The organism is Roseovarius spongiae (assembly GCF_003651245.1).
Lineage (GTDB): Bacteria > Pseudomonadota > Alphaproteobacteria > Rhodobacterales > Rhodobacteraceae > Roseovarius > Roseovarius spongiae.
Genome location: NZ_RAPE01000010.1, coordinates 1 through 48,508, shown reverse-complemented (window position 1 = coordinate 48,508; position 48,508 = coordinate 1). Strand labels below are relative to the sequence as shown.

Below are 48,508 nucleotides of genomic sequence, written 5' to 3'. Positions count from 1 at the left end.
GACCGACATGTTGGCCATCACCGCGATTGAGGGTCCGGAAAACCCTCACGTCCGCGCCAAAATAGGCATGCCATCGATAATGAACCCGATAGACCTGCCCGACATGGGCAGAATGAACGGGAACTGGGCATAGGACGAAAGAACTGGCTGTTTGCCGGATCGGACACGGGCGGCGAAACCCTGGCGCGGGCAATGACGCTCATCGAGAGCGCGAAGATGAATGACCAGGATCCACAGGCCTACCTTGCTGACGTCCTCGACCGGATCCACGATCACAAGGCCAACCGCCTCGACGAGTTGCTGCCTTGGAATTGGGTGCCAAAGTCCACCCCGCAGGCCGAGGCTGCCTGATGGCTGCAGTGACCCATGTCTATACTCTCGACTACGTCGCCAGGATGTTGGGTGAGACCCTGGACCTCCTGGAGGCCATTGTCTGGAATGACGACAACCTGACCTATGGCGCCATCGTCAGCGTCTACACTGGCCAAGACGAGACAATCACGGCGCTGACTGACGACGGGATCGAAGAGCTGACAGACATGCTCGCCGACGCAAGGCGCTCCTCGCAGGACTGGAATAGGTTCCTCGAAGACTTCGTCTCGGACCAAGACATCATTGCCCGCGTCAAGGAAAAAGACCTGCGGTTGTAACCGGGCGGTTACAAACCACCAAATCCGGAGGATGTTGCGGCGGACGTGAAACCAGCCGCGATGTTGATGCCCGACCGGAACATCAGACATCCGTTAAAGCGCCCGTTACAAAATCGGATGGTTGCTGTTGCGGCAACAACTGAGAGCCACGCGATAACCTCGGCCTCCGTCGGTATCGCCGCCAACCGCTCCGGCGTGAGCGGCAAGCGCGATGCCCCAAAAGGTCGCCGATGACTTTTTGCGGAACTGACGTGAGCAGAATCTCGACCGCACGCGCATGGCGGAAGATGTGCGGCCCGCATTTGCCTGGCGGCTTGATGCCGGCATCGCAGAGCCGCCGTCGAACCAGACTGTATAGTTTCTCGAGTTTGCGATAGGGTGCGCACGTGCGGATGAAGATTTCCCTGACATCGGTCGCTGGTCGTCCCGAACGCAAGTAAGCGAGAACGGCCTCGCCCGCTGGCGCCATCAGGGGCAGGAACGAGCAGGCTCCCGTTTTGCTGTGACGGACGCAGATGGTTTCGCTCCGCCAGTCGATGTCCTCGATCCGCAGATTGCGGATTTCTTCTGACCGCAGCCCATAGGTTGCAAGCAGTTGCAAGATCGCATGGTCCCGCAGCCCCGCCGGTGTCTTGTCCGCCCTCGCACGTTCCAGTACCGCGGCGATCTAGCCTCGTTCCAGGATCAAGGGCACCCCTTCATAGGCGTAGAGCAACGGCGCGATGATATGCGGCGACAGGTCGGTCGCAATGTTGCCCGCCCTATGGAGATGACGCAGCAGCGAGCGAAGCCCGCTCCGCGACAGATTTCAGCGAGCTGCGCGTCAGCTTCAACGCACGCAGGTCCATATAGCGGTCGATGTCGCCGACGCTGAGATCCATCAGGCACTCGGCACCGCATCGCTCAAAGTGCCAGACCAGGAAGTGTCGAGCCTCCCATAGAAGCGCATTGATGCTGGGCCGGGCATGTCCGCGCTCATCGAGAAGCCAGGCTTCGTACTCGTCGCAGATCGTAAATCGCAACGCGTCGGCCGCACAGGCCGCATTTGGAGCCGGCGGCCAGCGGCCCTGCACAGGCCGCAGCAGCGCGTGAATGCCCGCGCACGGAATCTGGTGCCAGCGCGGACCGGGAAGGCGGCCGTGACGACGCTGGAACAGCGCGACCGTTTCGCGCAGGTAATGCTCTACTTGGGCTTCGGTTGTATCCGCGACCGGGATGTTCCGCTGTGCAAGATGGTCAAGGAAGCCGCGCGCATAGGCGCAGTAATTCCTGACCACCACCGGGCTGTATTCTTGGCTGGTCAGTACGGTTTCGAGTTCAGTGATTACTTCGCGATCGGGTTTTGTCATTGCTGGCTACTCCGCTGGTCAAACGAACGCAGAGGTTCGTCCGAAAATAATGCGGAGCAAAGCCGTCGATTAGCGGCAGAAATGCGGGGATTTCATACGCCTGTCCCACGTTCCTTCGCATTATGGCCACCTGATGATTAGTGAAGTAATGACCACCTCTCCATTACTTAACGTAAGGCCGCACATATTCCGGCGACATCAACCGGGTCTCGTGTCCCAGCGCCGCCAGCGACCGGCCCATATGATGGGCGCCGCGGCATGCTTCCATCGCCATCGCACAGGACGGAAGCTTCGCCGCGAACGCCACCACCCCGTGCCGGTGCATCCGCCGCCGCACGATCACCGTTCCATTTGCATCGAGGCCGACGATGCTACAGCTGTTCTTGTCCAGATCGATGCCGAGAAATCATTATGCTCATGGTCCGTTCCTTCTATTTCCGAATACCGACAGCCTACACCGGCGTCGGCGGGAGGGGCGGGCCATCCATAAAGGGCGCGTGGCCGCCTGATCGGGCGCACCAAAGGCGGGATGAACTCGAAACTGCACGCGGTCAAAGACGCGGCAGGCCGCCCGCTTCGGATGTTTCTGACCGCGGGCCAGCGCAGTGACTACATCGGTGCGCGGGCGCTTCTGGATGCTCTGCCGTCCGCCAAACATCTGCTGGCAGATCGAGGCTATGATGCCGATTGGTATCGCGAAGCCTTTGAAGACAAGGGGATTACGCCCTGCATCCCGTCGCGCAAAGGCCGCAAGTTCGCGATCCCGCAAGATGAGGCACGCTATCGGAAGCGCCACAAGATCGAGAACAGCTTCGCTCGCCTCAAAGACTGGCGACGGATCGCCACTCGTTATGACAGGTGCCCGAAGATCTTCCTGTCCGCATGTGCCTTGGCTGCCGTGGTCATTTTCTGGTTATGAACCCTTACCCTAAACCACCTCTCACACAATCCGTGGAATACCACCAATGATGAAAAAATACTTTGCGATCGACATGCCGGCGGTGCGTTTTACATGGAATACGCTCGTCTTCAGCGTCCTCAGCCTGATACCAGCTGTCATGATCTACGTTGCGATGACCCCCGGTTTCGGCGGCATGTTGATTGGTGGCGGCCTCCCCCTCAGCAGGTTTTCAAGGCAGGTCGTGACCAACGGTCTGCCCGTCGTGTTTGTAGTCAATTATGTGAGCTTCTTCTTGTTCGCCTTGATCGTGGCAAAGCCCAGTCAGACCTACGGGATCAGGCTTGTCCTTCTGGTCGATCTACCCGTCCGCATCGTTGGAGTTATCGTGTTGCATGCGGTGATCTATGTCCTCTCGGCCGATCTGTTCGGATCCTTCGGGGGAAGCCGTGCAACCGCCCTCCGGGTCGTAGCGCCGACGCTGGTGCGCTCGATATTCTTCGAAAACATCTCCGGGGCCTATCTCTATGCGACGCTGATCAGCGCGTTGCCGCTCTATGTCATGGCCATCGAGTATTCCAGAACGCTCGGGGGGCTTGCCCACAGGCTTCCAGGACGATTAGGACTGGTGCTGGTCGCGGTAGCATTCTTCTCATTCTCGGTCCTGGCCCTGACCGCATTTGCGAAACTGCTGATCTGGTGGCAAACGTCCTGACGGGCGCAGACCGGCTCGCCCCTTCCGTCATGCGCCCCATTGGGTCGGTGGTCATGCTACCCGCCATCCGAGTGTTCTTCGTCAGACTGACAGGAACTCAATCATGCCGTAGAGTGTTTTCAGCGCTTCATGACGAGGGCCCTTGTCCTGCAGTCGACCAGGCCTCAATCGACATGCCGGGCAATAGGGCGCGTAGATCGTCGAGCGCCTGAGCCAGTGAATGATCGGAGATGGACGTCGCGCCCGGTACCGGCACCGACGCGTGCACCCTGCGGATCGTCGCCAGGATCATTGCTGCCGTCACGTCGGCCTGATCACCGCCGGTAAAGTAGCGCGATGCCGAAACCTCACCGTTTGCGTCATGCGCCTTGACCGCGATGCGGGTGCGTGCCTGTCCGATTTCGGGCGATCGCATCAGGAATCGCGTCAGCCCGCGCTTGCGCCGTGCCAACATCGGGCCAAGGCCGAAACGCAGGAGCAGGCCGACAAGGCGCCTCATGCAGGGAGGATCGAGCGCAAGGAAGCTACGGACGAGAGGCGGCGCGGCACCCCCAGGATATTCTGCGATGCCGTCCACGGGAAAGCCGACCGCGAGCGTTGGCCGCCCGCGCTCGTTCTGCCCGAAAGCGAAATGGTGCCTGATATCTTCGGGCCGCACTTTTCGGTTCTCGTTGCCGGAAAGTCGATACCCCGCACCAAGCGCATTGATGGATCATTCCGTAGCTGTACTGCCGTAGTGGCGGCCCATGCCCAGTTCCACGCCGATATCGACGAGTTCGGTTCCTTCAGCAGCCGCGGTATCGGCGGCCATCAACGTGCTGAGTCCCGGCGCGATGCCGACGCAGAGGACGCCCGTTCCCGGACCGCCGGCATCCGCCATCGCTTGGCGAAGCGCGCGCACATAGTCGGGTGTGACCGAGGTGTCCAGAAATATCCCGCCGGTTCGGACAACCTAGCTAGGCCGCAACCGCTGGTGGCTTCGCCTGGATCAGATTCACGACCGTCGCACCGGGTGGCAGCTTGTAGGTGGCATCTTCGGCCGCGATATCGAGCTGCAGCGCCTCTACCGTTTCATGGCTTGTTCCGGCGTTGCGCGACACCAGCAGGATGGGGCACGCCAAGTGATCGAGCAGCATTGGCACCAGCCGCTTGCCGATATCGCCATTGCCGCCGATCAGCACGACCGGGCCCGGGAACTGCATCGGATGTTCGCTGCGGGTTCCTGTCACTCGATCCCGTTGGCCCGTTGCAATTCGCGAATGTATGTCGCGATCAGGGCGACCGTGTCCTCGGTGATCCCTTCGACGGGAGGCATGTCGCCAAAATTCCAGTGATGCGACTGCACGCCGGTCGTCGCGGCCCGCAGGAAGGCGCCGTCCGGATGGTGACCCGGCTCGTAGATCGGATGGACAAGCGGCGGGCCCTTGCCGGTGCCGCCCGCGCCATTCTCGCCGTGGCAGGAGGCGCAGCTGTCCTCGAACGCGATCTGACCAAAATAGGCAGGGCCGCTCAGGGTTTCCGGCACAACGATAGAGTCGGGATTTGGTGCCGACGCGCCAGCAGCTGCACCATGCATCCGGGTGTTGACACGTGGCCGGTCACCGCCGGCATCCTCCGATTGAGCTGAAAGGATCGTTGCCAGTCCGGCAGCGAACAGGGGTGAAATCGCCATTATCTTTCGAAACATTTTTCGGGAGTTTCCTTTTCCTCATGGTGAGTAGTGTTTGCATTGGCCAGACCAGTCAATGCCAGTCTGCGTGTCTGACAGCGCCGCGACCGGCGCGCCCCACGGGTCGATTCCGTCGAGAGGGCGGATCGTCAGTTCCAGACGCCGGGCCGCGCTGCAGCCCTGCGCAGCGGTCTCAGTCGGGGCGGTTCCATTGATCGTGGTGGCGGTCACGCGATCACGTTCGGTCCTCTCGACCGGAACAAGCTCCCCCGAAATCATGCGCTCATCCACCGACGGCCGTCCATAAACCACGATGTCGTCCATCGGCGCTTTGTCACCTCGATACCGAAGGGCAGCGGCCGCATCGTCAAAACCAATTTATACATCTGTCGTTTAGTCTCGGAACAAAATCCATATCATCACAGCGTCTCGAAGCTGATCCCAACGCGGAACAAACGCAGGAACATCCTGCTTATACAGCGCATATTGTTTGCCGAACAATCGTTCCAGAGTCTCCTCCTCCCTTTTCGCCAATGCTATGTAAAAGAACATGATGAACGGGAGCAAAGAAACAGATAGTAGTGTTGGCCAATGCACCACTCCCTCTCCAAATAGGACGATAAACAGACCCAAATATTGAGGGTGCCGGACAAATTTATAAAGGCGACCCGTCGCAAGGGTACCTTTCTTTCGATTCCTGTAGAGTTCGCGCCAACCTCCCACTATGAGGCAAATGCCGACCAGCGCGAGCGCATAGCCTAATAGCATTGCAAGAACCATGGCCTCGTCGAAGCCCAGAAGGCTTGACCACAAGTTGGTCGTGAGATCGCCCCTGTCCATTCCGAAAAATCGAACAGCAAGGTATACTGTAAGAGGGAAGCCGTACATTTCGGCGTAAAGTGAAATGATAAACGCTTGCACGATCCCGGCACTGGCCCACTCCCGCCAGTTGCTTGGCGCAAAATATCGATAGATGACCCAAGAGGCAATTATGATGGCAAGAACGGTGAGTTCCCAAGCCCCGACTTGCCCGACGTATTGTCTCATTACCGAACCCCATGAACCTCGGTTTTCCGCCGCCTTCGCATCGACTTGGCACCGCGGACGATCGAGCCCATGGATGGGCCCAATCGATTCATGAGTGACTTTGCGGCCATGCTATTCTCCGATCACCAGTTGCAGATCACTGCCGAGGTCAGGCGGCTTTTTTCGATCCCTGCCCGGTCTCGCCGCCGGATCCGTTCACCGCTCGAAGGATCAGCGCCAACCCGACCAGGATCATCGGCGCAGAAAGGACCTGTCCCATCGTGAGCCCCCAATCGCCAAAGTGCAGGGCATGGCCGATCGGATTATCCGACGTCACGAACTGCATGTCAGGCTGCCGGAACAACTCGACAAAGCTTCTGGCGAGACCGTAGCCGGTCAAAAAAACGCCTGTCAGTGCGCCGGGCATCCTGAGCCAGCCCCGGCGCCAGGCGAGGTAAAGAAGGATGGCCGCGAGCAGAAGGCCTTCGAGCAGGCCCTCATAGAGCTGCGAGGGATGGCGGGCACAAAGGGTGGCTATCCCCGGACAGGTCTGGGCCGCGTCGCCCGGAAAGATCACCGCCCATGGCACGTCCGTTGCGCGGCCCCAGAGTTCGTTGTTGATGAAATTCGCAAGCCGCCCCAGAAACAGCCCCGGAGGTGTTGCCATGGCCAGCAGATCGGCCGTGCTCATCATGGATGCGTTCTGGCGAAGACAGTATGCCAAGCCGGCGATGGCGACCCCGAGGAAACCGCCGTGAAACGACATTCCACCCTGCCATATCATGAGTATTTCCAGCGGGTTGGTCAGGTAATATTTCGGCTGGTAGAACAGCACGAAACCCAGTCGGCCCCCGGCGATCACGCCGATGATGATCCAGGTCAGAAGATCCTCGATCTGACGACGATCAAGCGGTGGTCCCGAAGAAGGCCAGAGCGCGGGGCGGGCAACGGCAGCAACACAGATGCGCCAACCAATCAGGATGCCGACGATATAGGCGAGCGCGTACCAGCGCAGCGCCAGGGTAAAACCGCCGATCTCGATCGAGAAAAGATCGGGACCGATGTCGGGAAATGGAATTGCAGCGGTCAGCATGCCTGAAGTTCCTGAACTTGTAATTGGTATTGATGGTGCAGGGCGGATTGAACGACGGTCGGTTCGACCAGAGGCCAGTCGCCGGTTGGAAGCGACCATTTCGCCGGCAGCATGCTGAGGCTCCGCCAACTGGTTCGCCATCGGAGCCGATGGGATGCTTTCCGAGCGAACGGCAATGGAGGTTTTCCGTGATCAGCCATCGGTCACCCGGTTCTTTTTCCAGTCCTTCACGGCAACGATCAGAAGCGGCGTCAGCGTCAATGCGCCCAGCCCGATCGCGGCCCAGATCGCACGGGAGGAGTCGCCACTGACGGCTTCGTTACCGAAATGCGCGAGCACGAAACTGGCCGGGATGATCCCCGCAAGCGTCGCGAGCGCGAAACGCCAGACCTGAAGGCGGCTCAACCCGGCAGCGTAGCTGACGATGTCGAATGAAATGAAGGGCATCAAACGGCTGGCGAAAACGGTGAAGGTCAACGCGTTCTGAGAGCCGAGCCAGCCCGTATCCAACTTGTCGCCCAGCCATCGGACGAGCACGTCGCGACCGAGGAACCTCGCCAATCCGAATGCGACAAGTGCGCCGAGCTCGGCCCCGGCAACGATGTAAACGGTTCCCAGAGTATGCCCATAGGCAGCCCCAGCTGCCAATGCGATCGGTGCGCTTGGAATTGGCGTCGCGACGATCGCGATCGTCATGAGCGAAATGATGAGGACCGGCCCCCATATCCCGGCAGCCGCGACCCAGCCGGAGATTCTCTCGCCATCGAAGCTTTCGATGGTGTTGGCGAGCGGACCCAGAGCCAGCGCGATGATGCCGACAACCAGCAGCGCGCCGACGATCAATCGTACGGCTCGCCCGAAAACGAGTGGGCTCATGTCAGCATCACGGGACATAGAGCGCAAATAGGGATGACGACGCTGAACAGTCCGGCAGAGCGACAAGTCTCTGTTTCCTGGATCCTGTCGGTCCCCATACTGCCTTGTCCCCCAACCAGTGCCGTCAGTGGCCGTTTCCCCAACGCATGCGCCTTCCGGTAAGGGGAAGGTCAAGAGGAGGCAATCAGGCCGCGTCGACGGCCTGGCGCAGCATGTCACGAACTTTGCCCGCGACTTTATGGAGCTGGTCGTTTTCGATGGCCTGCATTGACGCCACTGGGTCGATGGCGCTGATCTCGGTGCCGCCGTCCGTTTCGCGCAGGATAACGTTGCACGGCAGCATCGCGCCCACGCGCGGCTCGATCCCGATCGCCTTGTAGGCCATCTGCGGATTGCAGGCGCCAAGGATGCGATAGCCGTCCATGTCGACGTCGATCTTTTCCTTCATCGTCGTCTTGACGTCGATTTCGGTCAGAACACCGAAACCCCGATCAGCCAGGGCGGCGCGGACGCGCATTTCTGCGTCGTCGAGACTGACGCCCGTGAGTGAGCGGTCGTAGGTATAAGTCATTTCTATCTCCTCAAGTTACTCGAGCGGCTGCTTGATCGGTTTGAGCCGTCCCCGCAGGATCATCGTTGTCGCGAGAACCAGCCCAACGATCATCATTTCGAAGCTCATCAGATTTTACCTCCGTTAAAGCCGAGCGAAGCCAGCACCGATCCGCAAACCGTGCCTCGGCGCCGGATATGGGCGCCGGCCCACAGGCCGACGCCCGAAAAGTGCTTAGTCGTCGTTCATCATCTCGCTGTCGCCCATGCCAGCACCGTCCCCGGGCTGCATCTGCCTCATTCCGTCGCGCATCTTCTGCATGCGCTCCATCTTGTCCGCCGGGGCGGTCATTTCTTCGGCCGTGATGGAGCCGTCGCCATCGGCATCCAGATGCTGGAATCGATCCACCATTATTTCGCGGACCATCGCACTGTGCAGCGCCTCGAATTCCTCGATGGACAGGGCGCCGTCGCCGTCGCTATCGTACTCGGTCAGCTTCGCCTGCAGCCCGGTGCGCAGTTCCTCGGGCGTCATCGTGCCGTCACCGTCGGCGTCGAACATCTGCATCATGGCGCCACCCATCATACCATGGCCTTTGTCCCCCATCATACCGCCATGCATTCGGTGCATCTTCTTCATCATTTGCATCATGCCGGACATATCGCCCTTCATGCCGGGCCCGCTGCCCTGCATCATCATGTCACCACCTGCGGGTTTGGATTTGACGCTGTGGCCGTGATCGCTCTGGGCGTAGGCGGCGCCGGTCGTAATTGCGGCGATCATCGTGAGGGCGAGAATGGAACGTTGTGACATGGTGATCTCCTTTCCAGTGTTTGCACTCTGCAAGCTAGTGGTTCGAAACCGCTGTTGCATCTGGAGGTAGTAAAATTTTCAGTAACGGTTTGTATCAACGATGATACGGGGGCTAGTCCTTGTATTCTGCGGTCCTCTGTCCACGAGTTTCGCGGGCAGCGGAGCAATGCACGCCGCCGCCCGCATCTGTTACTTGTGTGAGGGTCCATCAAGCTGGTCGAGTTGCAGCCAACCTGTGTCAGCGATCATTGCCAGCCGCGGGCGGAAGCGGGCCACTGGATGAGACGTTGCCGCCCGTCATCATGTTGCTGGCGTGCATGTTCTGGCGGTGCATTGCGGCTTCGCTACGGGTGATCGTTCCATCACCGTCGCTGTCAAGATGTTCGAACGCATCTGCCCTCATCATTGTGGAATGATCGGTCGCATTGCGGTCCGGTAGCTCGTGATGGCCTGATCCGTAGCCCGAATTCGCGTGAGCGACGCCACCTGCGGAAATGGCCCCGATAAGTGTGAAGATTTTGATGAGATTACCTGTCATAGCATTTGCTCCTTCTGCTCTGATTTACAGCAAACTCAATATGCCTACGCGACCCGGCATCGCAATTCCCCGAAGCGGCCGGATTGTATCCGTCTGTCGCACAACGACCCTGTGATACTTATAGTTACAATTATCCTGCAATTTCAGGATACAACTTGACACAAACATCCCTATTGTGACCGCATGAACGAGATGCCTCATATCCTTGTCGTCGATGACAGCCTCGAGATTCGCAACGCCGTGGCGCGCTATCTGGAAAAGAACGGGATGCGGGTCAGCAAAGCCGACGGTGCATCTGAAATGGACAGCCAACTGGCAAAGGGGCGGTTTGATCTGATCGTGCTCGATGTCATGATGCCGGGCGAGGACGGTTTGTCGGTGTGCCGACGGATGACGTCGGAAGGATCCGTTCCGATCCTCATGCTGACCGCATTGGGCGAGGAGATGGACCGTATCGTCGGCCTCGAGGTCGGAGCAGATGACTATCTGGCCAAACCGTTCAATCCGCGCGAGTTGCTGGCACGGGTGAAGGCCATCTTGCGGCGCGCATCACGCACCGAGCTTCATGGCGGCAAGCTGACCGGCCGCCGTGTCAGGTTCGGCCATCAGACGCTCGATACCGACAGACGCGCCCTGGTGGACGATGACGGTCACGAGGAGACGCTGACCACGTCGGAATTCAAGCTTCTGACCGTGCTGCTGGAAAGACCCCGGTTGGTTCTCAGTCGCGATCAACTTCTGGATTTGACAGCCGGCAAAGCACAACGTCTTTTTGACAGGACAATCGACAATCAGATCAGCCGGCTGCGACGGAAGGTTGAAATCGACCCGATGCGTCCAAAACTCGTCACCACCGTACGCGGCGGCGGCTATTGCCTGTCTACAGACATTCAGGAACTGGAGTGAAGCTGCGCTTCTTCGATAGTCTGCGGGGCCAATTGGTCCTGTTGATACTTGGCGCCCTGATCGTAGCGCAAGCGATCAGCCTGTGGCTCTTCGTCGATGAACGCGGTCTTGCCGTCCGCGCCGCGCTCGGCTCCGAGGCGGCTGGACGCGCGGCCAATGTCGCGCGTCTGATCGAGGAGGCGCCGCCGGAACTGCAAGACTCGATCTTGCGGGCAGCGGATTCGCCGCTGGTGCGGTTCGACATAACCGCGCAGCCGACCGTGGATCATGTCAATCACAAGGATGGTGGCAGCGTCGAGGGGCGGATGCGCGCGCTACTGGGGCCCGATGACGATCGAGAGATAAGGATTGAACTGCATGAGGCGGAAGGTGACCTCATGCCGATGGCTCATATGCCCGCCAGCGATGGAACCATGCATCTCAGGATGATGCAGGGCGCGCTGTCGACCATCGAGATGACACTTTCGGTGGCTCTGCAGGATGGTCGGTGGCTTAATGTCGATACCCGGTTCCACCGGCCGCCGCTGCAATGGCCGGTCATCTCGACCCTCAGCTTTGGGATCACCGCAGCGATAATTCTCATGGTCGTCTTCTGGTTCCTGTTGAACCGTTTGACTGGACCATTGAGGAAGGTTGCCACTGCAACCGAGAAATTCGGGCGCGGTGAGGCTGGAAAGCCCCTTCCCCTGATCGGTCCACGCGAGGTGCGCGATCTTACTTGGACGTTCAACGCCATGCAGAACCGGCTGACGCGCCACATGGCGGACCGCACGCGAGTTCTCGCCGCCCTCGGGCATGACTTGCGCTCCCCGTTGACGGCACTCCGCGTGCACGCGGAGTTGGTTGATGAAGACGAAATTCGCGAGAGCCTGATCTCCTCGATTGAGGAGATGCAAGAGATGGTCGAAACCACGCTGGCCTATGCGCGTGGCATGGCCACCTCTGAAGAGCCCCAGATCGTGAATATTCGCGAATTCCTGGAGAAGCTGCAAAACGACATGCTGGGCGCATTCGAAATCGAGACGTCAGAGCGGGTCACGCTGCGTTTGCGGCCGAACGCGATACGCCGCGCCTTGCGTAACCTGATCGAGAACGCCCTGCGCTATGGCGGCGATGCGACGGTTTCCGTGGAACACCAGAAAACCGATCTTCTGATCCGGATCGCGGATGACGGGCCGGGGATCCCCGAGGCCGATCTCGAGCGCGTGTTCGAGCCCTTTTTTCGTCTGGAAGAATCGAGGTCGCGCAACACCGGCGGCACAGGGCTGGGCCTGTCGATTGCACGAATGATCGTCCGGGCGCACGGTGGCGATGTCGTGTTGGAAAATCGTGAAGGGCAAGGGTTGCTGGCGACGGTGGTACTGCCCTTGGGCTGCGACGCGGACGCTGATCGCGGGTAACTTGAGAACGGCACCCCGCCGAAGGTCTTCGTCCGCGGGATGCCATCTTTACTGACGTGTCTCAGAACATTATGCGCGTTCCGACAACGACCGAGAACGCATCCTTGTCCTCACCCGCCGTGCGTAGCATGTTCGAGGTTTTGCCGAAGGAGCGTTCATAGTTGACGCCGACATAAGGCGATACCGCGCGATCGATCAAATCGTAGCTGACGCGCGCCCCGATTTCGAAAGTCGGACCCCAGGCGCCTTGATCACGTGCCGCGTCGTCCTTCAACGGCAGGGTCATCTCGATGCTCGGTGTCAGGATCAGCCGATTTGTCAGCAATGCCTCGTATTCCGCTTCAAACGAGAAGTACGGGTGATCCGAAACATAGAGATCGGCGTCGATCTCGAACCATTGCGGTGCCAAACCCTTGACCCCAACGACGGCGTTGTAACGATCAGGAACGCCGTTGGGCATACTGGCCTGAATGCCGACCACGGCATCGAAGAAGGTCGAGATCGGCATTTGCAAGCGCAACTGGTTTTCCAGTTCCTCGAAATCGCCCGAGCTTTCGCCGACCTCGCCCTCGCTTCGCCAGACGAAGCGCAGCTCGTCGGAACCGGCGAGCGCGTCGAAATCCCACACGAGAGCATCTTCACCCTCAAGGAAACGGTATTCCAGTTGCTCGGCCTGAAAGCCCCAGATGACCGGCTCGGCCGCCGCCGGCGTCCAGATCATGGAGGCCAGGGCCGCACCGAAAGCGGACAGATAGGTTATTTTCATAAGTTCAATCCTTGTTCTGATGACGCCGCTCATGCCGGTCCACCTTCGACGATCACCTTGCGGAACATGCCCGCCTCGGCGTGGTAGGACAGGTGGCAGTGGAAGGCCCATTGGCCCGTCGCATCGACCTCGGTTTCCGTGTAGACGGTGGTGCCCGGCGCGATGCTGACCGTGTGCTTGATCGGATCCCACTTGCCCTTGCCGGTGTCGAGGATCGACCACATGCCGTGCAGGTGCATCGGGTGCGACATCATCGTTTCATTAACGAATTTGAAGCGGACACGCTCGCCGTATTTCAGGCGGATCGGATCGGCATCTTCCATCTTCACGCCGTTGATGGACCAGATGTAGCGCTCCATGTTGCCGGTCAAACGCACCTCGATCGTGCGGGTCGCCGGGCGATCGCGGTAAAGCGGCCGGGCTGCCTTCAGATCGTTGTAGGACAGAAACTTGCCGCCATTGGCCGCGCTGGGGATCAATCCGCTGCCCGGCGCGTAGAATTCGCCAATCTTGCTGTCGCGGGCGCTGTGGTTCATGCCCGCCATGCCGCCGGACATGTCCATTTTGCTATGATCCATCTCCTGCTTGCCGCCGGACATGTCCATCTTGCTATGGTCCATGCCCTTCATGTCGCTGGACATGTCCATCTGGCTGTGGTCCATATCCTCCATGTCGCCGGACATATCCATCTGGCTGTGGTCCATGCCCTCAGGCATGCTGGTACCTTGCGACGACATCGTCATGGCGCTGTGATCCATGCCGCTCATGTCCATACCGTCCATCATGCCGCCCATGTCGGCCATCGTCAGAAGCGGTTTCGGACGCATCCGCGGAACCAGTCCCGCCCAGCCTTGCTGCGGTGATAGAGAGCCGCGCACCATTGCCGTGCGGCCCATGGATTCGGCGATGATGGCATATGCCTTGGCTTCGCGCGGTTGCACGATCACGTCATAGGTTTCCGCCACCGAAATACGCAACTCATCCACGGTAACCGGCTGGACGTCATTGCCGTCGGCCTGGATGACGGTCATCTTCAGGCCCGGAATCCGCACGTCGAAATACGCCATCGCCGCCGAATTGATCAACCGCAGCCGAACTTTCTCGCCCGGCTTGAAGAGACCCGTCCAGTTCTGCCGCGTGCTCTTGCCGTTCATGAGCGGGACGAAGCCCTGTACGTCCTCGATATCGGTCGGCATCATCCGCATGCGGCCCCACATTGCCCGGTTCTGGAGGGCCTGCTTGAAACCATCTGCACGGGAATCCCGGACCAGATCTTCCAACGTCCGTTGCGAGCGGTTGTAATAATCCGCCGACATTTTCAGATTGCGGAATATGCGATTGCCGCTGTGCGGGTGCTTGTCGGTCAGTTGCACCACGTAGTCGCGGTCCGCGCGAACCTTCTCACCGCCCTTCGGTTCGATCACGATCGCCCCATATGCGCCGTCCGGCTCCTGGAAACCGGAATGGCTGTGGAACCAGTAGGTCCCGGCCTGTTTGATCGGAAAGCGGTAGGTAAAGGTCTGGCCCGGTGCGATCCCGTTGAAGCTGATGCCGGGAACCCCGTCCTGACGGAACGGCAGGATCAGGCCGTGCCAATGGATCGAGGTGCTTTCGCGGAGGTTGTTGGTGACGTTGATCGTCACCTGCTCACCTTCCTTGACGCGTAGCACGGTCGGAGTCTGACTCTTGTTGTAGGCGACGCCAGTCTTTTTGAATTCGCCGGTATCGAAGCGGATCTTGTCCACGGTGATGTTGTAGGTGCCCGCCACGGCGCTGGCTGCGCTGGCGGCACCCAGAACGGTCGCAAAAAGCGCCGCCCGGATGAGGGGGATGGATTTCATCTCCATTCCTTTCAGTATGGGTGAATGACAGGACGCATCCCGATGCGTCGTCAGGGGAGGGTTGAGAAATCGGGTAAACTTGGGCCTGCCGCGCGTGAACGACATCGATCACAGGCGTTTCCTGTCCGGCCGTATCGACCGGTATCGCATTGTCTCAAGGCGATGAACGCTAGGCTCGGGGTGGTGGCGTTTCGCTGGTTTGGCGCGCCTGGTAAGACCCAACAGGCTCCTCGGAGAAGGCGAGGGAGGTCAGCGTCCAGTGTCGCTCGGACTGCTCGTAAGTTGCCCCGATCAGCGGAAAACAGTGCGCTGCCATTGCACCGCAACCGCTACTCTCATCGTACCTCGAAGCGGCGAATTCGCACCCAGGTCTCGTTTCGACATCATCAAGAGCCGGATCGGAATGATGAAGCGCTCCGGCTTCCTCGAGATGAGACCCGGCAAAAGACATGTGTGGAAGTGCCGTAACCGAAAGAAAGGCCAGCACTGTCAGATATATCCAGAATGTCCGAAGGTGATGTTTCATACCGATCCATTCGACACCGACTTACCGACTGTGAGACATCTCCTCCATCAAGGCCCAAAATGCAAGGTTACATTCCGATACAATAAACACGCGCTCGTGCTCTGCCGTATTCTTGACCCTCCAGCACTGGAATGTCTTTCTCCTGCGCCACCAGATGCGCTCGTCAGCGCAGGTGACCGTCCAATTCGGACATTCCAATCGAACCAAAGGTGAAATTATGAAAAGCACTACGATCGTCAGCGCAACAATCCTCGCGATGTCTCTTTCAAGCCAGGCAATGGCAGACGCGGGACACGGAAAGGGTGCCGCCATCGGCGAGCCGGGAGAGGCCGAAAATGTCGACCGCGTGATCGAGGTCAGCATGGACGAGATGAAGTACGAGCCCAGCCGGATTTCGGTCAAGGAGGGCGAGACCATCAAGTTCGTGGTCAGCAACGACGGCAACCTGGTGCACGAATTCAACCTCGGCAATGACGAGATATGGGATGGGCACAAGGGCGAAATGCGAGAAATGCTTCAGAAGGGCATGATGACCATGAAGAAGCTCAACCATGAGAAGATGATGGAAGCCGGGATGATGCATGATGACGCCAACAGTGTCCTGCTGGAGCCGGGCGAGACGGGCGAGGTCGTCTGGACATTCTCTGAAGCGACGGACATGGGGTTCGCGTGCAATGCTCCTGGGCACCGCGAGGCCGGAATGGTCGGTGACGTCAATTTCGAAGAGCTTTGACGTCGATCGACGAATGACGGAGATGAGGGGGCTCGATGTTCCCCTCATTTCAAACCGCGGACGGTTCGGGCCGCCAATCGGGCGGCCCCGACGTCGAGGAGAGGACATGAAACACCTTGCACTACCCGTGATTTCAGTTTGCGCGATGGCTTCAGCTGGGCCCGCTTCGGCAGCGCCAAATGGCGATTGGCGAGCTGGATACGGCCACATGATGTGGAACGGTGGCCACGGCATCTTTGGCGGCCTGATGATGGTGATCTTCTGGGCATTTATCATTGGCCTGATTTTTCTTGCGGTTCGCGGCTTTTCCACCCGCTCCGACACCGGAAATGGTCAGACTGCGATGGATGTCCTTCGTGAACGCTATGCCCGCGGCGAAATCGATGAGGATGAATTCGAGCGGCGGCTGGCCAAGCTGGAGTCCCCAAAACGGTGAATTCTGCGGAACCGGACCTGATGAAAGCGCCGGTCGGAAGCCACATCAGCCGGGACATCGGTATTTGCCCGCCAATCTGCCGAAAAAATTGTCTCGGACCGTAACGGGCTCCGGCTTTTGCGACAGACGCTTACACAAAAGGCGGCGTGCCTCGATTGATGGTCCCGAGCCGATCGGTACCTTGGTGACAGACGAGAATATACCTATGAAAGGAAGTATATCATGCGCATCACGACCCTAACACTCGGTGCGGTCTTGATGACCGGCAGCGCCGCGATTGCCGACGTCTACATCCCCGAAGGCGAACTTGGAACAGTGCTTCATCTGGATCGATCCTTTAACGAGATGGGTCGCATCGAAGGGCTCGACAACGTCCACGGTCTCGCCGGTGCGCCCGAACGGGGCGTCCTGGTGGCCGGCAGCCTGTCGGAATCCGCGCCGGGCGATGCGGCCAGGCCGGCCGCCATGTCGGAGGAGGATCACGCGGCCCATCACGGGGGTGGGGACGCGGCCAAGCCGGATGCGGCAAGTCTGGTAACGCTGGTCGAGGCTGACAGCCGCGAGATTCTGCGCCAGATCGAGGTGCCGGGCATCGTTCACCATGTAGGGATTTCGTCGGATGAACGCTTCGCAGCGGTGACCCATCCCGGCCTGGGTGCCGTTTCAGTGATCGACCTGGAGAGCGGCGAGATGACGGCAACCGTCGCCACAGGACCGGTTCCGGAATATGCGGTCGCCGATCCGAAGACCGGAAACTTCCTCGTTTCCAACGCCAGCAACGCAACGATCAGCGTGGTTGACCCGAAGGATGGGATCGTGACGCGAAATTTCAAGCTGCAGGGGTCGCCCACGCACATCCAGCTCGATGCCGATGCCCGCCAACTGATCGTCAGCGAAGCCGACAGCGGGATCGTCTCCATCGTCGATGCAGACAGCGGCGAGACCCTCGACAGATTCGACATTGGCGGAGAATTGCATGGTATAGTGGTTGACCAGGACGCGATCTGGTCGAGCGCGCGCAAACGCAATCTTGTCGTGCGTGTCGACCGGTCGACCGGTGAACGCCTGGAAGTCAACGTCGGACCTGAACCCTACCACATGGCGCGCATAGAGGATGCCTTGCTGGTGAGCAGCGCCGGCAAGCCGGAACTGTGGATTCTCGACCCCGAGACGCTGGAGCTTCGCCAGACGATCGAGACCGACAGTAGGGCACACCAGTTCGCCCCGATGCCGTAGGCCGAAGCGGGGAAAGCGGCAATGACCCAACTGACGGAGATGTGACAGCGGGCGTTGGAACCGGGCTTGACGTTCCAGTCCGGGAAGGCGGCATGAGCCGCAAAACAAGAAGTTGACCGGGATATCCAGATGATACCTGAAATCGGACAATTTGCGCTGGCACTGGCGCTGGCAATTGCCCTGGTGCAGAGCGTTCTGCCGATCCTCGGCGCCTCGCGCGGCGATCTGGTCTGGATGCGGAGTGCGCGGACATCGGCGCTTGCTCAGCTGCTGTTCATCGGGATCGCGTTCGCGGCCCTCATGCGATCCTTCATGGTCAGCGATTTCACTGTGGCGAACGTCGTCGAGAACTCGCATTCACTCAAGCCGATGTTGTTCAAGATCGCCGGCACCTGGGGCAGCCATGAGGGCTCTCTGCTGCTCTGGGTGCTGATCCTTGCTGCTTTCGGCGCAGGGGTCGCCTTGCTCGGAACGAACATTCCCGATGCGCTGAAGGCGCGGACCCTGTCGGTGCAGGCCTGGATCAGCACCGGTTTCCTGTCCTTCCTGCTGCTGACCTCCAACCCGTTCGAGCGCGTGTTTCCGCCGCCTCCGGATGGCAACGACCTCAATCCGCTGCTGCAGGATGTCGGGCTGGCGATGCATCCGCCGCTTCTCTATTTCGGGTATGTCGGGTTCTCGATCGTCTTCTCCTTCGCCGTCGCCGCGCTACTGGAAGGGCGCGTGGATGCCGCCTGGGCCCGCTGGGTCAGACCGTGGACACTGGCGGCGTGGATGAGCCTGACGGCGGGCATCGCGCTCGGATCCTGGTGGGCCTACTACGAACTGGGCTGGGGCGGCTGGTGGTTCTGGGATCCGGTCGAGAACGTCAGCTTCATGCCATGGCTTCTGGGCACTGCCCTTTTGCATTCGGCCATCGTCACCGAAAAGCGCGACGCGTTCAAAAGCTGGACGATCCTTCTGGCCATCTTGACATTCTCGCTGTCTCTGCTGGGCACGTTCATCGTCCGGTCGGGCCTCCTGACATCTGTGCACGCCTTCGCCGTCGATCCGGAACGCGGACTCTACATCCTCGGCCTGCTGGGGCTGTCAATCGGCGGCTCGCTCGCGCTCTATGCCTGGCGCGCTCCGTCGATGGAGGGCGGCGGCCTCTTCGCGCCGATCAGTCGCGAGGGTGGCCTCTTGATCAACAACCTGCTGCTGGTCGTGGCCACCGGAACCGTGCTGGTCGGCACACTCTATCCGCTGTTCACCGAGGCCCTGGCCGACCAGAAGATTTCGGTCGGACCGCCCTTCTTCAACGCATCCTTCATTCCGATCATGCTGCCGCTACTGGCGATCATGGCCGTCGGGCCGCTCCTGTCGTGGAAACGCGCCGACCTGAAGGGCGTATTCCAGCGCCTGCGGTTTGTCGCGCTGATGTCAGGGCTGGCCGCACTTGCGGTCTGGTACCTGACCGAGGGCGGACCCGCCCTGGCCTATCTTTCAATCGCGATTGCCACCTGGCTCCTTCTGGCGACGCTGCGGGAATGGGCAACCCGGATCAGGCTCTTCGACGTGCCGTTCGCGCAGGCTGTTCGGAGGGCGCGCAACCTGCCCCGCGCGGCCCACGGCATGACGCTGGCACACGCGGGACTTGCCGTGGCGGTCTTCGGCTTCGTCGGGTCGAGCGCCTGGAAATCCGAGAAAATTGTTTTCGTCCAATCCGGCGCCGTGACCGAGATCGCAGGTTTCGACGTGCGCTTCGACGGTGTCCAAAGGGTGCAGGGTCCGAACTATGTCGCCGACCGCGGCACGCTGGTGGTCACGCGCGATGGTGCACCCGTCACGACACTCTACCCCGAGCGCCGTTTCTATCCGGTCGCCCAGAGCACGACCACCGAATCTGCCATCCGCTCGACGCTGGCGGGCGACCTCTACGCCTCGCTGGCCGAGCCGGCCGCGGAGGGCGCGGCGCAATCTGGGGCCTGGACCTTGCGAATCCTCTACGAGCCGCTGGTCAATTTCATCTGGATCGGGGCGGCGCTTCTGGTGCTGGGCGGCGGTCTGTCGCTTTCGGATCGGCGCCTGCGGGTCGGTGCGCCGCGCCGCGCTACTATTCCGAAACCACAAGCAACGCCGGCGGAGTAAGTCCATGACCCGAGCCCTCGCCGCCCTGCCGATCCTGATTGCGCTGATTGTCGGCGGTTTCTTTCTCTGGGGCCTCAATCCAAGCCGCGACCCGAACGCGATCCCGTCGGTGCTGATCTCTCAGCCGGCACCGGAATTCGATCTGGCGCCGGTGGATCACGTGGGTGTGCCCGGCCTGTCACGGGCGGACCTGACGGACAATCCTGCGCCGGTCGTGGTCAATGTCTTCGCCTCCTGGTGCGTCCCCTGCCGGGCCGAACATGCGGTCCTGACCCGAATGGTCGAACAGGGCGGCGTGCGACTCATGGGCATCAACTACAAGGACAAGCCCGAGGACGCGCGCGCCTGGCTGGAGAACCTGGGCAACCCCTATGAGCGGATCGGATCCGATCTGAACGGCCGCGCCGGGATCGAGTGGGGCATTTCAGGCGTGCCGGAAACCTTCATCGTCTCGGGCAACGGCACGGTTCTTTTCCGCTATGTCGGCCCGGTCGTCGGCGCAGAGGCGGAAGAGAAGTTCGCAACCGCGCTCGCGCAGGCACGTGCTGCAACAGGAGCGGGAACATGATCCGAATTGTCGTGCTGACGATCCTGATCGTGATCGCCTTGCCGCTTGCCTCCCATGCCGTCGAACCCGACGAAATGCTGGCTGATCCGATCCTTGAGACCCGTGCGAGAGAGATCTCCAAAGACTTGCGCTGTGTGGTCTGCCAGAACCAGGACATCGACAGCTCGAACGCGGGCGTTGCGCGCGATCTGCGGCTGCTGGTCCGTGAAAGGCTGGTTGCCGGAGACACCGATCAGCAGGTGCTGGATTACATTCAGGCGCGCTATGGCGATTATGTCCTGTTGAAACCGCCATTCAAACCGGAAACCTATGCTCTTTGGTTGACGCCGCTCGCACTCTTTTTGCTGGGGGCCGGCGGTGTGGTCGCGGTCCTTGCCAGGTCCGGTCGGCGCAAGGCGAAGGCAGGCCTGAGCGCCGAAGAAGAGCGCCGGGTTTCCGAACTGTTGGCGCAGCGCGAAAGGAATGAGCCGTGATGCTCTGGATTGTCTTTGCGTTTCTGGCGCTGCTTGCCGCAGGTTTCCTGCTGCTTCCACTGCGGTCCTTCGGATCGAAGGTTTCCGACCGAACCGACGGGTCCGTTTCGATCCTCTCCGATCAGCTGCAAGAGGTGGACGCCGATGCGGAACGCGGTCTGATCTCGCCGGAGGAAGCCCGTGCCGCCCGGATCGAGATCAAGCGGCGCATCCTGTCGCAGGAACGGAAAGGCCAGCACGCGGAACCGGCCAGGCAGGGTCGGCCTGCCAGCATTGTCGTCTGGGCGACCGCCTTGGCGGTGCCTGTGGCGGCAGGCGCGCTCTACCTGCAACTGGGATCGCCCGACATGCCGAGCATCGCGTTCGCCGAGCGTGAGGCGGAGCGAAACCAGCAGGTTGAAATCGCCGGGTTGACGGAGCGTTTGCTGGAGCGCCTGCAAAGCGATCCGGGCGGTGGCCCGACCGAGGGGTGGATGTTGCTCGGTCAAACCTACATGCGCATGGGCCGCTACAGGGATGCGGTATCCGCCATGGAGAACGTGACCGGGCGCCCGGATGCCAGTTCGGCCATCCTGTCGCAATACGCCGAGGCGCTGATCGCCGCGGATGACGGGATCGTGACGCCCGCGGCCCGCGAGGCCATCGGACGGGCACGCGACATGGATCCGTCCAATCCGGCGGCCACGTACTACGAGGCCATCGCGCTCGATCAGGCGGGCGACGGCGCGGAGGCCCACGATCTGCTGATTGCCCGGCTGGACGCGGCCAATGGCCCCGCGCCCTGGATGGAGGCGTTCGTCGCGCAGGCCAACAGCATCGGCGAGACGCTCGGCCGCGAGCCGGTCAGCCTCGCGGCATTCGCGCCCACGGCTGGCGGCGATACGCCGGGCCCCACCGCGGGCGATGTCGCCGCCGCAGCGGACATGAGCGAGGACGACAGGGCCGCCTTTATTCGCTCGATGGTTGAGCGGCTGGCCGAGCGGCTGCGGGACGACCCTGATGACCTGGATGGCTGGATGCGACTGGGCAACGCCTATCGCGTCCTCGGTGAGGCGGCGAAGGCGCGGGAGGCATATCTGACCGCCAACAGGCTCGCCGAGACCCTGCCTCCCGACGACCCGCGTGCGCAGGAAATCCGGCAGGCGATGTCAGAGCTGCCCGGCTGAGGCCGAAACAGCGCTATGGTTTCCCTGCCAATGCGATCAGGTGCACTGACAGGGATGCGCCGCAAGGTTTGGATCGTCCCGGGTGGTCAGACGGGTCAGGACGAACCCGGCCGTCAGAAGCAACGCGCCGCCATAGATCATGCCCGTCGCCGGGACCTCTCCGAATACGAGAAAGCCCAGCGTTGCCGCGACCACCGGCGATACGATGATGTCGACCAGCGAATAGACGTTGGCGTTCAGCGTCTTCAGCACAAGCGAGATGCCGAAATAGGCGAACCCGGTAGAGACCAGTCCCAGCATCAGCGCCCAGAGCCCGGCCGGAGCAGCAATGCCGATCCGCTCATTGACTGTCATTGCCATGATGTCGCCGGGTCCGAAGATCACCAGCGCCGGCGACAGCACGAGGGCGGCAACAAGCATGGACCAGGCGATGTCGTTACCGGTCTCGGATTTGCCTTCGTGGCGCATGTAGGTGATCATCGCGGCATAGATCGCCCCATCGGCAAGCGCGACAAGATTTCCGACCATGTATCCGCCCTCCAGCGGTTTCGCGAGAACGATGCCCATGATGGCGACCGCGAAGGTCAGGTAGTGACCCCAGCTTGCTTTCTCATCGAGAAACAGCGCCGAGAATATGAAGGTGAAGAACGGCGCGATACTCCAGAAAATGACCGCGTTGGCAATCGGCACCAGGGTCATGGCGTAATTGAAGACGCTGATCTGGGTGGCGATCAGTATACCGATGATGGCGGTGTCCTTGAGGTTCTTCCACGGAACGCGAAGCGGGTTCCCGGTTGTGAACGGCATCAGAATCATGAGAAACAGCGCGGCCGTGAGGATGGCGTAGAAATTGACCGTGTGGATCGGGATCAGACCGCCTGTCAGCTTGACGAAGACGCCGATTGTCGCCTCCGAGAAGGTGATGAGAAGCAGTAACAGGATGGTGCGCATGGGTCGGTTCTGATCCTCTCTCGTTCACGCTCTCAGGACGCCGCCGGCTCGTCGCGGTCCTCCTGGCCACTTATTGCGTCGCGGCTCGCCTTCCCGATCCAGCACATGTCGCAGACCGGGTCACCGTGGGACAGAGTGCGCCGGCGGCGATAATGACCGCGCGCGCCATCCCCGGCGATGACGTCGGCACCGGGCCAGTCGTAGCGGCACCAGCTCTGCCGGAACGCCTCCAACGAGTCAGGATCGTCCTGCGCCCGGGCGATGCGGCGCACGAAGCTCTGCGGCGGGCAATGGGTGAAATCGGTCAACAGGTCGTCGCCGTCCCGGCTGACGCGAACGGCGTAACCCGGCGCGCCGGAGGGCGCGAAGGGAAACACCAGCAGCGCGCGGATGGTCCAGCGCAGCCGGCGGCCGGAATCGCGGGTGAGCAGGCGCACGGGCAATGCGCTGAGCGCCAGCATCCGCCGGTAGATGTCCCAGCCGAGATCGGCGACCACCTGTCGCGCGGTCTCGGGCGCGATGCCGCAAGCGCGCAGGCTGCGATCGGCCGCCATCGTCCAGATCGCCATTTCCACCATCAGCCGGCTACCGAAAGTCGGAAGCTCTGCCTGCTGCGCATACGGGCGCAGGCGGATCGCCTCCGCGGTCATCGCCACCACGAATGCCTCGATTTCCGGCGCCAGCCAGCGGATCTCGCGCCCCTCCGTGTCGCGCAGGCCGCGCGTGGCAAGGCCGCGCCGCGCCGCCCGGGCGACGATGCGCCCGATCAGCTTGCGTGCCAGCCACAGGCGGAGCGACTCGTCAGCCATCGTCGGCCTGACCATTCGAGGTGATATCGATCATCTCGGCGCCCGATTCGTCGAGACGCTCGGTCTCCATCTGGAGCGTGACGAAGAAAAACCCGTGATCGCGGCGCAGCAAGCGGTGCGCCCGTCGTTGCACCGCCTGGGGGTCCGCACCGTCACCTACGCGAAGGTGCGCCGAAAACACGTTGCGCCCGCTCGTCAATGTCCATGCGTGGGCGTGATGCACATCGCGCACTCCATCGAGCGTTTCCAGATCCGCGATCACCAAGTTCAGATCGATCTCGCTCGGCGCCGCTTCCATCAACAGCCGCGCCGCATCCCGCAGGATGCCCCAGCTGGCCCAGAGCAGCACGAAGCCGAAAGCCATGCCCAGAAGCGGGTCGATCATCAGGAAACCGGTAAAGCGGATCACCAGCGCCGTGACGATGATGAGCAGGCTGCCCACGAAGGTCTGGATGATGTGCCAGAGCGCGCCGCGCACGTTCATGTCGCTCCGGCTCTGTTTCCAGATAAGGCCGAGCGAAATGAACTCCGTCACAAGACCCCCTGCCGCGGCGAGCAGCATCGGCCCCGTCGGCAGGTCGATGGGGGCGTTCAGCCGCATTGCCGCCATGTAGATGACAACGAGGGCCATTCCGGCCAGGAACCCGCCATTCACCAGCGCGCCCAGAATTTCGGAGCGATACCAGCCGAAGCTGAATGTTGCATCGGCAGGCCGCCGGGAAAGCCTGGCCGCCCCCAGGGCGACGAGGACGCCGCCGACGGCGGAAAACGTGTGGAACGCATCCGACAGGACGGCGATCGATCCGGTCCAGAGCCCGATCCCCAGTTCCACGATGAAATAGATGCCGGTCAGCCAGGCCGAGATGACCATGCCACGCCCGCTTGTCGGCATATGCGATCCGTGTCCACCAACATGGGTTTCAGTTTCGGAACTCATCGAGCCTCCTTTCTGAGACAGTTTATTGATGCCTCCCGATATGAAGAGCGCGCCTCAGTCGCCCGACGCCACCGCCCGCGCCGCCGCTTTCTCGAGCGCCGACAGCACCATTTCGGACGACAGGAGCTCGGGCAGGACGATCCCCTCCGGAGCGCCGGGTCCATAGACGGCGTTGAACGGAATACCGTAGCGGTCGAAGGTCTCCAGATAGCGCGAGATTGACTCGTCGGGACGGGTCCAGTCGGCCTGCATTGCCGTCACGTCCGGTGCGCGAAGAGCCGTCAGCACCGGCTCGCGGTCGAGCACGAGCGCCTTGTTGGCCTTGCAGGTGAGGCACCAATCGGCGGTCACATCGACGAAAACGACCTCTCCGCGCGACACGAGCTTCGGAATTTCTCGACGGTCGAATGCGGCCCAGTCCGTCGCCGGCTTGGCGTTCGGCGTGCCGGCCGCAGAAAGGAATCCCGCCAGGAAGATGGCCAACGCACTCATGACTGCCGCCCCGGACAAGCGGGGGCCTGCGGCCAGGCGCTTGGCGGACAGAAGCGCGACCAGGATTGCACTGGCTGCCAGAACCGCGAGCGCGGACGCCATGCCGCCAACGCCGATCAGCACCCAGAACAGCCAGCCGGCGGTGCCCGCCAATGCCAGCCCGAGCAGAATCTTCAGCCACAGCATCCAGCGGCCCGGCTTCGGCAGGCGCGAGATCGCCGCCGGAAACGCGGCAACGATGAGATAGGGCAAGGCCAGACCGATCCCCAGTGCAGTGAAGATCACCGCGATATCGAGCGCGCGTCCGGCAAGCGCAAAGGCCACGGCGGTGCCGAGGAACGGCGCCGAACAGGGTGTCGCGAGGATGGCGGCGAAGGCGCCCGTGGCAAAGTCGCCACCATAGCCTTTGCCGCCGCCCGCACGCGCGAGCCGGGTTTGCATTGAGGACGGCAACTCGATCTCGAATGCCCCGAAAAGGTTGGCGGAAAACACGGCCAGGACAAGGAACATGACTGCCAGAAAGACGGGATTCTGGAATTGCAGCCCCCAGCCCACCGTCATCCCGAGACCGCGCGCCGCGATGGTCAGCGCCGCAAGCGACCACATGAACGCCAATACGCCGAGCGCGGAGACGGCGAACCCCTTGCGGATGCGGCCCACGCCCTGGTCGCGGCTCTTCATCGCCGAGGACAGCTTGATGGACAGCACCGGCAGCACGCATGGCATGACGTTCAGGATGAAGCCGCCGAGGAAGGCGATCACGGCGATCCAGGCCAGTTCCGCCACACCGGGCAGCACGCGGTCCAGGGCGAAGGGCGGCTTCGCTGCTTCATCCGTCAACTCGGTGAACAGGCTGACCGCACGGTCGCCGTCGGTCACGGTAATCCGCAGGTCGGGCAGGTGGGCGGCTGCGCTCAGAACCGGCAGACGCGCCCAGAGCAGACGGCCGCCCTCGCCAAGACGAATATCGGGCTTGCCGAATGCTGTGCCCGCGCCCAGTTCGGGAAAAACATCCGGACCCGCAAACGGCTGCTCGCTGCGCGCGGCCAGCGTCAGCGCGGTCATGTCCGGGTCGAGATGGGCCGACTGGACCCTGATACCGCTCTCGGCCCCCTCGTCCGGTACCTTTTCGGCATAGGCCGAGATGAGCGCCGCCGCATCCGCGTCGATTCCGCTGGCTCGTGGCAGCGACAGGGTCAGTGTGAACTCCTGCGGGACGCAAACGGTCGAGCAGGTCAGAAGCGTGACATTGGCGTTCAATCGCACCGGCGCGCCGGGGTCGGACAATGCGATACGCAGCGGAAATACGACCTCGTCGTGATATCCGAAATTCTCGATCCCGAAGGCCGTGAACCGTTCCGGGGCGGGCCAGAGCAATTCGACCTCCGCCACGTTCTCCGATCCCGCCCAGTCGATCGAGGGCGGGATGCCGACCTCGCCCGGGGACCGCCAATAGGTCTTCCAGCCCTCGCCCAACTCCAGATGCAGCCCGGCGGACAGGGACGTCGCGTTCGGGCCGACTCCGTTTTCGGCTGCGATCAGACGCGCCTCGAGAGCCGGGTTGGAAAAGCTCCCGGATTCGGCGGCGTTCGACATACTGGCCAGCCCCGCGCCGAGAAAACCGAGGCAGACCAGCAGAATCAGCTTTGCGACGAAAAGCCGCGAGAATTTGTTCATCACGCTGTCTGACACTGGGACGTCCAATCTTCCTCGATTTCCATCTCGGCAACACGCAGAATGGTCTTCTCATCGACCTGGCCCTGGATGATCGTTCGCCCGATTATCAGGGCGGGCGTTCCAAAAATGCCGAATACCCGCGCGAGAGCGGCACTGTTCTCCAACTCCCGCGCGACGGAGCCACTCTGCATGTCGAGGGCAAGGCGGTCGTAATCGACACCGATGTCCTGCGCCAAAGCCTGCAAATATTCCGGCGTCGCCACGAAGGAGGATCTCATGAGCCGTTCGTGAAAGGCGACATAGGCGCCCTGGCGTTTCGCCGCCAGCGCCGCCTTTGCGGCGACCTCCGACGACTCCCCGAGAAGTGGCAATTCGTGCCAGATAACGCGCAGGTTGCTGTCGCGACGTGCATCGAGTACCGCAAGCGTCCTGGTCTGAACGCGGCAATATGGGCAATAATACTCCGTAAAGAACGCGACCGGAACCACCTGTGTTTCAGGCAGGTCGTCGCCGTAGAGCGCGCCGCAGATATCTGTCCTGACCCGCGCTTCGGCACCCGCCAGACTATCCGGGCCCATGGCGTTCATTCCGATGAAGAGATCGAAGCCGCTCGAGCTTTCGCCGGCGGACAGCCTGCGAAAGCCCCGCGGGTCTTGAACGTCCTCGAAGTTGAGTTCGGTCGAACCGAGATCCGGAAAATACCGAAACCCGGCGTAGGCGGCCGCAACAGTCGCAAGAACCGCCAATGTATTCCGCCGTCCTTCAATCATATCCCGTCACCTTCACAACTATTCCAAAGCGAAGGCGAAGCCCTCCCTGCCGTCCCGGCACTCAAGTATAGCGAGCCCACTGCCCGATATTTCCTTCACCTGACAACCTTCCGGCAGGTCGACCACCTGGCCGCTGGAAGAGAGCCGGACATCACCGTTCCGCTCGCATTGCGCGATGGTCTGGGCGCAGGCGCCAAGCAAGAGCATCGCCCAAAGCGGCAGAATACGGCGAACGATACCCAATCTCACCCCGGCTCAGTCGGCAGCTGTTTTTTGATCCACCTGGATCGCAACATCATCGGTCCGCTCGCTCTTCGTATCATGGCATGATTTTCCCATCATCCGATGCATGATCAAATGTGCGCCGACGCACAAAAGCAGAGGTGCGAAGACGTAGAGCCCGGAGGACAATCCGCCGGCAAGTCCACCCGCCATCACGAACGCTGCAATTGGAAGCAGCATCACCGTGCAGCAGGCCCACATGGCATATTTCATCACCGGCATCGTGCGCGATTGCTCAGCAGAAGCTTCAGGTTCGTTCATTTTCATTGCATCTCCAAACATACAGGAGATGGGCTAAGGCCTTCCTGCGCCGGAAGGTCAACGATACAAACCGATACAAAAATCACGGTCTTGTCAGGGCGCATCTGCTTGACCTTCCGGCGCTGGAAGGTGGTCTATCCGGCCCAAACAGGCAAGTTTCAGATGCGAGAGCAGGTTATGACAGAACATGGCGAAAAGCCCCTCAACCGGCGCGGATTTCTGGCGGCGGGTGCCAGCGGCGTTATCGCACTGGCGACCCCAGCCTTCCTTCGGGCGGAGGAAGCCCCCGTGGTGAGGCGCAACATGTCTTCCTTCCGGCTGCACGCTTGGCAGGATCACTTCGACAGCCTTGGCAAGGGTATCCTGCTCTCAGACACGAGCACCAGGGTACTCCAGCATTGGACTGCCGATGGCGAGATGCGTATCTATCCCACCTCGGTGCCGTTGTCCGACGAGCTGACACGCCGCGGTTATACCGAAGTGGTCTTCAAGGATGAGGCCCCGGACTGGGCGCCGACACCATCGATGATCGAACGCGATCCGACACTGCCGCGCTATGTGGGACCAGGACCGGACAATCCGCTGGGTATTCGTGCCATGCACCTGAGTTGGCAATATTATCGCATTCACGGCACCAACGACACGCGCAAGATCGGCCGCAAATCGTCGAATGGCTGTATCGGGCTCTATAACGAACAAATCGTCGAGGTCTTCGACAGAACGCCGGTTGGCACACAGGTCAAACTCATTTGACCGGGCCATTCGGTTGCGAGGGACAGAGAACAGTATGAACAAGACATTGCTGGCGATCATCGCCTTCCTTCTCGTCGGGGGGTTCGCAGTCTACTGGAACGCGACGCAACGGGCGACGCAAGGCACGGGCCATTCGATGATTCCGCCCGATACCAGCACCCTGGCCGAGGGCGCACCGATCGTCGAGGTGGCGCTTCCCACCGAACTGTCGGCGGAAGCGCAGATCGGAAAACGGGCGTTCGACGCCAAATGTGCCGAGTGTCACGGCACGAATGCAGCGGGGCAGAATGGCGTGGCCCCGCCGCTCGTCCACAAGATCTATGAACCCAGTCATCATTCCGACATGGCATTCGTCCTCGCGGCAAAGAACGGCGTCCGTGCGCATCACTGGAACTTCGGCGACATGCCGGCGGTGGAGGGTGTGACCGATGGCGACGTGAAAATGATCGCGCGTTACATTCGTGAGCTTCAGAAGGAGAACGGCATCTTTTGAACGAAAGACGCAAAATCGAACCTGTCGTCTTGATACGCGCGCTGCTTCTCTGCGCGCTTTTCGCATTCGACCTGGCCCCTCAGGGCGCTGAAGCCCATTCTTCTGCTCCCGCCGCGACAAGCGAAACGCACGCCGTGATCGACTATGATCACGGCGAAGATCATTCTGTCATCCAGGAGGCATTCGGACATTGCCATCCAGGAATTGACTGCGCCCTTGCCGCGGTCGCAGCGGATCCAGTGCGGGCACGCCACGTCGAACGCTCCACAGCCAGGAAGTTCCGTCCTCCCCATGTAACAGGTGATGGAAGAGGCCCCGCCTATGAACCGCCACCGCCGCGATGACGCGCGCCTGGCAAACGAGGACATAAAGATAAAGACAAGTTTTGAAAGCTACATGCGAAAGGTGAACAGCATGAACTATCTTCTACACGCAACGGCGATCGCCGGACTTGCTGCGGCGACCTCGATCGCACATGCCGATGCCGGCCACGGAAATAACGCCGATATCGGGCAGGAAGGCGACGTCTCGAACATCGACCGGGTCGTCGAGGTCTCAATGGACGAAATGAGGTTCGACCCCGAGACCGTCGACGTCGAGAAGGGCGAAACCGTCAGGTTCGTCGTTAGCAATGACGGACGTATGGTTCACGAGTTCAACATCGGGACTGATCAGATGTGGGAAGGTCACGAAACCGAGATGCGCAGGATGATGCAGCGTGGTATGATGACCGGACGCGCCTTGAACCACGACAAGATGCGCGAGGCCGGCATGATGCATGACGATGCGAATTCGGCACTCCTCGAACCCGGGGAGACCGCCGAGATCGTGTGGACGTTCTCGGGAAGCGCCAAAATTGGATTCGCCTGCAACGTGCCCGGCCATCGCCAGGCGGGGATGGTCGGCGAGTTCGTTTCCAGTGCCAAAGTCGCTACGAATTGACGATCATGCATGCTTAATGGAACGGACGGCATCGCTGCCGTCCGTTCCGGATTCAACCGGCCTGGATCAGCTCCGGCGGAGCTTCTACGAACGCAAGGAAAATCATGATCGACCGTCGAACATTTCTGAATGGCTGCGTGGCGCTCGCGGCGGCGGGCAATCTGCCCGCGCCCGCCCGCGGAGCAACAGGTGTCGCGCGGCTCACGGCGCGGCCCACGCGCGTGCGACTCGCCCCCTCGCCCTATCCCAAGACTGAAGTCTGGGGCTATGACGGCGCGATGCCGGGACCCGAGTTGCGGATGGCTCAAGGCGCCCGCGTCCAGAGATCGTTCCTGAACGAACTGCCGCAGGCAAGTTCGGTTCATTGGCACGGGATCCGCATCGACAACGCGATGGACGGGGTTCCCGGGCTGACGCAGCCAGCTGTCGAGCCGGGACAGGAGTTTGACTATGATTTCGTGGCACCGGATGCCGGCACCTACTGGTATCACGCGCACAACCGGTCAACCGAGCAGGTCGCGCGCGGACTCTATGGTGCGCTGATCGTGGAAGAGTCCGAGGCGCCGGATATCGACCGCGAGGAAGTATTGATCCTCGACGACTGGCTTCTCGATCCCGAAACGGCACAGATCGACCCCGACTTCACGTCACGCCATGATCGCAGTCATGCCGGACGGCGCGGCAATTTCATCGCCACCAACGGGCGCTTTGATCTGTCCCTGGATGTGAAGCAGAACGAGCGTCTGCGCCTGCGGCTGATCAATGCGGCGAACGCCCGGATCTTCGTTCTGACGCTTTCGGGGATGGACGGCTGGACCGTGGCCCTCGATGGCATGCCGCTACCCGATCCGGGACCCGTAACCGAGGTGCTGATCCTCGGGCCGGGCCAGCGCGCCGATCTGATTGTGGACGTGACCGCGGCACCAGGCGAGGCAGCCCATCTCGTGCGCATCGAGGATCAGGTGGGCGTCTCCCAGGTAGCGTTTCCGGTATCGGGCCGCGCGGCGGCGGCGCGTCGCGGGTCGCCACTTCCCCTGCCGCCGAACCCACGCATGGACATATCCGGCATGGAAAAAGCCGTCACGGCGCGGCTGAATATGCAGGGCGGGGCAATGGGCACGCTGGATACAGCGATCCTGGACGGCGAACGCAAGAGCTTTCGCCAACTGGTCGACGCGAACCAATTCTGGGCCTTCAACGGAACGATCGGGATGACCGACACGCCACTGGCAAACCTGTCCGTGGGCGAGACGCTCAAACTCGAAATCTACAACGACACGTCGTTCCCGCATGCAATGCACCTGCACGGGATGCATTTCCGGGAAGTAACCGGGGACGCGGGCCTTGGCCCCTTCCGCGACACCCTGCTGATGTTTGGCGGCGAGACCCGGACCATCGCTTTCGTCGCCGACAATCCGGGAAAATGGCTGTTTCACTGTCACATGCTGAGCCATGCGGACTCGGGCATGATGACCTGGCTGGAGGTGGCGTGATGCGGAAATACCTGCTCCTTTCCGCCGTGCTTCTATCCGGTGCCGCCGCCAGCGCATGGCTGATGACGCAGGCCGGGGCCGAAACCAGCGCTCGTCCAGAGAGCGCCGATCTGGGACAGGGCGAGAAACTCTACCAGAGCTACTGCGCCTCCTGCCACGGCGCTAACCTGGAGGGTCAGCCCGACTGGCGCTCGCCGGGACCGGACGGCGCGTTGCCGGCTCCGCCGCATGACGAAACGGGCCATACATGGCATCACTCTGACAGCGTGCTCTTCGACTACACCAAGCTCGGCGGCAAGGCGGCCCTCGCCGCTCAGGGTGTCGATTTTGAAAGCGGCATGCCGGGCTTCGGCGATCAACTGAGCGACGATCAGATCTGGAACATTCTCGCCTATATCAAATCCACCTGGCCGGATCGGCAACGGCAGATTCAGGCCGAACGCAGCGCCGCCGAAGCTCAGAGAGAAGGAAATTGACAATGCACCCGATGAAAACCACCGCGCTGGCAATTGGCCTGGCTGTCATGCCGATTGCCGGCTTCGCGCAGGACCTGAGCGATGCGCGGATCAAGGAACTGGCGCTGGAAGCGATCCGGGAAAACCCGCAGATCATCATGGAAGCCGTGCAGTTGCTCGAACAGGAGCAGGCGGCCACCCAGGCAGAAGCGGCTGCCGACGTTCTGAAGAACCAGCGCCAGTTGCTCGAGCGTGATCCGAACGCGCCGGTCCTCGGAAATCCCGAAGGTGATGTCACGGTCGTGGAGTTCTTCGACTACAACTGCCCTTACTGCAAGCGGGCCATGTCAGAGGTCCAGGGGCTGCTCGACGCCGACCAGGATGTCCGGCTCGTCTATCGCGAATGGCCCATTCTCAGCGAAGGGTCTGTCTTCGCGGCGAAAGCCGCCCTGGCCGCAAGGGAACAGGGCAAATATGAGGAGTTTCACTGGGCGCTCATGGGTATGGAAGAACGTGCCGAAGAGGCGTCGGTCATGCGCCTGGCCGAGGAGATCGGGCTCGATATCGAACAATTGCGCACCGATATGGACGCGCCCGAGGTGCAGGAGCATATCGACGAATCGATGCGCCTGTCCCAGGCGCTCGGCTTCAACGGAACACCGTCTTTCGTGATCGGAGACGACCTTGTGCCCGGCTTTGTCGAACAGGATCAACTGGAGGCTCTGGTCGACAAGACACGGGAAAGCGATTGATCTTGCGTATCAGGTCGCGTGTTGAAATGGCGTCGGATCCCCCGGCGCCATTTTTCGTATCAGGTCGCTTTCGTATCAGGTCGCTGCCGGTGATTTTGCATCATAGCCGGCATCGCGAATTGCTTCGGACACGGCCCGCTCGCTTAGAAAACTCTCCACCTCGACAATATGCGCCCCAAGGTCACAGGAAACCCTGGCGGTTGGATCAATTGCCTTGATCGCCTTCTCGATTGCAGCGGTGCAGTGCCCGCAGCTCATGTCCGGTACGCTCAATCTGGTCATGCCTATCTCCTTCGAATGCCAACTCAGGTGAGGTCTTCCACCGCAGGAAGGTCAAGGACGGAATGGAATATTTTTGAACCCTATTGACCTTCCATCAAGTGGAACCCCTATCTTTCGGACAAATCCAGACAGGAGTCCGCCATGCCAGATTCGCAAACCCTTCGGCTTTCCGTGCAGAACATGTCCTGCGCCTCTTGCGTCGGGCGGGTCGAGCGGACCCTGTCCGCGCTGCCGGGCGTCGATGACGTCCATGTGAACCTCGCCAATGAGACCGCGCAGGCGCAGATCGATGCGCCCGAGCGGATCTCCGACGTCATGACAGCGCTGGATAGGGCGGGCTATCCGGCGCGGACGCAGGATGTGCGTCTGAACGTGGCGTCGATGTCCTGCGCCTCCTGCGTGGGGCGCGTGGACAAGGCGCTGGCGGCGGTACCCGGTGTGCTGGAGGTCAACGTCAACCTCGCCTCGGAAACCGCGACCGTGACCTATGCCGAAGGGGCGGTGGAGCTTGCGGATTTGCTGAAGGCGGCGGAGGACGCAGGCTACCCTGCGGAGCCCGCAGAGGACACCGCCTCGGAGGATCGCAGCGCCCGCAAGGACAGCGAGGCCAAGGCGATGGCGCGAAAAACCGCGTTGGCCGCAGCGTTCGCCCTTCCCGTCTTCCTTCTGGAAATGGGCGCGCATGTCGTGCCGGGTGCGCATGACCTGATCGGGCGCACCATCGGCCATCAGACAAGCTGGATGATCCAGTTCGTGCTGACCACCATCGTGCTGGCCTGGCCGGGGCGTGCCTTCTACACCAAGGGCTTCCCGGCGCTCTTCAAGGGCGCGCCGGACATGAACAGCCTCGTCGCGGTCGGCACCTCGGCGGCCTATCTCTTTTCGCTGGTGGCCCTCTTCGCGCCCGCACTGCTGCCCGAAGGCTCGCGCGCGGTCTATTTCGAGGCGGCGGCGGTGATCGTGGTGCTGATCCTGCTGGGCCGCTGGATGGAGGCGCGCGCCAAGGGCCGCACCGGCGCCGCGATCCAGAAACTGCTGGGGCTTCAGGCGCGCACCGCGCGGGTTCTCGTTGACGGTGAGGCGCAGGACGTGGCGATCGAGAGGATCCGCGCGGGCGACATCCTCGTCGTGCGTCCCGGCGAGCGGATTGCAGTGGACGGAGAAGTGACCGACGGCAGCGCCCATGTCGATGAAAGCATGATTACCGGCGAGCCGGTGCCGGTGGCCAAGGGCACCGGCGATCCGGTCACGGGCGGCACGGTCAATGGCACCGGCGCCTTCCAGTTCCGCGCCACGCGCGTCGGCGCCGATACCACGCTGGCGCAGATCATCCGCATGGTCGAACAGGCGCAGGGCGCCAAGCTGCCGATCCAGGGCATGGTCGACCGGATCACGCTGTGGTTCGTGCCTGCGGTGATGGCCTTCGCGGCGCTGACGGTTCTGGTCTGGCTGGTCGTCGGCCCCTCGCCCGCGCTGTCCTATGCGCTGGTGGCCGGGGTGTCGGTGCTGATCATCGCCTGCCCCTGCGCGATGGGTCTGGCCACGCCGACCTCGATCATGGTCGGCACCGGACGGGCCGCCGAGATGGGCGTGCTGTTTCGGAAGGGAGACGCGCTGCAGCAATTGTCCGGCATCGGCGTCGTGGCAGTCGACAAGACCGGCACCGTCACCGAAGGCCGTCCGGAGCTGACCGACATGGTGCTGTCGGGCGGGTTCGTCCGGACCGAAGTTCTGGCACTGGTCGCTGCGGTCGAGGCGCAGTCGGAACATCCCATTGCCGATGCCATCGTCCGCGCGGCCCGGGCCGAAAACGTGGCGCGGCATGAGGTGGAGAGCTTCGAGTCGATTACCGGCCACGGCGTGCGTGCACGTGTCGCAGGGCGTGATGTCCTAGTCGGGGCCGACCGGCTGATGAGGCGCGAAGGGCTGGAGCTCGGCACGCTGGCCGAGGCGGAAACGCGCCTGGCCGAACAGGGCCGCACCGCGCTCTTCGCCGCCATCGACGGGCGGGTGGCCGCCGTGATCGCGGTAGCCGACCCGGTGAAGCTTTCCAGCGCGGCGGCCATCGGTGCGCTGCACGATCTGGGACTGAAGGTCGCCATGATCACCGGCGACAAGCGCGAGACGGCGGACGCCATCGCGCGCGAGACCGGCATCGACCAGGTGGTCGCCGGCGTTCTGCCCGACGGGAAGGTCGCGGCACTGGACGATCTGGAGAAAGGCGGGCGGCAGGTGGCCTTCGTCGGGGACGGCATCAACGACGCGCCGGCGCTCGCGCACGCGGATGTGGGCATCGCCATCGGCACCGGGACCGATGTGGCCATCGAATCCGCCGACGTGGTGCTGATGTCGGGCGACCTGCGCGGCGTGGTGAATGCCTACAAGGTCTCGACCCGCACCATGCGCAACATCCGCCAGAACCTGTTCTGGGCCTTCGGCTACAACGTGGCGCTGATCCCGGTGGCGGCGGGTGTGCTTTACCCGGCGCTCGGCCTGTTGCTGTCGCCGGTCCTGGCCGCGGGCGCAATGGCGCTGTCCTCGGTCTTCGTGCTGACCAACGCGCTCAGGCTCCGCCGTGTGTCCCCCGCAATGGACGAGACGAGGTCGGCCCGCCCGGCCGCCAACCTTTACCCCGCCCCTGCCGAATAAGGAGGATTTTGAGATGAACATCGGAGATGTCGCGGAACGCTCCGGCCTGCCGGCCAAGACAATCCGCTATTACGAGGATATCGGGCTGGTCAAGCCGCTGCGCAGCGCCAACGGCTATCGCAGCTTTCGCGACCGCGACGTGCATAAGCTGGCATTCCTCGGGCGCGCCCGCGCGCTCGGCTTCAGCATCGAGGATTGCCGCAATCTCCTGAAGCTCTACGAGGACGACGGTCGCACCAGCGCCGAGGTCAAGCAGATCGCCGAAGTGCAGCTTGATCGGATCGACCGGAAGATCGCGGAGTTGACGGAGATGCGCGCGACGCTTGCGCATCTCGTCGATGCCTGCGCCGGAGACCACCGGCCCGACTGCCCTATCCTGGCCGATCTTGCAGCGAAAGAGGAAGAAATCGCTCTGCTGAATGAAGCCGGTTAAGAGGGACAGTCGCGTATGACACTGGCTGCAGGGCTGGTCATCATTCTTTTCGGATTGTGCGGTGGCCTGCATGCGCGTGCAATGGCATTCGCCATGCACCTTACCGACCGGAAGCACATCACCGGCACAGGTGCACTGTTGATTGCCCTTTACGTCCTGGCGGCCGCACATATTGCCGAGGCAGGGCTCTACGCGGTCGGCTTCTTTATCGGCCAATCGACGGGCATTGGCGGTTTTGCGCAAGCTGACGTGAACTCGTTCATGGATGTGTTCTATTTCTCAGTGGTGAATTATTCTTCCCTTGGGCTGGGCGACATCTATCCGACAGGTCATCTGCGCTTTCTGGCGGGGATTGAGGCGCTGAACGGTTTCTTGCTGATCAGCTGTTCGGCTTCGACCATCTTTCTGGTCACGACCAGACGACATTCCTGACGCCTGCCGCATATCTGGACTTTCCAAAGCTTTGGAACCCTCCAGCGATGGAAGGTCGTTACCTTGTTTTAACGCGAATCTGAAAGGTCACTCATGTCATATTGGAGATTTGCCGCAATGATCGCAACCTCGACGGTCGTGATGTTCATCCTGATGTATCTCAATACCTACCTCTGGGCGCATGTCTTCTGGTCGGAGACACGGGCCTACATGGCGGTCCTGATGGGCGCGACAATGGCCTTCATCATGCTCGGATTCATGTTGTCAATGTATTCCAGCAAGACAATCAACGCCTCGATTTTTGCGGGTGCAGCGTTGGCCTTCGCAGCGTCGCTCTGGCTGGTGCGCAGCCAGGTGACGGTCGGCGATACCAGCTTCATGCGGGCGATGATCCCGCATCATTCCATCGCCATCATGACGTCGAGCCGGGCCAATATCGAAGATGCCCGCGTGCGCAAGCTGGCCGATGAAATCATCTATGCCCAGGACAAGGAAATTGCCCAGATGCGGTATCTTGTCGACGAGATCGAGGCATCGGGCGTGATGTCCGAGCCGCAAGAGTCGAGTGTCGGCGAAATCGTGAGCCTCGACCAGGCGCTTTCCACGGCCAATATACCGGTTCTCGATCCGGGCTTCATGAGTGACGCGGAAATCGCGCGGCTTTTCCCAGATGGTCCCACCTGCACGTTCTCCTACACCTCCGACAGTCCCGCGGTGCTCGCAATCGGTTCGGTCGGTGACGACATGGCGGGCCTTGTGAAACTCAGCGGCGATCTGGTGCGGCTGGACGTTGCGCCGGAAGGCGATATTGCGACCGGCGCCGCGCCGCGCGCGGACGGTCTTGCCATAGAGGTGAGCGCGCCGGGCGGCGGTGCCCTGAACGCGGACGGAACCATGCAGGAGGCCGACCTGACCCTTGAACTGGATGCCGGCCTGACCGCCGGGTTCCGCGGCTTCTACCGGTGTGCGCCGTGAGCGTCGTTTCGGGATGGCACCGGCAGGTCGGACGACACTGCGGTTGGATATGCTATCCTTCACGGAATGGGTGATAAGGCGTCGGGAATGACCCCGCGCGGAACGTGAACGGAGGACAGGACGATGACCGGGATCGCAATGCCCCTCATCCTTGTGCTGCTTGCCATCGCCTTTGCGGTCGCGATGCAGCGGATCGGCGCGCGGACTGATGCGACATGGCCGCAGCGCGCGCCCTTTCTCGGGGGCGGGCTGCCCGAAACCCATGCCTGGCAGCGGTTTCATGTGCGCTATTACCCGATGACGCTGCTCTTCATCGCCTTTGAGATGGAGATGATGTTCATGTATCCGTGGGCGGTGGTCTATGTCGAAACCGGGCCGGTGGCGCTGGCCGAGATGGGCATGTTCCTCGGCATCCTGTCCGTCGGTATCCTCTATGGCTGGCGCGAGGGGGTGTTCCGATGGCAATGAACTGGCTTTCCGCCCTGGCGCGCGGCGCCGAGATCCCGGTTTTTGCGGTGGTTGGCGCACAGGGTCTGGCGCCGGTCGAAGGGCTGCGGCACCGGCCCGGCCTGCGTCTGGTTGACAGCCCCCGCCACGCCCGCGTGCTGCTGGTCGCGGGCGCGGTGGATGGCGCGCACAAGACCGCACTGGAACGGCTTCACGCGCAGATCCCGACGCCGCGCGGGACGGTCTGGTGGCAGGCCGCACCGCTGTTTGCGCGCGGGCAAGGCGTGGCAGGCGACGATCCGCTGCCCGCGATCCGGGCGGCAGCAGGGGCGGACGACCCTGACCAGCGCCCCGACGTGCCGCCGCATCCCTGGCAGGGGATGGGGCCGCACGGGCAAGGCGGGCGTGGCATGATGGGGGGCAACCCTTATGGCCGGCCGATGGCGATGACGGCGGACGATATCCGCGACGGGCTGGCGCTCGACGTCTATAACGCGCGGTTCGGCCCGTTCCTGCCGATGCTGCCGCCGGGGCTGGTGCTGGATCTGACCTTGCAGGGGGACGTGATCGTTTCTGTCTCCGTAGTCTCGCCGCCCTTCGAGCAGGGAATGCAGGGCGATGCGCCCGATCTGTGCGCCGCGCGGATGCTGCGGCTGATGGGGATCGCGCCGCGCGCGGCGCGGGCGCGCGGCGCGTTGCTGGCCCTGCCCAAGGGGTCGGGCACGCGGCGACGGTTGGCCGCATGGCTGCGGGGCCAGACGGTGACAGAGAGGCCTTCGCCCCTGCCGGAGGCGCTGCCCGGTCTGGAATGGGCCGAGGCGGTGCTGTGGCTGGCCAGCTTCCTGCCCTCGCACTTGCGCGCCGCCTGCATGCCAAGGCAAGCCGCATGATCGCCGCCACGCTCATCTTGCTGCTGGCATTGCCGCCGCTGGTGTGGGTGGCCGCGATGTTCGACCGCATCGGCGCCGGGCGCGGCACCGTCGTCATGGGGCCGCTGCAAAACGGGGCGGCGTTGGTGCTGCGCCCGAACACCGAAACCGAGGCGCCCGACCGGCTGAACCGGCTGCTCGCGCCGGGCTGGTATCTGGCGCTGGCGCTGGTCGGTCTGTCGGTGGTGCCGCTGGCCGAGGACGTCGTCGCCAGCGAGATCTCCACCGGTCTTGTCCTGTGGGGGGCCTGCGAGGCGCTGACGGTGGTGGTCGTCTTCCTGCATGGCTGGTCGCCCAATGCGCCGCTGCCGCTGATCGGCGCCTATCGCTATGTCGCGATCGCGCTGCCCGCGATGCTCTTGTCGATGTTCGTACTGATCGGCGCCGCGCTGCCGGCGCAATCGTTGTCCGTCGTCGAGGTGGTCGAGGCGCAGCGAGAGATCTGGAACGTCATTCGCCAGCCACTCGGCCTGCCGCTCTTCATGGCGCTGGGGCTGGCGATCACCCTGCGCGGCCCGTTCGATTACGCCGACGGCGCGGAACTGGCGGGCGGCACCTCGGCCGAGGAAAGCGGCCCGGCGCTGGCGCTCTGGCACTTCGCGCGGGCGGCGATGCTGGTGGCGTTCTCGGCCATGGCGGCGACGGCCTTTCTCGGCGGCTATCTGGGGCCGGTGCTGCCCGGGCCGGCCTGGCTGCTGCTCAAGACGCTGGCCGTGATGGCAGCAACGGTGGCCGCCGGGCGGTTCTTTGTGCGGATGCCGCCGGCACGGATGCTGACCTTCCTCTGGGTGGTGCTGCTGCCGCTCTCCTTCGCCAGTCTGGCGCTGGTGGGCGTTGAGGTGCTGCCATGACCGATGCGCTGTTCCTCGCGCTCTCAACGCTGGCGATCTGGTCGGGCTGGCGCGTCTTCCGCGTGGATTCCATGGTGCGCGCCTCGTTCCAGCTGATGGTGTCCTTCATCGCCGTGGGGCTGATCGCGGTGCTTCTGGCCGCGCCCTATATCGGCATCGCCACGATCTTCATGATGGCGGTCGAGATGATGGTCATGGCGCTGTTCATGGTCATGTTCATGATGAATCCTGCCGGGCTGAACCCGATGGTCATGGTGCATCAGCACCGCTTTTCCATCGCGGCCGGGATAATCGCCTTTGCCGGGCTGACGGCGGCGGTACTGCTGTCGGACCTGCCGGTGCAAAGGGTGCCCGAAGGTGTCGATGTCGTGCGCAATCTGGGCCACGAGTTGCTGGGGCCGTCGATGCTGATCTTCGAGACAGCAGGTGTCACGCTCTTGGCGACGATGATCGGCGCCGTGGTGCTGTCGGCGCATTCGGGACGATATGGGGCGTCGGATACCGGATCACTGCCGCCCGGCCTGACCCCTGGCGGCGAACCGGCAGGGCGCAAGCCCGAGAATGGCGGCCATCACCATCACGGAGGGCATTGAGATGACGCTGGTTTCCGTCCTCATCGTCGCCGCCGCGCTGATCGGCATCGGGCTTTACGGCGCACTGTCGCAACAAAGCTTCGTGATGCTGATGATGGGGCTGGAGCTGATGTTGAACGGCGCGATCCTGGCAATGATGGGCTTCTGGTCCTTCAGCCTTGGCGGCGCGCCCGAGGGTCAGCTTCTGGCGATCATCGTCATGGCGGTGATGGCGGTCGAGATGGCGGTGGGTTTCGCCCTTGTCGTCGCGGTCTATCGCAAGCGGCAGGCGGACATGACCGAAAGTCTGACCACAATGAAACACTGATGCTTTGGGCACTCCCCCTCTTTCCGGCTCTTGCCGGGCTGGCGCTCTGGGCCTCGGGCGACGGCAGCCGCCTGCGCCTCGGGGCGATGGCCGGTGGCGCGGCGGCGGGGACGCTAGTGCTGGCGGTGCTGGCCGCCGCGCAGGAGTGGCAGGACGGTTTCGCCTGGGGCGCGGGGCTGGAGTTGCACCTGGCGCTGACGCCGCTTTCGGCGGCGGTCGCGATCACCGTTCCGGCGGTGGCGTTGGCGGTGCTGGTCTTTGCCGCCGCGCATGAAGAGGCGCGCGGGCTGGCGCGGCTGCTGGGGCTGATGCTGATATTCATCGGCGCGATGGAATTGGCGGTCGTCGCCGCCGACCTGCTGTCGCTGCTGATCGGTTGGGAGGTCATGGGCTTCTGCTCCTGGGCGCTGATCGGGCACCATTGGCGCGATCGCGCGAACATGGCCTCGGGGCGCTATGCCTTCGTGACGACACGGCTGGGCGATCTGGGCCTGTTCCTCGCGCTGATGGCGACATGGGGCGGCGCGGGGGCGCTCGATTACGCCGCACTCGGGCGGCTGGAGGATGCGCCGCTGGCGCTGGCCGCGTTCGGGATATTGATCGCGGCTGCGGCGAAGGCGGGCCAGGGGCCGTTCGCGCCGTGGCTGTTTCGCGCGATGGACGGCCCGTCCTCGGTGTCGGCGCTGCTGCATGCGGCGACGATGGTGGCGGCGGGGGCCTACCTTCTGGCGCGGCTGCATCCGTGGCTTGCCCCGGCGCCTTATTGGAGCGGCGCGGTCATCGCGCTCGGCCTGTTCACCGCGCTGGCGGGCGGTGCGGTGGCGGTGATGCAGGGCCATGCGAAAAAGCTGCTGGCGGGGTCGACCTCGGCGCAGCTGGGGCTGATGTTCATCGCGGTCGGTGCGGGTTATCCGGGCGTCGCGGTGGCGCATCTGGTGACGCATGCCGCGTTCAAGGCGCCGCTGTTCCTGTCTGCCGGGATCGCCGGAGAGGCCGCCGGAACCTACCGGCTGCGCGAGATGGGGTTCGGGCGCGCCTTGCCCTGGACAGCCGGGCTGACCGCACTGGCCGCGCTGGCGCTGGCTGCCGTGCCGCCCATGGGCGCGGCCTGGAGCAAGGAGCAGATCGCCGCCGCAGCCATGCACGAAAGCCTCTGGCTGGGGCTTGCCGTGATGGTTGCGGGGGCGCTTTCGGCCGCCTATGCCGCGCGGTTCTGGTGGCTGGCCTATGGGCCCGGCGGCGCAGAGCCCGAGGCAAGACCGCGCTGGCCCGAGATTGCTGCGCTCGGTGTGCTGGCCCTGGCCTGCGCCGCACTCGGCCTGCTGTGGCTGGGTCCGGTGCAGGCTTCATTGCCGCTGCGCCTGCCCGAGACCAGATCGCTGGAAATCGCCGCCTCGCTGGCGCTGGTCGCCATCGGCCTGCTGGCCGGGCTGACACTGGCGCGGCGCGAGACTGCGCCAGAGCCGCAAGCCGCCGATTGGCTGGGCCTGCCCGCGCTGATCGGGCACGGCATCGTGCGGCCATTCGAGCGCCTCGCGGCCCTTGCCGCACATCTGGACGACGCCGTGCTGGACGCGATCCCGCGCGGTGCAGCCTCGGGCGCGCAGCACATAGCGCGGGGCGGGCGGCGTGCCTGGGGCGCGATGCAGGCCGACAGGGGCATCATCAACGCCGCCGTCTGGCAGGTGGCCGCCATGACGCGCGCCCTCGCAAGGCTGAGCGACAAGCCCGGCGAAATCCTCGCCGATGGTCTGCCCGAAGGCGCCGCGCGCATCACCGGGCGGACCGGCGCGGATGCGCGGCGGCTGCAAACCGGGCTGTCGCATCATTATTACGCGATCTTCGGGATCGGCGCGGCGCTGGCCATCCTGTTCGTGATCTTCGGAAAGGTCTGACATGCTGACATTCGCCATCCTGTTGCCCTTTGCCGCCGCCGCTCTGCTGGCCTTTGCGCCCCTGTCGGCGGGCGCCTCGCGCGCCATCGCTGTCGCCACGGCGGCGCTGGCGCTGCTGGCGCTGGTCGTGGTCTGGGCGCGCTTCACCCCCGGCGCCGGGTTCCAGGCAGAGATGGAGATCCCGTGGATCCCCGCGCTCGGTGTCGCCTGGCGGGTCGGCGTCGATGGCATATCGCTGCCGCTGGCACTGATGAGCGGGCTTCTGTTCGTCGCCGCCATCGCCTGGCCGATGGAGCGCGAAGTGAATGCGCGGCAGTATTATGCGTGGTTCCTGTTCCTCGAAGGCGCGTCGCTGGGCCTGTTTCTCACGCTCGATCTGCTGCTTTTCTACGTCTTCTTCGATCTCAGCCTTGTCGGCATGTATTTCCTGATCGGCCGCTGGGGGCATGGCGAGGCGCAGCGGGCGGCGCTCAAGTTCTTTCTCTACACGCTGGCGGGCTCGCTGCTGATCCTGCTGGCGATCATCGCGCTGGTGTTGATGACCGACCCGCTGACCTTCGACATGCGCGATCTGATCGCGCTGCAGCCGGTGGCGGGGATGGATCTGCGCGCCGGGCTGATCCTTCTCGGCCTGGTGATCGGCTTCGCGATCAAGACGCCGCTTTTCCCCGTGCATACCTGGCTGCCGCCCGCGCATGTGGACGCGCCGGGCGCCGCTTCGGCCATCCTTGCCGGGGTGCTGCTCAAGATGGGCACCTATGGCCTTGTGCGCATCGCCATGCAGATGATGCGCGAGACCTTTGCCACCTATGCGCTGGCCATCGGCATCCTCGCGCTCATTTCGATCCTCTGGGGCAGCATCGTCGCCTTCGCGCAGGAGAACCTGAAGCGGCGCATCGCCTATACGTCCGTGAACCACATGGGCTATGCGGTGCTGGGCATCGCCGTCGCGGGTTCCGCCGTCACCGGACACGAGGCCGCGCGCGATCTGGCGCTGACTGGCGCGATGGTCGAGATGGTGGCGCATGGCCTGATCACCGGCGCGCTGTTCCTGATCGCCGGCGCGTTCTGGGCGCGCACGCAGGACTACCAACTGGGTCATTACGGCGGGCTGGCGGGCAACGCACCGCGCATGATGGCGGCGATGGGGCTGGCGAGTTTCGCCTCGCTGGGCCTGCCCGGGCTGGCCGGCTTCGTGGCCGAGGTGCAGATCTTCATCGGCGCCTTCGCCGTCTGGCCCTGGCTGGCGGCGCTGGCGCTGCTGGGTCTGATCGTCTCGGCCGCGCTGTTTCTGGGCATGTTGCAACGGATCTTCTTCGGCGACCGGCCGCCCGTGCTCGACGACTTTACCGACCTGACGCGCACGGAAATCTGCATCCTCGCCGTGCTGCTGGCGCTGGTCGTGCTGATCGGCGTCTGGCCGGCCTGGCTGCTGGACATGATCGGCGCCGGTGCCACGTTGACCTTCGGGGGCGGCTGAGATGCCCGTCGCCGATCTTGGCCCCGAGATCGCGCTGATCGCGGGGGCCATCGCGGCATTGCTGCTGGCGATGGTGCTGCCGCAGTGGCGGCTGGGGTGGTGCCTCGCGCTGGCCCTCGCCGCGCTCGCGGTGGCGGCACTCTGGGCCGTCGCGCAGGCGGGCGAAGCGCGGCTGACCTTCTCGGGCACCTGGGCGCTTGATGGCGTGACGCTCTGGGCGCGGGGGATGATCGTGGTCGCGACGGCGCTGTGCCTGATCCTTTCGCCGCGCTGGTTCGAACAGGATCGGCGGCATGGCGAGTTCTACACCATGACGCTGTTCTCCGCGCTGGGTGCCATCGCCATGGCTGGCGCGGCGGATCTGTTGCAACTGGCCATGGCGGTGCTGCTGTCTTCGGTCACGGGCTATGTGCTGGCGGCCTGGCACCGCGACTGGGCGCTGTCGGTCGAGGCGGGAATGAAATACTTCCTGATCGGCGCGCTCGCCAATGCGCTGCTGGTGATCGGCGTAATCCTGTTGATGGGCATGGCCGGGACCAGCGATTACGCCGCGCTGAAAGGGGCGGATGTCGCCTCGCCGCTGGCGCTGACGGGCCTTGCGCTGATCGTCGCCGGGCTTGCGTTCAAACTGGGCGCGGTGCCGGGCCATGCCTGGATGCCCGATGTCGCCGAAGGCGCGCCGGTGCCGGCGGCGGCCTTTCTGACCGTGATGCCCAAGATCGGCGCGGCGCTGGCGCTTTACCGGCTGGTGCATCTCTTTCCCGACGCCGAGATGCTGCGCCCGCTGATCGCGGCGCTGTCGGTTCTGACCATGACCCTGGGCAACCTCGCCGCGCTCTGGCAGACGGATGTGCGCCGGCTGATCGGCTGGTCCTCGGTGTCGCAATCGGGCTATGCGCTGATGGCCGTCACGGTGGCCGATCTCGCCCCGCGCGCGCTGCCCGCGCTGATCTGGTTCCTGGCCGCCTATGCGCTGGCCAACGTGACTGCCTTTGCCGTGGTTGCGCATCTGCGCGGGCGCACGGCGCTGGCGGACTATGCGGGCCTTGCACGCACCCGCCCCGCGATGGCAGCGGCGCTGATCGTCGCGTTCCTGTCGCTCGTCGGCATCCCGCCGCTGATCGGATTCGTGGGCAAGCTGGGGCTCTTCATCGCCACCATCGACGGCGGCTATGCGTGGCTCGCGCTTGCGGCGGTGCTGAACACCGTCGCGTCACTGTTCTACTACGCTCGCGTCATCGCGCCGATGTATTTCACCGCTCGACCGGACGCGAGGTCCGCCACGTTGGGCCGGTCCAGCGGCGCAATAGCCGTGCTTTGTGCCATTGCGCTGATCGGTTTGGGGCTCCTGAGCGGCCCGTTCCTCGCCCAAGCTTTCGGAGGGGTCGTCCTGCCGTGAACAGCACGGCAAGCTGACGACCCTCGACTGTAAGCGCGACCTGGACCCCACCTTTTTCTGAACAGCCGTTTCTGAGAATCCGTTCCTGTCTTGGAACAGGGATGGAGTTTCTCCGTGGAGGATACGTTGGAGTTTTTCCGGTCGGGTGGAGCGCGTAGCTCCGCTTCGAGCCGACGGCGGTGGCCTGATGCGCTCAAGGGTCAGATTGTGGCGGAGACGCTTGAGCCCGGGGCTACGGTTCGCGGGGTTGCCGAGAGGTATGGGCTGCGCGCGAACCGGCTCTCGGAATGGCGGCGCTTGGCGAAGGACGGAAAGCTGGTCTTGCCGGCCGACGAGCAGAGCGGGGATGAGGCGATGTTCGCGCCGCTCGTGGTCTGCGACGCGGAGGCGCCGACGCCCGAGGCGGAGGGCAGCGCCGCCGGGCGCGATGTTCGGATCGCTGTCGGCGACGTGGTGATCGAGCTCGACGCCGACACGCCCGCCAAGCGCATCGCCGAGCTCGTCCGGGCAATCGGGGCGCGCGCGTGATGCTGCCCGCGCATAAGGTGCGCATCCTGGTGGCGACGCAGCCGGTCGACTTCAGGAAAGGGCATGATGGCCTGGCCGCGCTGGTGCAGTCGGTGCTGAAGGAGGACCCGTTCACGGGCACGATGTTCGTATTCCGCGCGAAGCGGGCCGACAGGTTGAAGATCCTGTTCTGGGACGGGACCGGTCTCGTTATGGCCTATAAACGGCTGGAGGAAACGATCTTCACCTGGCCTGCCATCCGGGACGGCGTGATGACGCTGAACCGGGCGCAGTTCGAAGCCCTGTTTGCCGGCCTGGACTGGCGCCGGGTGAAGGCGCTGGACGTGCGCCGACCGGCTGCGGCGGAATGAATCAGGCGACTGATTTGGCGCGCATTTCCAGTCGGTTCAGGGTATGCTCGGGGCATGTCGGCCCTGCCTGATATCGACCTTTCGGCCATTCCCGAGGACCAGCGCGACGCTGTCGCCGCGCTGCTACGCGAGACGGCCAATCTCAAGGAGATCAACAGGCGTCTCGAGCACTTGGTCGCCGAGTTGAACCACGTCGTGTATGGCAAGAAGTCCGAGAAGCTCGACGAGGACGACCGGCAACTGGCCTTCGAGGATCTGCAGATTGCCGTCTCCGAGGCCGAGGAACAGAAACAGGATCAAGCGCCCGGCGATGCCGCGCCGAAACGCAAACGGGTGGCCAGGCGCAACCGCGGCAACCTGCCCGAGAACCTGCCCCGGATCGAGCGGATCGTCGAACCCGACAGCCTCGTCTGCCCATGCGGCTGCGGGCAGATGCACAAGATCGGCGAGGACCGCACCGACCGGCTGGACATCGTGCCGGCGCAACTGCGCGTGATCGTCACTGTCCGCCCCAAATACGCCTGCCGCGCCTGCACGGATGGCGTGACGCAGGCACCGGCCCCCGCCGCCCTGATCGAGGGCGGCCTGCCGACCGAAGGGGCCATCGCGCATGTCCTGGTCAGCAAATACGCGGATCATCTGCCGTTATACCGCCAAAGCCAGATGCTCGCGCGGTCGGGCGTCACCATCGACCGCGGCACCCTGGCCGACTGGGTCGGGGTCGCAGGGTTCCATCTCAAACCCGTCGTCGACCGGCTGGCCGAACACCTGAAGACGTCCACCAAGCTGTTCATGGACGAGACGACGGCGCCGGTTCTGGAACCGGGGCGCGGACGAACCAAGACCGGTTATCTCTGGGCACTGGCCCGCGACGACCGCAGGTGGGGCGGCGCCGACCCGCCAGGGGTCGTCTTCTTCTACGCCCCCGATCGCGGTGGGAAGAACGCCGAAACGTTCCTTCGTGGCTTCGACGGGATCCTGCAGCTCGACGGTTATCAAGCCTACAATCGCCTGACGCGTCCCTCTCGCAAGGGCGGTGATCCCGTCCGTGTGGCGCATTGCTGGGCGCATGCCCGACGCAAGCTGAAGGAGATCTTCGACCGCGACGGGTCCGAGATCGCTGCCGAGGGCCTGCGCCGCATCGCCGAGATCTACGCCGTGGAGGCTGATATCCGCGGCTGCGCCCCCGGGCAACGGCTCTCGGCCCGGCAAGCGCGAACGGTGCCGCTGGTCGCGGCGTTCGGCGACTGGCTGCAGGAGCAGCGACTGCGCGTGTCGGCGAAATCCCGGCTCGGTGAAAAATTGACCTATATCCATCCCCACTGGGACGGCCTGCAGACCTTCCTCCGTGACGGCCGCGTCGAGATCGACTCCAACAGCGTCGAGAACCTGATCCGCCCGATCGCCGTTGGTTGGTCATTATGCACCCCCTTCATAAGTGCTTGGAAACATTGAAAGCTGGTCCTCGAGTTCAGCGCGACACGGGCGTCCTTTTCGTGCGAGAGCGTCTTTGACCTTATCTGAATGCAAGTC

General features: G+C 63.0%; 52 protein-coding genes and 5 pseudogenes. 34 read left to right on the top strand and 23 right to left on the bottom strand.

Annotated features, from left to right (window positions below):
• Positions 1-117: 117 nt before the first annotated feature.
• Both D6850_RS18985 and D6850_RS18980 read left to right on the top strand, forming a co-directional pair.
• Positions 118-351, top strand: a pseudogene (locus D6850_RS18985) (transposase domain-containing protein); the annotation flags it as partial.
• Positions 351-650 (top strand): hypothetical protein, encoded by a 300-nt coding sequence (locus D6850_RS18980; RefSeq protein WP_121169182.1) that lies wholly within the window; start codon positions 351-353, stop codon positions 648-650. The pseudogene D6850_RS18985 and the gene D6850_RS18980, both read left to right, overlap by 1 nt.
• 82 nt (positions 651-732) lie before the next feature.
• Here the strand turns inward: D6850_RS18980 and D6850_RS18975 are convergent, their stop codons facing one another.
• The 3 genes and pseudogenes from D6850_RS18975 to D6850_RS18965 all read right to left on the bottom strand — a co-directional run.
• On the bottom strand, positions 733-1,305 hold the full coding sequence (locus D6850_RS18975) for a tyrosine-type recombinase/integrase (protein ID WP_281272603.1): 573 nt from the start codon (positions 1,303-1,305) through the stop codon (positions 733-735).
• A 106-nt stretch (positions 1,306-1,411) separates the two neighbouring features.
• Positions 1,412-1,999, bottom strand: coding sequence for an integrase (locus tag D6850_RS18970; protein ID WP_206019329.1), 588 nt, complete (start codon positions 1,997-1,999; stop codon positions 1,412-1,414).
• Positions 2,000-2,165: 166 nt separating this feature from the next.
• Positions 2,166-2,396, bottom strand: a pseudogene (locus D6850_RS18965) (IS110-like element ISMmg1 family transposase); the annotation flags it as partial.
• 99 nt (positions 2,397-2,495) lie between these two features.
• Between D6850_RS18965 and D6850_RS18960 the strand changes: the two are divergent.
• Positions 2,496-2,918: pseudogene (locus tag D6850_RS18960) on the top strand (IS5 family transposase); the annotation flags it as partial.
• 46 nt (positions 2,919-2,964) lie between these two features.
• Positions 2,965-3,612: a hypothetical protein gene (locus D6850_RS18955; RefSeq protein ID WP_245964273.1), complete on the top strand. Its 648-nt coding sequence runs from the start codon at positions 2,965-2,967 to the stop codon at positions 3,610-3,612.
• A gap of 127 nt (positions 3,613-3,739) precedes the next feature.
• Here D6850_RS18955 and D6850_RS18950 read toward each other — a convergent pair whose 3' ends face one another.
• The 11 genes and pseudogenes from D6850_RS18950 to D6850_RS19365 form a co-directional block, all read right to left on the bottom strand.
• Positions 3,740-4,111 (bottom strand): hypothetical protein, encoded by a 372-nt coding sequence (locus tag D6850_RS18950; RefSeq protein WP_147438943.1) that lies wholly within the window; start codon positions 4,109-4,111, stop codon positions 3,740-3,742.
• 213 nt (positions 4,112-4,324) lie between these two features.
• A complete protein-coding gene (locus D6850_RS19600) occupies positions 4,325-4,492 on the bottom strand; it encodes a hypothetical protein (RefSeq protein WP_166434134.1) in 168 nt (55 codons plus the stop codon).
• A gap of 76 nt (positions 4,493-4,568) precedes the next feature.
• Positions 4,569-4,841, bottom strand: coding sequence for a Rossmann-fold NAD(P)-binding domain-containing protein (locus D6850_RS18940; protein WP_147438942.1), 273 nt, complete (start codon positions 4,839-4,841; stop codon positions 4,569-4,571).
• Positions 4,838-5,284 (bottom strand): c-type cytochrome, encoded by a 447-nt coding sequence (locus D6850_RS18935; protein ID WP_121169178.1) that lies wholly within the window; start codon positions 5,282-5,284, stop codon positions 4,838-4,840. Before D6850_RS18935 ends, D6850_RS18940 begins: the two co-directional genes overlap by 4 nt.
• 197 nt (positions 5,285-5,481) lie before the next feature.
• Positions 5,482-5,632 (bottom strand): annotated as a pseudogene (locus D6850_RS19965) (P-type ATPase actuator domain-containing protein); the annotation flags it as partial.
• Between the two features lie 42 nt (positions 5,633-5,674).
• On the bottom strand, positions 5,675-6,328 hold the full coding sequence (locus tag D6850_RS18925; RefSeq protein WP_121169176.1) for a methyltransferase family protein: 654 nt from the start codon (positions 6,326-6,328) through the stop codon (positions 5,675-5,677).
• Positions 6,329-6,476: 148 nt separating this feature from the next.
• Entirely contained in the window at positions 6,477-7,400 is a 924-nt protein-coding gene (gene lgt, locus D6850_RS18920; protein ID WP_121169175.1) for a prolipoprotein diacylglyceryl transferase, read from the bottom strand.
• Between the two features lie 192 nt (positions 7,401-7,592).
• Complete coding sequence (locus tag D6850_RS18915) at positions 7,593-8,276, bottom strand: TVP38/TMEM64 family protein (RefSeq protein WP_121169174.1); 684 nt, start codon at positions 8,274-8,276, stop codon at positions 7,593-7,595.
• 184 nt (positions 8,277-8,460) lie between these two features.
• Positions 8,461-8,847 (bottom strand): DUF302 domain-containing protein, encoded by a 387-nt coding sequence (locus D6850_RS18910; RefSeq protein WP_121169173.1) that lies wholly within the window; start codon positions 8,845-8,847, stop codon positions 8,461-8,463.
• A gap of 213 nt (positions 8,848-9,060) precedes the next feature.
• Complete coding sequence (locus D6850_RS18905) at positions 9,061-9,639, bottom strand: EF-hand domain-containing protein (protein WP_245964272.1); 579 nt, start codon at positions 9,637-9,639, stop codon at positions 9,061-9,063.
• Between the two features lie 238 nt (positions 9,640-9,877).
• A complete protein-coding gene (locus D6850_RS19365; RefSeq protein ID WP_147438941.1) occupies positions 9,878-10,177 on the bottom strand; it encodes an EF-hand domain-containing protein in 300 nt (99 codons plus the stop codon).
• A 183-nt stretch (positions 10,178-10,360) separates the two neighbouring features.
• Between D6850_RS19365 and D6850_RS18900 the strand changes: the two genes are divergently transcribed.
• Together D6850_RS18900 and D6850_RS18895 are read left to right on the top strand one after the other, a co-directional pair.
• Entirely contained in the window at positions 10,361-11,083 is a 723-nt protein-coding gene (locus tag D6850_RS18900) for a response regulator (protein WP_121169172.1), read from the top strand.
• Positions 11,080-12,483: an ATP-binding protein gene (locus D6850_RS18895; protein WP_121169171.1), complete on the top strand. Its 1,404-nt coding sequence runs from the start codon at positions 11,080-11,082 to the stop codon at positions 12,481-12,483. Before D6850_RS18900 ends, D6850_RS18895 begins: the two co-directional genes overlap by 4 nt.
• A gap of 61 nt (positions 12,484-12,544) precedes the next feature.
• Here the strand turns inward: D6850_RS18895 and D6850_RS18890 are convergent, their stop codons facing one another.
• Entirely contained in the window at positions 12,545-13,282 is a 738-nt protein-coding gene (locus D6850_RS18890) for a copper resistance protein B (RefSeq protein WP_245964271.1), read from the bottom strand.
• Positions 13,279-15,090 carry a copper resistance system multicopper oxidase gene (locus tag D6850_RS18885; protein WP_121169189.1) on the bottom strand — a complete coding sequence of 604 codons (1,812 nt, stop codon included), beginning with the start codon at positions 15,088-15,090 and terminating at the stop codon, positions 13,279-13,281. Before D6850_RS18885 ends, D6850_RS18890 begins: the two co-directional genes overlap by 4 nt.
• Positions 15,091-15,728: 638 nt before the next feature.
• Here D6850_RS18885 and D6850_RS18880 point away from each other — a divergent pair.
• The 7 genes from D6850_RS18880 (at position 15,729) to ccmI (ending at position 22,358) form a co-directional block, all read left to right on the top strand.
• Positions 15,729-16,349, top strand: coding sequence for a cupredoxin domain-containing protein (locus D6850_RS18880; RefSeq protein ID WP_245964270.1), 621 nt, complete (start codon positions 15,729-15,731; stop codon positions 16,347-16,349).
• 106 nt (positions 16,350-16,455) lie between these two features.
• The gene (locus D6850_RS18875) at positions 16,456-16,785 is read left to right on the top strand and encodes an SHOCT domain-containing protein (protein WP_121169169.1); all 330 of its coding nucleotides are present in this window, start codon (positions 16,456-16,458) and stop codon (positions 16,783-16,785) included.
• Positions 16,786-17,007: 222 nt separating this feature from the next.
• On the top strand, positions 17,008-18,021 hold the full coding sequence (locus D6850_RS18870; RefSeq protein ID WP_121169168.1) for a hypothetical protein: 1,014 nt from the start codon (positions 17,008-17,010) through the stop codon (positions 18,019-18,021).
• Positions 18,022-18,150: 129 nt separating this feature from the next.
• Positions 18,151-20,151, top strand: coding sequence for a heme lyase CcmF/NrfE family subunit (locus D6850_RS18865; protein ID WP_121169167.1), 2,001 nt, complete (start codon positions 18,151-18,153; stop codon positions 20,149-20,151).
• A 4-nt stretch (positions 20,152-20,155) separates the two neighbouring features.
• Positions 20,156-20,719 carry a DsbE family thiol:disulfide interchange protein gene (locus D6850_RS18860; protein WP_018065806.1) on the top strand — a complete coding sequence of 188 codons (564 nt, stop codon included), beginning with the start codon at positions 20,156-20,158 and terminating at the stop codon, positions 20,717-20,719.
• The gene (locus D6850_RS18855; protein WP_018065807.1) at positions 20,716-21,192 is read left to right on the top strand and encodes a cytochrome c-type biogenesis protein; all 477 of its coding nucleotides are present in this window, start codon (positions 20,716-20,718) and stop codon (positions 21,190-21,192) included. The genes D6850_RS18860 and D6850_RS18855 overlap by 4 nt, the downstream gene beginning before the upstream one ends.
• Entirely contained in the window at positions 21,192-22,358 is a 1,167-nt protein-coding gene (gene ccmI / locus D6850_RS18850; protein WP_121169166.1) for a c-type cytochrome biogenesis protein CcmI, read from the top strand. Before D6850_RS18855 ends, ccmI begins: the two co-directional genes overlap by 1 nt.
• Positions 22,359-22,394: 36 nt before the next feature.
• On the opposite strand, the gene D6850_RS18845 is transcribed toward ccmI, so the two are convergent.
• The 6 genes from D6850_RS18845 to D6850_RS18815 form a co-directional block, all read right to left on the bottom strand.
• A complete protein-coding gene (locus D6850_RS18845; protein ID WP_121169165.1) occupies positions 22,395-23,309 on the bottom strand; it encodes an EamA family transporter in 915 nt (304 codons plus the stop codon).
• 32 nt (positions 23,310-23,341) lie between these two features.
• Positions 23,342-24,118, bottom strand: a complete 777-nt coding sequence (locus D6850_RS18840; protein WP_121169164.1) for a hypothetical protein — start codon at positions 24,116-24,118, stop codon at positions 23,342-23,344.
• Positions 24,111-25,055, bottom strand: a complete 945-nt coding sequence (locus tag D6850_RS18835; protein WP_121169163.1) for a cation diffusion facilitator family transporter — start codon at positions 25,053-25,055, stop codon at positions 24,111-24,113. Before D6850_RS18835 ends, D6850_RS18840 begins: the two co-directional genes overlap by 8 nt.
• A gap of 54 nt (positions 25,056-25,109) precedes the next feature.
• On the bottom strand, positions 25,110-27,224 hold the full coding sequence (locus tag D6850_RS18830; RefSeq protein WP_121169162.1) for a protein-disulfide reductase DsbD family protein: 2,115 nt from the start codon (positions 27,222-27,224) through the stop codon (positions 25,110-25,112).
• Positions 27,224-27,994, bottom strand: a complete 771-nt coding sequence (locus tag D6850_RS18825; protein ID WP_121169161.1) for a DsbA family protein — start codon at positions 27,992-27,994, stop codon at positions 27,224-27,226. The genes D6850_RS18830 and D6850_RS18825 overlap by 1 nt, the downstream gene beginning before the upstream one ends.
• Before the next feature lie 255 nt (positions 27,995-28,249).
• Positions 28,250-28,543, bottom strand: a complete 294-nt coding sequence (locus D6850_RS18815) for a DUF2933 domain-containing protein (RefSeq protein WP_245964269.1) — start codon at positions 28,541-28,543, stop codon at positions 28,250-28,252.
• Positions 28,544-28,714: 171 nt separating this feature from the next.
• On the opposite strand from D6850_RS18815, the gene D6850_RS18810 reads away from it, so the two are divergent.
• From D6850_RS18810 to D6850_RS18780, 6 genes are all read left to right on the top strand, one after another.
• Complete coding sequence (locus D6850_RS18810) at positions 28,715-29,290, top strand: L,D-transpeptidase (RefSeq protein WP_206019330.1); 576 nt, start codon at positions 28,715-28,717, stop codon at positions 29,288-29,290.
• A gap of 34 nt (positions 29,291-29,324) precedes the next feature.
• A complete protein-coding gene (locus D6850_RS18805) occupies positions 29,325-29,783 on the top strand; it encodes a c-type cytochrome (RefSeq protein WP_121169159.1) in 459 nt (152 codons plus the stop codon).
• Positions 29,784-30,104: 321 nt separating this feature from the next.
• Positions 30,105-30,725 carry a cupredoxin domain-containing protein gene (locus D6850_RS18795; protein ID WP_245964268.1) on the top strand — a complete coding sequence of 207 codons (621 nt, stop codon included), beginning with the start codon at positions 30,105-30,107 and terminating at the stop codon, positions 30,723-30,725.
• 104 nt (positions 30,726-30,829) lie between these two features.
• Positions 30,830-32,218: a multicopper oxidase family protein gene (locus D6850_RS18790; protein ID WP_121169157.1), complete on the top strand. Its 1,389-nt coding sequence runs from the start codon at positions 30,830-30,832 to the stop codon at positions 32,216-32,218.
• Complete coding sequence (locus D6850_RS18785; protein WP_121169156.1) at positions 32,218-32,694, top strand: c-type cytochrome; 477 nt, start codon at positions 32,218-32,220, stop codon at positions 32,692-32,694. Before D6850_RS18790 ends, D6850_RS18785 begins: the two co-directional genes overlap by 1 nt.
• 11 nt (positions 32,695-32,705) lie before the next feature.
• The gene (locus tag D6850_RS18780; RefSeq protein WP_166434135.1) at positions 32,706-33,425 is read left to right on the top strand and encodes a DsbA family protein; all 720 of its coding nucleotides are present in this window, start codon (positions 32,706-32,708) and stop codon (positions 33,423-33,425) included.
• Positions 33,426-33,500: 75 nt separating this feature from the next.
• Here the strand turns inward: D6850_RS18780 and D6850_RS18775 are convergent, their stop codons facing one another.
• Positions 33,501-33,707: a heavy-metal-associated domain-containing protein gene (locus D6850_RS18775; protein ID WP_121169154.1), complete on the bottom strand. Its 207-nt coding sequence runs from the start codon at positions 33,705-33,707 to the stop codon at positions 33,501-33,503.
• Between the two features lie 141 nt (positions 33,708-33,848).
• On the opposite strand from D6850_RS18775, the gene D6850_RS18770 reads away from it, so the two are divergent.
• The 15 genes and pseudogenes from D6850_RS18770 to tnpC form a co-directional block, all read left to right on the top strand.
• Positions 33,849-36,356, top strand: a complete 2,508-nt coding sequence (locus D6850_RS18770) for a heavy metal translocating P-type ATPase (RefSeq protein ID WP_121169153.1) — start codon at positions 33,849-33,851, stop codon at positions 36,354-36,356.
• Between the two features lie 13 nt (positions 36,357-36,369).
• A complete protein-coding gene (gene cueR, locus D6850_RS18765; protein ID WP_121169152.1) occupies positions 36,370-36,789 on the top strand; it encodes a Cu(I)-responsive transcriptional regulator in 420 nt (139 codons plus the stop codon).
• 15 nt (positions 36,790-36,804) lie between these two features.
• Positions 36,805-37,221 (top strand): ion channel, encoded by a 417-nt coding sequence (locus D6850_RS18760; RefSeq protein ID WP_121169151.1) that lies wholly within the window; start codon positions 36,805-36,807, stop codon positions 37,219-37,221.
• 93 nt (positions 37,222-37,314) lie between these two features.
• On the top strand, positions 37,315-38,196 hold the full coding sequence (locus D6850_RS18755) for a DUF305 domain-containing protein (protein WP_166434133.1): 882 nt from the start codon (positions 37,315-37,317) through the stop codon (positions 38,194-38,196).
• Positions 38,197-38,319: 123 nt separating this feature from the next.
• A complete protein-coding gene (locus D6850_RS18750; RefSeq protein ID WP_245964267.1) occupies positions 38,320-38,664 on the top strand; it encodes an NADH-quinone oxidoreductase subunit A in 345 nt (114 codons plus the stop codon).
• Positions 38,655-39,533, top strand: a complete 879-nt coding sequence (locus D6850_RS18745) for a hypothetical protein (RefSeq protein ID WP_166434132.1) — start codon at positions 38,655-38,657, stop codon at positions 39,531-39,533. Before D6850_RS18750 ends, D6850_RS18745 begins: the two co-directional genes overlap by 10 nt.
• Positions 39,530-40,423 (top strand): complex I subunit 1 family protein, encoded by an 894-nt coding sequence (locus D6850_RS18740; protein ID WP_121169148.1) that lies wholly within the window; start codon positions 39,530-39,532, stop codon positions 40,421-40,423. The genes D6850_RS18745 and D6850_RS18740 overlap by 4 nt, the downstream gene beginning before the upstream one ends.
• A complete protein-coding gene (locus tag D6850_RS18735; RefSeq protein ID WP_121169147.1) occupies positions 40,420-41,016 on the top strand; it encodes an NADH-quinone oxidoreductase subunit J family protein in 597 nt (198 codons plus the stop codon). The genes D6850_RS18740 and D6850_RS18735 overlap by 4 nt, the downstream gene beginning before the upstream one ends.
• 1 nt (position 41,017) lies before the next feature.
• Positions 41,018-41,323 (top strand): NADH-quinone oxidoreductase subunit NuoK, encoded by a 306-nt coding sequence (gene nuoK / locus D6850_RS18730; protein ID WP_121169184.1) that lies wholly within the window; start codon positions 41,018-41,020, stop codon positions 41,321-41,323.
• Positions 41,323-43,218: an NADH-quinone oxidoreductase subunit 5 family protein gene (locus D6850_RS18725; RefSeq protein ID WP_121169146.1), complete on the top strand. Its 1,896-nt coding sequence runs from the start codon at positions 41,323-41,325 to the stop codon at positions 43,216-43,218. The genes nuoK and D6850_RS18725 overlap by 1 nt, the downstream gene beginning before the upstream one ends.
• Before the next feature lies 1 nt (position 43,219).
• Positions 43,220-44,698 (top strand): complex I subunit 4 family protein, encoded by a 1,479-nt coding sequence (locus tag D6850_RS18720; protein WP_121169145.1) that lies wholly within the window; start codon positions 43,220-43,222, stop codon positions 44,696-44,698.
• Between the two features lies 1 nt (position 44,699).
• Positions 44,700-46,097, top strand: coding sequence for an NADH-quinone oxidoreductase subunit N (locus D6850_RS18715; protein ID WP_121169144.1), 1,398 nt, complete (start codon positions 44,700-44,702; stop codon positions 46,095-46,097).
• A 114-nt stretch (positions 46,098-46,211) separates the two neighbouring features.
• Positions 46,212-46,625, top strand: a complete 414-nt coding sequence (gene tnpA / locus D6850_RS19875; RefSeq protein ID WP_281272602.1) for an IS66-like element accessory protein TnpA — start codon at positions 46,212-46,214, stop codon at positions 46,623-46,625.
• Positions 46,625-46,975, top strand: a complete 351-nt coding sequence (tnpB, locus tag D6850_RS18705; protein ID WP_121169143.1) for an IS66 family insertion sequence element accessory protein TnpB — start codon at positions 46,625-46,627, stop codon at positions 46,973-46,975. Before tnpA ends, tnpB begins: the two co-directional genes overlap by 1 nt.
• 54 nt (positions 46,976-47,029) lie before the next feature.
• Positions 47,030-48,385 (top strand): annotated as a pseudogene (tnpC, locus tag D6850_RS18700) (IS66 family transposase); the annotation flags it as partial.
• Positions 48,386-48,508: the final 123 nt, after the last annotated feature.

Coding starts and splice junctions, on each gene's coding strand:
- D6850_RS18725 (WP_121169146.1), top strand. CDS start 41,323: ATGCTTTGGGCACTCCCCCTCTTTCCGGCTCTTGCCGGGCTGGCGCTC.
- D6850_RS18720 (WP_121169145.1), top strand. CDS start 43,220: ATGCTGACATTCGCCATCCTGTTGCCCTTTGCCGCCGCCGCTCTGCTG.
- D6850_RS18815 (WP_245964269.1), bottom strand. CDS start 28,543: ATGAAAATGAACGAACCTGAAGCTTCTGCTGAGCAATCGCGCACGATG.
- D6850_RS18835 (WP_121169163.1), bottom strand. CDS start 25,055: ATGAGTTCCGAAACTGAAACCCATGTTGGTGGACACGGATCGCATATG.
- nuoK (WP_121169184.1), top strand. CDS start 41,018: ATGACGCTGGTTTCCGTCCTCATCGTCGCCGCCGCGCTGATCGGCATC.
- cueR (WP_121169152.1), top strand. CDS start 36,370: ATGAACATCGGAGATGTCGCGGAACGCTCCGGCCTGCCGGCCAAGACA.
- D6850_RS18900 (WP_121169172.1), top strand. CDS start 10,361: ATGAACGAGATGCCTCATATCCTTGTCGTCGATGACAGCCTCGAGATT.
- D6850_RS18770 (WP_121169153.1), top strand. CDS start 33,849: ATGCCAGATTCGCAAACCCTTCGGCTTTCCGTGCAGAACATGTCCTGC.
- D6850_RS18875 (WP_121169169.1), top strand. CDS start 16,456: ATGAAACACCTTGCACTACCCGTGATTTCAGTTTGCGCGATGGCTTCA.
- D6850_RS18970 (WP_206019329.1), bottom strand. CDS start 1,999: ATGACAAAACCCGATCGCGAAGTAATCACTGAACTCGAAACCGTACTG.
- lgt (WP_121169175.1), bottom strand. CDS start 7,400: ATGCTGACCGCTGCAATTCCATTTCCCGACATCGGTCCCGATCTTTTC.
- D6850_RS18780 (WP_166434135.1), top strand. CDS start 32,706: ATGAAAACCACCGCGCTGGCAATTGGCCTGGCTGTCATGCCGATTGCC.
- D6850_RS18805 (WP_121169159.1), top strand. CDS start 29,325: ATGAACAAGACATTGCTGGCGATCATCGCCTTCCTTCTCGTCGGGGGG.
- D6850_RS18785 (WP_121169156.1), top strand. CDS start 32,218: ATGCGGAAATACCTGCTCCTTTCCGCCGTGCTTCTATCCGGTGCCGCC.
- D6850_RS18935 (WP_121169178.1), bottom strand. CDS start 5,284: ATGGCGATTTCACCCCTGTTCGCTGCCGGACTGGCAACGATCCTTTCA.
- D6850_RS18905 (WP_245964272.1), bottom strand. CDS start 9,639: ATGTCACAACGTTCCATTCTCGCCCTCACGATGATCGCCGCAATTACG.
- D6850_RS18885 (WP_121169189.1), bottom strand. CDS start 15,090: ATGAAATCCATCCCCCTCATCCGGGCGGCGCTTTTTGCGACCGTTCTG.
- D6850_RS18890 (WP_245964271.1), bottom strand. CDS start 13,282: ATGAGCGGCGTCATCAGAACAAGGATTGAACTTATGAAAATAACCTAT.
- D6850_RS18810 (WP_206019330.1), top strand. CDS start 28,715: ATGACAGAACATGGCGAAAAGCCCCTCAACCGGCGCGGATTTCTGGCG.
- D6850_RS18830 (WP_121169162.1), bottom strand. CDS start 27,224: ATGAACAAATTCTCGCGGCTTTTCGTCGCAAAGCTGATTCTGCTGGTC.
- D6850_RS18775 (WP_121169154.1), bottom strand. CDS start 33,707: ATGACCAGATTGAGCGTACCGGACATGAGCTGCGGGCACTGCACCGCT.
- D6850_RS18735 (WP_121169147.1), top strand. CDS start 40,420: ATGACCGATGCGCTGTTCCTCGCGCTCTCAACGCTGGCGATCTGGTCG.
- D6850_RS18915 (WP_121169174.1), bottom strand. CDS start 8,276: ATGAGCCCACTCGTTTTCGGGCGAGCCGTACGATTGATCGTCGGCGCG.
- D6850_RS18950 (WP_147438943.1), bottom strand. CDS start 4,111: ATGAGGCGCCTTGTCGGCCTGCTCCTGCGTTTCGGCCTTGGCCCGATG.
- D6850_RS18760 (WP_121169151.1), top strand. CDS start 36,805: ATGACACTGGCTGCAGGGCTGGTCATCATTCTTTTCGGATTGTGCGGT.
- D6850_RS18790 (WP_121169157.1), top strand. CDS start 30,830: ATGATCGACCGTCGAACATTTCTGAATGGCTGCGTGGCGCTCGCGGCG.
- D6850_RS18715 (WP_121169144.1), top strand. CDS start 44,700: ATGCCCGTCGCCGATCTTGGCCCCGAGATCGCGCTGATCGCGGGGGCC.
- D6850_RS18845 (WP_121169165.1), bottom strand. CDS start 23,309: ATGCGCACCATCCTGTTACTGCTTCTCATCACCTTCTCGGAGGCGACA.
- D6850_RS18795 (WP_245964268.1), top strand. CDS start 30,105: ATGAACCGCCACCGCCGCGATGACGCGCGCCTGGCAAACGAGGACATA.
- tnpB (WP_121169143.1), top strand. CDS start 46,625: ATGCTGCCCGCGCATAAGGTGCGCATCCTGGTGGCGACGCAGCCGGTC.
- D6850_RS19365 (WP_147438941.1), bottom strand. CDS start 10,177: ATGACAGGTAATCTCATCAAAATCTTCACACTTATCGGGGCCATTTCC.
- D6850_RS18855 (WP_018065807.1), top strand. CDS start 20,716: ATGATCCGAATTGTCGTGCTGACGATCCTGATCGTGATCGCCTTGCCG.
- D6850_RS18870 (WP_121169168.1), top strand. CDS start 17,008: ATGCGCATCACGACCCTAACACTCGGTGCGGTCTTGATGACCGGCAGC.
- D6850_RS18825 (WP_121169161.1), bottom strand. CDS start 27,994: ATGATTGAAGGACGGCGGAATACATTGGCGGTTCTTGCGACTGTTGCG.
- D6850_RS18745 (WP_166434132.1), top strand. CDS start 38,655: ATGGCAATGAACTGGCTTTCCGCCCTGGCGCGCGGCGCCGAGATCCCG.
- D6850_RS18860 (WP_018065806.1), top strand. CDS start 20,156: ATGACCCGAGCCCTCGCCGCCCTGCCGATCCTGATTGCGCTGATTGTC.
- D6850_RS18910 (WP_121169173.1), bottom strand. CDS start 8,847: ATGACTTATACCTACGACCGCTCACTCACGGGCGTCAGTCTCGACGAC.
- ccmI (WP_121169166.1), top strand. CDS start 21,192: ATGCTCTGGATTGTCTTTGCGTTTCTGGCGCTGCTTGCCGCAGGTTTC.
- D6850_RS19600 (WP_166434134.1), bottom strand. CDS start 4,492: ATGGCGGATGCCGGCGGTCCGGGAACGGGCGTCCTCTGCGTCGGCATC.
- D6850_RS18865 (WP_121169167.1), top strand. CDS start 18,151: ATGATACCTGAAATCGGACAATTTGCGCTGGCACTGGCGCTGGCAATT.
- D6850_RS18840 (WP_121169164.1), bottom strand. CDS start 24,118: ATGGCTGACGAGTCGCTCCGCCTGTGGCTGGCACGCAAGCTGATCGGG.
- D6850_RS18955 (WP_245964273.1), top strand. CDS start 2,965: ATGATGAAAAAATACTTTGCGATCGACATGCCGGCGGTGCGTTTTACA.
- D6850_RS18925 (WP_121169176.1), bottom strand. CDS start 6,328: ATGAGACAATACGTCGGGCAAGTCGGGGCTTGGGAACTCACCGTTCTT.
- D6850_RS18755 (WP_166434133.1), top strand. CDS start 37,315: ATGTCATATTGGAGATTTGCCGCAATGATCGCAACCTCGACGGTCGTG.
- D6850_RS18740 (WP_121169148.1), top strand. CDS start 39,530: ATGATCGCCGCCACGCTCATCTTGCTGCTGGCATTGCCGCCGCTGGTG.
- D6850_RS18980 (WP_121169182.1), top strand. CDS start 351: ATGGCTGCAGTGACCCATGTCTATACTCTCGACTACGTCGCCAGGATG.
- D6850_RS18750 (WP_245964267.1), top strand. CDS start 38,320: ATGACCGGGATCGCAATGCCCCTCATCCTTGTGCTGCTTGCCATCGCC.